Consider the following 57671-nt stretch of genomic DNA (forward strand, 5'->3'; position numbering starts at 1 on the left):
ATGAGTTCGTCGACGGCACCACCTATACCGACACCTTCACCGTCACCAGCGCCGACGGCACCACCACCACGGTGACCGTCAACATCCTCGGCACCAACGATGCGGCGGTGCTCTCGGCGGATGTCCGCGACCTGACCGAAGGCGACACCGCGGCGGCGATCAGCACCTCCGGCACGCTCACCATCTCCGACGTCGACAGTGCCGAGACCTTCATCGCCCAGGCGGGAACCGCCGGGACCTACGGCAGCTTCGACATCGACAGCGCCGGCGCCTGGACCTACACGGCCGACTCCGCCCATAATGAGTTCGTCGACGGCACCACCTATACCGACACCTTCACCGTCACCAGCGCCGACGGCACCACCACCACGGTGACCGTCAACATCCTCGGCACCGCCGACGGTCCGGCGGCCCTTGGCGACAACGTCATCACCAACCTGGTATTGGGAAGCGCCATCAACATCCCCGAATGGGCACTTCTCGCAAACGACCCCGCTTCGGCAATCGATGTCTCAAGCGCGGGCTCCTCAACGGGAGGCACTGTCTCCCACACGGCTGGTATTGGTGCAAACGGCACCGTGACCTTCACCGATGCCGCGCCCGCCGGAGGGACATTCACTTACACAGCCACCGATGGAACATCCGCAGGCACGCCGGCACTGGTGACTGTCACTCAGGACCTTGTTGGCACGCTCGACGGAACCGCGGCCGACAACATCATTATCAGTGCGAACGCTGGAGCGACGCTCATCGGCGGTGCTGGCGACGATGTGCTGCTCGGCGGCAGCGGCAACGACATCTACCGGTTCGGACTGGCAGACGGCAACGACGTCATCTCTGATGCCGGGAGCGGCGGCGACAGCATTGAAATTGTAACAAGCGCGCCGCTGAACAGCACGCCAATCGGAACGCTTAACTTCGAGAGGGTGGCCAACGACCTCGTCATCAATGTTGGAACTACGGAGATCACGGTCACCAATCAATATGTAGGAAGCAGCGCTATCGAGAGCATACAATTCACAAACGGTGGCACAGTCTACGGCTATGCGCTCAGCTCAGCGGCGTACAGACTGGAAACGGGCCTGTCGGGCCCCGGCACCGATGACGTAATCGCCTCCACTTCGGCGGGTCAAGCTCTAACCGGAGGGAACGGTAACGATCTCCTCTTTGGAAATGGCGGCGACGACAGCACAATCAACGGCGGTGCCGGCAACGACCTCGTTGTCGGTGGTACCGGCAACGATACGCTCTTGGGTGGCGGAAACAACGACACACTCGTCGGCGGCGCAGGCACCGACATCCTTACAGGCGGTACCGGCGCCGACACTTTCTACTATGGCTCAGCCGTTTCGGATTCACCGGCAACCGCTGCAAATGACACCATCACCGACTTCGTGCATGGGGTCGACAAGATCGACCTGTCCTCGATCGATGCCAGCGGAGCCGCCGGCGATCAGGCTTTCCTGTTCGGCGGACCGAATGCGGGCACCGTCGCCAACAGCGTCACCTGGTCGGAAAGCGGCGGCAACACGATCGTTCGTGCCGACGTAACCGGCAACACAGGCGCCGATTTCCAGATCACGCTGACCGGTACCGGGCTTGGACTGACGGCGAGCGACTTCGTGCTTTGAAACCAAGAGGTGAGTCGCGTCGCGGCTCACCTCTTTGCTCGCCGATTGGAACTTCGGCCTACGCGTTAAGGTTTACGACAGGAATATCGACGGGCTGCGTGGCCGGCTGAAGGATCGGGAGTAGTATCGGCATACAGGTGGACAGGGGGGCGGTTCTCCGCTGGGTATTTGAGTCTCGACAGAAAATCGCGGATCGTGAAGGACGCCCTTATGGCGTGCCGTCATTATTTCCTGATCGCGGCGGGCTTCAGCCTGGCGATCAACCTGCTCTATCTCGCCTCGCCGCTCTATATGCTGCAGATCTACGACCGGGTGGTGACCAGCGGTAGCCAGACCACGCTGGTGATGCTGACCATCGCGTTGCTGGCTGCGTTCCTTGCGCTGGCCGGCCTTGATCTCATGCGCGCCACAATCCTGACGCGCGCCAGCGTACGTCTCGACCGGTTGCTGTCGGCAAGGATCGTGGCCGCGTCGGTCGAGACCTCGCAGTCGGGCTCCTCGCAGAGCCAGCCGGTGCGTGACTTCGACACGTTCCGGCAAGTCATCACCGGTATGGGCATCAATGCGCTGTTCGACCTGCCATGGTCGCCCATCTACATCGCCATCATCTTCCTGCTGCACCCCTGGCTCGGCCTCTTTGCGCTCGGCTCGTCGCTGCTGCTCGTCGCCATGGCGGTGCTCAACGAATATCTGGTGCGCGCGCCGCTGAAACAGGCCAACGACCTGGCGACGGCCAACTACAATTTCACCGAAATGAGCCTGAGGAACTCGGAAGTCATTCGCGCCATGGGCATGATCGACGGCCTCATCCGCCGCTGGGGACGCGACCGCAGCCTGGCGCTTCGGCGCCAGACGCAAGCCAGCGACCGCGCCGCCTTGATGTCGGGAACGATCAAGTTCCTTCGCTTGACGATGCAGTCGCTGATCCTCGGCCTCGGCGCCTATCTGGTGATCGAACGGCAGACCACAGCCGGCTCGATGTTCGCGGCTAGCATATTGCTGGGCAGAGGACTGCAGCCCGTCGAACAGATCGTCGGCCTCTGGCGCAGCCTGATCCTGGCGCGGGCGGCGCTGGCGAGGGTTCACAAACTGATCGACGGCGGTGCACAGAGCGAAAGATGGTTCAACCTGCCCAAGCCCACCGGCAAGATTTCGGTCGAGCAGGTCAGCTTTGCCATTCCCAGCCAGCAGAAGGTGCTTCTGCGGGACGTATCGTTTAGGCTGGAGGCAGGCGACGCGCTGGGAATTGTCGGCCCTTCCGGCGCCGGCAAGTCAACGCTGGCGCGTCATCTCGCGGGCGTCATGCAACCCAGCCGCGGCACCGTCAGGCTGGACGGCGCTGATCTGTCGCATTGGGGGCGTGACGCGCTCGGCGACCACATCGGATACCTGCCGCAGGATATCGAACTCTTCTCCGATACGGTCGCCGCCAACATCGGCCGCTTCAAGACCAATGTCGACCAGGAGGTGATCGAGGCAGCACGGCTCGCCGGAGTGCACGAGATGATCATCCGCCTGCCGCAGGGTTATGAGACCCAGATCGGCGAAGGTGGCGCAGTCCTGTCAGGAGGATATCGGCAACGGATTGCTCTTGCACGGGCGGTGTTCGGCACACCGAACCTGATCATTCTCGACGAGCCGAGTTCCAATCTCGACGCCGATGGTGACCGCGCGCTGAGCGAGTGCGCGATCGAGCTCAAGCGCCGCGGCAGCACGGTGATCGTCGTCTCGCACCGTCCCTCGACCCTGGCGAACGTCGATAAGATCCTTCTGTTACGCGATGGCGCCGTCGAGGCCTTCGGCATGAGAAACGAGATCGTGGCGCTGCTCAACCAGCGCGCGGCTCCAATGGCGGTGGCAACACAATGAGCTGTAGCCGGAGAGGTCCATGAGCGACGGCGCCCTCACCTACAGGAGCCTGCCCGGCGAGGCCGGCATCCTAGCCCCGGATTCGATCCGGGTGCCAGCCTATATCGGCCTGCTGATCATAGTGGCCTTTTTCGGCATTTTCGGCGGCTGGGCAGCCTTTGCCCCGCTGAACGGCGCCGTGCTCGCCGACGCCATCGTCAAGGTGGAAGGCAATCGAAAGAGCGTACAGCATTTCGACGGCGGTACGGTGAAGGAGATCCGCGTCAAGGATGGCGACGTCGTCAGGAAGGGCGACATCATGCTGAAGCTGGACGACACCAGAATCCGGTCCGAGTTCAATCTCTATGCCCAGCAATACGCGCTTTTGCGTGCAACCGATGCCAGGATTCGGGCCGAACTGGACGGCAGCGAGGCTGTTGCCTTCCCGAAGGACATCCTCAAGGAGCACGAGGCCTACCTTAGGGATGCGATGGCAAACCAGATCGCCGACCTGGAAAGCCAGCGCGCCTCGATGGCCGGCGCCAGGCAGATCCTCGAGCGGCGGATTGCCGAGCTCGAGGAGCAGATCCAGGGCAAGCAGGCTCGGGTCCAATCCTACCAGGCCCAGATGCAATCGACGATTGACGAGAAGGCCAGCCTGTCAAAGCTGCTCAAGGCTGGATTGACGACGCGCCCGCGCATTCTGGAATTGGAAAGATCGGCCTCGAATCTGCAGGGCCTGATCGACGAGAACCTCGGCGCCATAGCCGGCAGCCAACAGAGCAAAGCCGAACTCAAGGGCCAGATCGCGCAATTGACCTATGATCGCCGAGCCAAGCTGTCGGCCATGCTGATCGATACGCAATCGAGCCTTGCCGACCTCGTACCCAAGATGTTTGCCGCCAAGGCTGCCATGGACCGAGCCGAAGTCCGCGCACCCTATGACGGCCAGGTGATGGATCTGAGCGTCTTCTCGATCGGAGCGATCGTCGCGCCGGGCCAGAGGATCCTCGATATCGTGCCGACTGAGAATTCGTTGATCGTCCAGGCGCAGGTTCGCGTCGAGGACATATCAAACGTGCGCCCCGACATGGCAGCCGAAGTTCGTTTCACATCATACGAGCAGCGCTCGATACCCATAATTAATGGACGCATCACCCGCATTTCGGCGGATCGCATCACTGACAGTAAAACTGGGTTTCCCTACTATCTTGCAGACGTCGCGGTCGATCCGGTGGAATTGTCAGCAGCCCCACAGATTGCGCTTTATCCGGGCATGCCAGCGTCAGTCATGATCGTTACCGAGGAACGGACGGCACTCGACTACATTCTGGGTCCGCTGGTTGTGTCGTTCCACTCCGCCTTCCGCCAGAAATAATGGGGTTCGCGCCAAACCAATTTGCGATTCCAATTTCGACGGGTGGTCAGGCTCGCAACGCGCAAAGACGGGTGAGAACTCCCCCGGCATTTTCGGTGATCTCCACCCCCGTCCTGAAGCCACCGCGAGCCAATACATGTACAAATGGCGCGTCCTTGACATTCCTTCTGTGTGCGATTTGGGTAGGCGGACATCGACGAATGACTGCTTTTAGCCGAATGTACCTCTAATCACTTCGTCCGCTATGCGGCGCGTTCCCGCCTGGCAGCTTTGGGGCCGACTGCCGACGGTCCGCTATCGAAAGAAGCCAGCGAATAGCTGCCGTTTGGCCACTCAAGTGCGTCGCCCACGACGCGGAGCTGACTTATTGGTGGCCGAAAGCGTTTTGGTCCCTTGGCCGGCTAACCCGAATGCAACAACCTCTTGGAATAGCCCGTCGAGGCGACCATCACAGTTGTTGTAGCCGTGGCAGCTCTGCGGGACTGCACGTCGTTGAAGATCGAAAAGCAATCCAAGTATGCCACTGAAACCCCTTGAAGGATCACCACGCGAGGTAACCCCATTCCTTGTGAACTGCTCTCAGAGGTCGGCCGCTGAGCAACCTTCCCTCCCCGCGCCTATGCAGGCGCCTTATTATACCGAGCATTTCGCGGCGACCGCTTTTTCCAGTATCCTCGTCACATGCCCCACACGCCTATGACGCCCGAGACCGCTTCGCCGATAGACGGCATCAGGCCTGCCGCCGCAGCACGCCGGCGCGACGACTTCAAGCCCATCGTCAAGATCCAGCTCGCCCAGCGTGTCGGCTACCTGTGTTCCAACCCAAAGTGCCAGCGGCTGACCGCCGGGCCACGCAAAGGCGAAGAAGGTGCGAACAACATAGGCGTGGCCGCCCACATCAAAGCCGCGTCACCCGGAGGGCCCCGCTACGATTCCAGTCAGAACCCGACCGAACGCGCGAGTGCGGATAACGGAATCTGGCTCTGCGCCGACCATGCCCACCTCATTGACCACAACGCCAAGGAGTTCACGGTCGAGAAACTGGAGAAGTGGAAGCAGGAGGCCGAAGAGCGCGCGTTCCAGCAACTTGCCAGTGGCAAGGGTCCAGCGATCATCGCCCAACTCTCGGACGAACTTATCCAGCAGTTGGCGCCATACATTTCACGGCTCGGTCTGCCGCACGATGCCGATCTTGCGACTGTAAAGGCGCAGGTACGCGCGGCGTCGCTGGCGGATATTGAAACCTATGAGCGGCGACGGAGCTGGCCAAGGCATTCCGTGGAACTTGAACTCGGGGTGGAGGACGTCGAGGATGTTCAAGACGTCCGCAACCTAGACCAAGGCCACTTCGCTCAGGTTCTCGCTACGGCGCAGCATATCGTCCTGCTGTCGGCCCCCGGCACCGGCAAGACCACGACCCTCATCCAGATCGCCCGCAAGATGATCGAGGCAGGTCCCGTGCCAGTGTTCGTGCCTCTTGGCGCATGGGCCGAATCCGGTAGAGACCTCTTTGACTGGGCATCCCGACGGAGAGTTTACGAGGCGCTCTCCAGTGCGCACCTCAAGTTCTTGGCAGACCATGGCGAGCTCGCCCTGATCCTGGACGGCTGGAACGAAGTCCCCGACACAGCACGCCGCCGTCTCATCAAGGAGATAGAAGAACTTGAAACACTGTTCCCGCTGCTGAACGTGGTTATGAGCAGTCGCCGGACCGCCGTGGACGTCCCGCTTGCAGGGCGCCGTATCTCTGTCCTCCCCCTGTCGGACGAGCAGCAACGCGAAGTCGCGAAGGGCATGAGGGGGCAGGACGGCGTCAGCGTGCTCGATGCCGCTTGGCGTACCGTCGGTCTGCGCGACCTCGTAACGATACCTCTATATCTGCACGCCTTGATGGAAGCGACCACCTCGGGAAAGCTACCCGAGACGAAGGAAGAAGTACTTCGCCGCATGGTCGAAGCCCACGAGGCCATTCCCGCCAACAAGGAGCTATTTCACCGGGAACTGCATGACGCCCAGCATACCTACCTCACGACCATCGCGGCGACCGCCCAACTGTCGGGTACGCCGACAATTCACGATCGCGATGCGCGTTCGGCAGTATCGAGCGCAAGCGAAAACCTCCTGTCTGACGGGCAGATTTCCACCGCACCAAACCCGCCTCACGTCCTCGACGTCCTTGTGGGCAGTCATTTGCTGATCAGGCATGACAGCCAGCTCTACTCGTTACAGCACCACGCGCTACAGGAGTGGTTTGCATCCCTTGACCTGGAGGCGGGGCTCGTAATGGCAGGGGATGACCTCAGCCTAGAGCATCCGCTTACGACAGTTGCGCTCAACGACCGCAGCTGGACCGAGGTGGTCCTTTTTGCATGCGAGCGAATGTCGCGGAAAGACGAGGCGGGTGCCCAGGTTGTTGCGAAGGTTGTGGATTTGTTGCTGGGTATCGACCCAATCTTCGCCGCGCATGTTGTCGCGCGATCGGGGCCGACTGTTTGGCAGATCATTGGAGACAGGGTCGTAAGGTTCGGGCGTGCCTGGCATACGCAAGGCCGGTTAGACCGCGCGGTCGGTTTCATGATCGAGACTAAAAGGCCCGAGTTTGCGGATATCGTGTGGCCTTTCGTTTCCGGCGACAACGGTCAGAAGCAGATGAGCGCGATGAGGATCGTGCGTCGCTTCAATCCGTTCGTCCTCGGAGATCGTCTCGCGCGGGACTTCGCGGGACTGCCTGATCAGGCACGCGAGACATTAGCCACCGAATTGGCGTTTCATGGCGATCGGGACGCCCTCGATGCGGTCCTCGCATTGGCGCTGAATGAACACAATCTGGAAATCCGGCTTCGCATCTTTGAAGGCCTCTCTTTCCGTGTCGCCACGCGGCAAATGGAGGAGCTTCTGCGAGCCTCTGGTGACGAGTTGGCGCAAGCAGTCGCACGAAAGAACCAATTCGACGGGGTTCGGGATCCAGAACTACTGGCTGACCTCTTGGAAAGGCGAAAAGCCCTAGTTACAGCCGATGCATCGCCAGAGGTCCGTTTGGCGAGGGCCCTCGACTCCCTTTCGGACGAAGAAGCAGCGGTGACGGTTGAGCGCGAACTGAAAGATCTCGCATTCTCGTTCAAGGACCGCGGACATCACATCACGCACGAAGCCTGGAACCGCTTTCCGCGCCACGTCGCCGTGGCGCTCAGGTGGCGAGTGGAGAATGGTCTCGACCTACCCTATCAGCCGCTGCAGTATTTGGAAGGCGCCGAGCCCACCGACGACGACCCTGTAGCCACGCTGACGTTGCAGGACGACAAGAGCGATCGAGCAAGCGTGGCGTGTTTTCTAGCCGGGGAGCGTACCGTTCGGGAATTGACCGTTCGCTACCTTGATACCAGACGCAAGTTGCGAGCGGACGGCGAGCGGACAGAGGCTGCCTACGGACCCTCCCACAAGCTTGCAGACAAGCTGGAAAGCACGCGCGCAAGCGTGCTGATCGACGTCTTGCAGGAGTTCGCAGAAGGGCTAACTTCAGATGAAATCAACGACCTCGCCGATGTTCTCAGCCGGCACGGTCGCGGAGGGGATATCGAACACTTGCAGATGCCCCCTGCCAGCAGACCAGCTGCCGTCAAACTTATAGAAGGATGGGGGCAGCAGCTCCTCGGCAAGTCAGCTTCACGGCATCACATGGCCCAACTCACGTGGGCGATGCGCCGCGTTCCTGATGCTTGTCAGGTACCCATATTGAACAGGATGGTCGAAGCAGACCTCGCGGGTCTTGCCGCGGCAAGGGCGGCGTATGCGGTCAACAGGTCCAACGAGAATGCCTTGAACGAAATGCGATGGTCTCACGTTCACGAGTACCGCATCATGCTGACAACTATCGGCAACGACGAGGCCGAAGCGGTGCTGAAGCGTTATCTTCTCGACGCGGACTTCGGTCCGGAAGCGGCTGTCGGGCTCCAAGTCATCTGGCAGCAGCGAAACGAACCAGCGCCTGACGACAAAGATCGCAAGTTCAGCCAATGGCCCGACTTCGCCCGTGCCGTCGCAAATCGGTCAAGGGACCGCACCCAGAGCTGCGACACAGCGGATCTGCTTTTCAAGGTCGCAGAGACCTGGGGTAAGGCCGGATCCATGAAAGAACTTGGACGTGCGGCGCGATTTGCCGGCTGCGCCGTGCTGCTTCCGCATGGCAACCGCACGGCATTCCTGATCGACTTCCTGCAGGCCGAGTTACCACACCGGCTGCGGCTAGAACTTGCGCAACGCATGACGGTCGGCGGTCTTGTCGTGCCCGCTGGCATCATCATGAAGGGGCTGTCGGATGCGATGGCCGAGCACGGCGATCGTAAATGGATACAGGACAATGACCTATACACATTGTTTGACTGGCTGGAACTGCTACCGGTCTCGGATCAGCCGTTCGCGTTGTTTGACGGACTCGATGCGATGGCCGCAAAATTCCAGTTCGGCGAATGGCGTATCCGGGATCTGTTGAACAGTGTGCGACATCTGGAAGAAGGTCTTCGGATCGAACTTTTGCGTGGGCTCGTATACCGCTACCCGAAGTTGACTGACCAATACGAGCTGTTTCTTGCGCTCAAGAATCCGGGGCAGGCAACGCTGGACTTCCTACTGGAAATGGCGGCCGGGAAATACGGCAATGGACCGATCGAGCGCGGTACACGCTTTGACTACCCCGACGAATTGTTTCTGACGCTCTCGCCAGAGGCGCGGGAGAACTTACCGGCGCGATATGACGCGGTAAATGATGAGCGACAGAAGGCGCTGCTCGCGGGCATCCTTCTCGCTGGAGCAGATCACGCCACCGTCCTGAAGCTTGCACAAGACAAGACCGGACGCCATGTCATCGGTCAATTTGGCTGGAATACGCGCTCCAAGATTCTGTATTTCCACCAGCCGACTGGCAACGGTTCGTCGTCTTACTCTCTCATCCCACGCGATCTGTCCGAACTCCGTAAAGGACTGTACGGTCTGACCCAGTCTTCTGATCCCGAAACGGCCAAATTCGCTGCCGACTATCTGGTGCAGATTGACGCCGAGCGTGATGAGGAAGGTGGGATTGATGCTGGTCCCCGCCATCCGGATATCTCCTCAGGTCGGCCGTGGCCCGTCGTGAAAGAGGTGGGCAACGCAGGGTTGCCAGATGCATCTCCTACTTCCGCCTAGAATGGTCTATCGGCAAGCTGAGCCGGGGCGCAGGCGCTGCAAGGGCGCCTATTTTGAATGCCAGTGGCCGTGCATCCACAGGTATGACGCTAAGGGCAATATTGGAGCAGCTAAGAGCCCGTCTTGCCAAACGATTTGCCGATAAATTTAGCTAAACCGTCTTTCTCTCCCTTCTCAACACGGGCGTGTCGTTGGGCGTTCGGCAGCAGTGTCATTGTTTCCGGAGACATCCTTTGAAAGAGAGAGTCTACCCACTCTATCTTGCTCAACTCCGGAAGCGGTTGGATTGGAACGCCATAGACGTAGTGCGCGCCGTCGGCAATGAACCCAATCACCCTGCCACCGCCGCGCCGATTAAGCGACACGATCTGCGGCACGCCGCCAGAAAGTGGATCGCTTTTCTTCTCCAACGCGTCACAAAACGATGAAAAAATCGACCGGGCGGTGCCGCCCTGTGGGCTCGCGTTCCAAGCGTTGATTTCGCGATCCAGCGCGTGGTCGCCGCTTCCAAGTTTAACCAACACGGCGCTTTTCAATGGAACGCCAACTTCGATCTTCTGGTCCGTCCAGGTCCGCCGCCCAGCTTGATAACTGGTTTTCCAAAGGTAAAACGACCCTCTTAGCCCCTCACCATCTCGTGCACCGTGCAAGATGATGAAGTCGTAATCTGGAGCATTATGCCGCCGTTCAAATGACCGTTTCAGATACTCAACAATCTTGTCGTGCCGCATTTCAGCGGTTGCCTGTTGGTCCCAAAGCAGGCTTTGCCCGGCTAAATCTCCGAGTTGACCGAGCACTAAGGTTGGGTACAGAACGTCGCCGCAATAGCCGAACACTTCCGCCGACCGGGACGCAAATACCTTGCGGCCGCTGTCCCACCGGTGAGATTCTGAGCCCCATGTGATCCGGCTATCTCCCACAATGTAAATGCTGCTCGGCCCTCTCGAATCGACCGAAACCCAGGATAATAGTGTTGTCACTTGACTAAGCGCCCCGTTTATCTCCAAAGGATATACTGAATTCGGGAGGCAACTCCCAGACGTTCCACCACTTTTGAGTCCAGGCGTTCGCGATCCATCGGGGCAGAGCACCTTGGACAGCTAGCTAGACGGTCGGCGGCGGTGTCAAGCGCCACACCCACTCGGTCGAATACCCAGTCGCCCCGGCGCGCAACATATTAGCAAGATCCAGGCATCTCGCGGCATGGTTTCGATGACGGCCAGGCTTGCCTTTGCTGCATGTAAATGCCGACCGAGAAACCCAAGGACGAACACCAACCGGTCGCGGAGGAACTCGGAATGCCGGAAGCACACGATGAGGTAAAAACGCTCCTGCAGACCAATACCGGAGTCCCCAATGAGTTCGTAGCTCGGGTGGCTACGGCGATGGCTGTGCCGTCTGAGCCGCTCGCCGCGTTTGTTGGCCAGCCCCTCCGTTCCTTTTATCAGCAGGCTATCTGCGGCGGTCTGGTGTTCCAGCTTAGCGATGGAAGTCGTCTCGTTCGAACCGTGGTTCCTCAATCAGTGCTTGCCGGGATCATGCTTGCCGCAGAGCTGGTCAAGCATAGTGCGGGTTTTCCGATAGTCCGACAACCAGCACTCGCGTGAATCTACTGCGCCCCCTTGGTTCTCACCTCCATGATCCGAAAGCCAAAGATTCCAGCGGCCGCTGCATCTGCAGCGATGAGGATTTCATTTCCGCCTACAGGCTGAAATACGGCTGTGCCGTTGAACAGCTGAGCAACGGGTCCGCCTAAAAAGATCTGAAGTCTTCGTTACCGCGGACGGCGCGCTGTCAAGCGCTCACCGATGTTTTCGACCACGATCGAGTGCCTGATGAGAGTGCGGGGCGGATACTGTGACACGCTCGGCCCGCTGCTTGTCAATGTGAGGCCCAGAACCCACGACAGAGATCCTTGAGCGACGGCTCGCCGTTTAACGTTTTTTGTACTGTTATCTACGTTCGACCATATTCGTCGTCGAAGCGAACGATATCATCCTCGGCGAGATAATCGCCGCTCTGCACTTCAATGATCACCAGGTCAATTCTGCCTGGGTTCTCGAGCCGATGCTTATGGCCGCAGGGGATGTAAGTAGATTCGTTTGTCCTCAGGAACAACTCCTGCTCGCCATTGACGATCTTGGCGGAGCCGCTGACCACGACCCAGTGCTCCGAGCGATGATAGTGCATCTGCAGGCTCAACTGGCGACCGGGCTTCACCTCGATGCGTTTGATCTTGAAGCGCTCGCCTTCCTCCAGAACCGTATAGGAACCCCAGGGCCGGTGTACCGTGCTATGGACCAGATGAGCTTCATGTCCCGAAGCCTTGAGGCCCTCGAAGAGCTTCTTAACGTCCTGAACGCGGTCGCGGGATGTGACAAGCAAAGCGTCCGGGGAATCCACGATCACCAGATCGCTTACGCCCACCGTGCCGATGACGCGCTTGTCGGAGCTCACATAGGTGCCGGTCGTGTCGACCATGTGCACATCGCCGCGTATCCTGTTCCCGCTTTCGTCGGGGGCGATCAAATCGGCCATTGCGTTCCAAGATCCGATGTCGTTCCAATCCATGTCGCAGGGAATCACGGCAAGTCTGTTAGTCTTCTCCATGACAGCGTGGTCGAGCGAGATTCGCGGCGCGGAACCGAAATGCTCAGGCGTGAGTTCGATTTTGGCAAAGCCTTGGCATTGACTGGCGCGGCCGTTCTCGTAGCTGTCGGCGACGGCCTGGAGCACCTCGGGACAATGCAAAACCATCTCGTCGAGCATCGTTTGCGCACTGAAGCAGAAGATGCCGGCGTTCCAGAAGAAGCGTTGAGACGCGACATAGGCTTTGGCTGTATCCAGATCCGGTTTTTCAACGAAACGGACGACGTTCTCACCATCTGCTTCGATGTAGCCGAATGCTGTGTCCGGTCTGGTTGGGGTGATGCCCAATGTGGCGATCCGCCCGAGCTTCGCATGTTCCATGGCCAGGCCCATGGCGTCTAGAAACGCAGGCAGGTTGCTAATCAGGTGATCGGCCGGGAAGACGCACAGGATCGCGTCAGGGCCTTGCGTTGCCCTCGCATGGATCGCGGCTGCAGCCACGGCGGCGGCCGTATCCCGGCCTTCGGGCTCGAGCAGAAAGGTGCGTGGCAGGACCACGGAATCCAGCTCGTCAAATTCGTCCTTGGTCAGGAAGAGGTGTTCCCCGGATGTCACAGCGACGAGTTCCACGACACCTTCTATCGAAGCGGCGCGCAGCACAGTGTGCTGAATGAGAGAATATCCATCCGCTACTTTGAGGAAAGGTTTGGGGTGCGATTGCCTTGAGGCGGGCCATAGCCGCGATCCGGCTCCGCCGCTGATGATCACGGGAATCACTTTCATAACCAACCTCAATTTCGTCTCTGGAGTGATCGCCCGCGTTCTTTCGAGCAGCGTCACGATCGCCGTCGCTCTGGCTTGTCTGCGGCCCCCGCGTAACAGCGAAGTTCTGGCGCGTTGCAGGCGGCGTCAGATGATGACGCTATCGGTAATGTACGACGCCTCCACTGGCGTCGGTGAGAAATGCGCATTCAATTATGCCTGTTGGTTGCGTCTGCCGAATTGCGCAGGTGGCGGGTCTTAACTGAGATCAGAGACTTGGCTGCCTTCTATCAAAGTCAAACGACTTGGCTCTTTCAGATCGAATTCAATTACCCGTGGTGCGAAAAGGCGTGCATATCGTGTAAAGGCGCTCGTCGGGGGAAACCGAATTACGGTATCGCAGCGCCCGAGAAGATACATCTCAACGAGGGCGGAAATTCCGCCGTCAATCCCGAGTGCTGCAGTGTGTAAGGGGCCACCTTGATTGGATCCGAAGTGCTTCGGGACAGTGAGCAGATCGGGAAACCTGGCCGACAGAAGATCCAGTATCCGCGCGCTGTCCGTGCATAAGAACAGCCGCACAGGCCTGGGGTGCGGTAACGCCTTAGCCTTGCCAATTGCAGCGCACACTTGCCGAACGGCGAGCTCCGGATCGGCCCAGTAGGGCGCATGCTCCATGATGTCTTCACCGTTACCGTGCCGAACATGAATCCCGATGATGCTGTGCCCCTCAAAACATTCCTGATAAATGGCATCTATGCGGGCTTGAATTTCTGGCCGAGGCTTGACACTCTGGAACACCTGCCGCTCTGCATCCTCATCGCACCGCCACATCAGACAAGCGTCACACACTACTGTGTTCGCTTCGACATCGTGTTCGGCCTGAAAGAGCTCGCCCAACTCATCGCGCTCTTGGAAAATCTGCTCATCTGGCCGGTAAAGGCACTCGATCGCCGGCCTGTTCCACCACTCTGGGAAGAATGGACCAGGGAAGGAAAGGTCGTTGATCCGGTCGTCGGAAATAGCCGGCACGCCAGCGATGTCATTGATCGGCTGGAAGAACACCGGAAACGCATTTGTGAAGGGTTGGTCGAGGTAGCAGGCCCCCCGCCAGTCGATGGCTAGAGTTCGTCCCGACCGCTGCGCGTAGCGCCAAGCGGCCGCCAATGACCACAGACAATCACCGAACCCCGTACGCCTCCGAGAGACGACGAACCGGCGCTTTTCCAATCCACTAACATGCATTTTCGGAAATCTCGTTCAGAGAGGAGGTTGCCCGGTTTGGTATCCTTAGTCGACACGTAGACCCTGACGCCGGGCGCTTGGCAGAGGCCGGGCCATAGGGCAGAAGAGCTCACTCAGCACTGCCCACTAATCCCGTGACGCTCGCACAGCTTGAAGCCGATGCCCTCGCTTCCGGTTCAGCCTTCTCTACTGGGCCTCCGCGGCATATGTAAAATCTATTGAGTGGATGCCGGCCATCCATGTGTTGGATGCCATGATGAAGGGCTCGGCTGACGCGGGCCCGGCCAATAGAGCCGAAACAGCCGGGAAACGCTGCGACACTGCCTGCCGAAGCAAACCGTTCCGTCGACGCCGTACGCCAAGGTGCAAGGCAGCATACAGCAACCGGTACCGGGCGAGATGAGGTCGACGGCTCGACGCGCCTAGAGCCAGCTGATCGACAGAATCTGCAGTCGGCTCCCAAAGTTCTGCACGACCTGTGCCGGATGCTGTGGTGAGGGCTCGGGGCCACGAACTTTGTCCTCGCCCCGAACGGAAGCTCGCGCCTCCGACTCCGGGCCGGCGATGCGCTCTCGCTGCTCGGTCAGACCATCCATTCTGTGGATGCACTTTATCCAAACAATCGATTTCACTGATCCAAACAATTCCCATTAGAAGACGCTGAAGCAAGAAAGAAAGGCGTCCTCACTCGCTGATAGATGAGCAAATCAGCTGCAAGGTGCTTGGAGTACAGTCGCTCACGGCGTGAGCTGAGCGGCACTCTGACCGCATGTACGAATCCGTCAGGTTAGCGGCGCAACTCTATTTTGCTGTGACTCCAAGCAAGAGCAGGTGTGCTCGGCTGGCGGACTGTCAATGACGAGCCGCGCGCCGCATCTGTCGAAGTGCTCCATAGAGCACGGGGCGGGCCGCACATTGTGTCGGCGTGGCGAGCCGAAGCCGAAACTTTAAACTTTAATAGAGCAGGAATAGAATGGGTGATAGCAGTAAAGTTGCTCTTATTACGGGCATAACTGGACAGGATGGTGCCTATCTTGCCCGTCTTCTTCTCAAAAAAGGCTACGTCGTTCATGGGATTAAGCGACGTTCCTCTTCCTTCAACACGGGTCGTATCGAAGACCTCTACCAAGACCCGCACGAATCCGATCCGCGCCTAGTCTTGCATTACGGTGATCTCACTGATTCGACTAACCTCATCCGCGTGGTTCAGGAATCTCAGCCAGATGAAATTTACAACTTGGCTGCTCAGAGCCATGTCCAGGTGTCGTTCGAAACACCTGAGTACACAGCGAACGCGGACGGTATCGGTACATTGCGACTTCTTGAGGCGATTCGCCTCCTCGGTCTGACGGACAAGACCCGCTTCTATCAAGCCTCGACTTCAGAGCTATACGGCCTCGTGCAGTCCGTACCGCAGAACGAAACGACGCCCTTTTATCCGCGCAGCCCTTACGCCGCCGCCAAGCTCTACGCCTACTGGATGGTCGTCAATTATCGCGAGGGCTATGGTATGCACGCTTCCAACGGCATTCTTTTTAATCACGAAAGCCCCCTTCGTGGCGAAACTTTTGTGACGCGCAAGATCACACGCGCTGCCGCTGCTATCTACCTGGGCAAGCAGGACAAGCTTTATCTCGGCAATCTCGATGCTCAACGCGATTGGGGCCATGCACGTGAGTACGTGCGAGGTATGTGGATGATGATGCAGCAGGATCAACCGGATGATTACGTGCTGGCTACGGGTAAAACGACCCCTGTCCGCCAATTCGTCGAGTGGGTCTTCGAAGATGTCGGCGTCGAGATCGAATGGCGTGGCCAGGGAGTCGACGAAAAGGGCTATGATGTAGAGACCGGCAGATGCCTAGTCCAAGTAGACCCACGCTACTTCCGCCCCACGGAAGTCGATCTTCTCCTGGGTGACGCTACCAAGGCGAAGGAGAAGCTCGGTTGGGTGCATGAGACATCCGTGCGCGAGCTTGCCGCGGAAATGGTCCGGGAAGACCTAAAGGTCATGCAGACATCGGTAATAATGAAGGAAGCGTAATGTATGATCTGAAGGGAAAAACCGTGTGGGTCGCTGGCCACAAAGGTATGGTGGGCAGCGCTGTTGTACGCCGACTCGCGTCTGAAGACTGCAAAGTTGTGGCCGCCCCTCGGGGAGAGCTAGACCTCAAGCGACAGACCGAAGTTGAAAACTTCGTGGCAGTGATGAAACCGGACGCTATCGTTATGGCGGCGGCAAAGGTAGGTGGTATTCTCGCGAACGCCACCTATCCGGTCGACTTTCTTTACGACAATCTGATGATCGAGGCCAACATCTTCGCGGCAGCCCACGAAAACAACGTCGACCGCGTCCTCTTCCTCGGCTCGTCTTGCATCTATCCGAAGATGGCACCACAGCCCATTCCTGAAAGCGCGCTGTTGACCGGGCCACTAGAGCGCACCAACGAATGCTACGCCGTCGCCAAGATCACCGGCATCAAAATGGCTCAAGCCTATCGCCAGCAATATGGCCGTGACTACATCTCCGCTATGCCGACGAATCTCTACGGGCCAGGCGACAATTATGACTTGCAGTCAAGCCACGTCATCCCAGCGCTGATCCGGAAAGCGCATGAAGCTAAGCTCATAAGTGATAAGCAAATCACCATCTGGGGCACGGGCACACCACGTCGGGAATTCATGCACGTCGACGACTGCGCCGACGCATTAGTCTTCCTTCTGAAGAACTACTCTGACCATGATCACGTGAATCTCGGCTGCGGACAGGACATCACGATCCTAGAGCTGACTAGAATGATCTGCCGTGTAGTCGGATTTACCGGGGAGATCGCGCATGATCACTCTAGACCTGACGGTACACCGCGAAAGCTGATGAGCGTCGACAAGCTGCGCACTTTGGGATGGGCAGCAAAGATCACTCTCATGGAAGGCATCGAGAGTGTCTATCATGCATTTCTGAACGGGAGCTACACCGAACGGCGATAGATAAGAGGATCTGCTGCGTCTCAGGCCTGTACGCGTTTTCGGGACCCAGAGCTAACGTAGACTGAGACAATCACTCGATGGCGATAGCGCTCATGTGAGCAAGCCGCGAGGAGCCCTGCCGGACCCGGACCCCATCCGCTCCAACCTCGTCGCCGTGAAGGTCACGGTGCGCTGCCCACGCCGGCGCCGACTGCGTCAATCCTCACAAGGGTAACCGTCGAGAACCGAACGCGTCTACGGTAACCAAATGTACTTCTTGTTCTCGTCCGAGGGATCTGTCGATGGGCATTCCGGACGAGCCAAAGTTTGAGCATGTTACCTTCAAAACCCGGTTAGCAACGTCGGATTTGGTATGAAATTCGGAACAAGTGGATTACGGGGCCTGGCGACAGAATTGGCAGGAGCCGCCTCTGCCCTATATGCAACGGCATTCGCGACATTCCTGCTGGAATCCGGCCTGGCCAGAATTGGCGACGAGATACTCATAGGGCGCGACTTTCGCGCCTCGAGTCCGGCCATCGCCGCCGTCTGTGCGGCGGCACTGGCCGCGCTCGGCTTCATCGTAGTCGATTGCGGCGCAGTCCCCACCCCTGCCCTGGCACTGTATGCTCAGGCGCGTAAGAGTGGTTGTTTGATGATCACAGGCTCGCACATTCCGGCCGACCGTAATGGAATAAAATTCTATCGACCCGACGGTGAGATCGACAAGGGTGATGAGCGGGAGATAACGCGCATCGCCTTGCAGTTGGAGAAGCGCGGATACGTCCTTGAAGGTGCTGTTGCACGTCGGCAGCACCGGGAGGCCGAATGCAAGGCCTTTTTCATGGCGCGCAATCGAAAGCTTATGGAGATTAATGCTCTAAAGGGCTTAACGGTGGGCGTATATCAGCACAGCACAGTCGCGCGCGATCTCTTGGTTGACATTCTCTCATATCACTGTGCGACGGTCGTAACCCTGGGACGTTCGGAAGGTTTCATTCCTGTCGACACTGAAGCGGTCTCTAACGAGACTGCTCAACAGTTCAAGCTCTGGGCCAAAGAGCATCGGCTTGATGCGGTCGTCTCGGCAGATGGCGATGGTGACCGCCCACTGGTAGCTGACGACCACGGAGACCCCCTTCGCGGTGATTTGTTAGGCCTGATTACGGCGAACTTCCTGCAAGCGAAGGCAGTCGTCACGCCGGTCACATCAAACTCTGGTATCGAGACCGCAGGTTCTTTTAAAGTCGTGCGTACCAAGGTTGGATCGCCATTTGTTATCGCTGCCATGCTCGATTTGGTTGCGTCGGGTCACGAGCGCGTGGTTGGTTTCGAAGCAAACGGTGGTTTGTTGACCGGCACGGACTTTGACCCGAACGGAACTAAACTGCCAGCACTACCTACACGCGACAGTTTTCTCCCCATCCTTGCGGCACTTTCCCTTGTTAGTACAAGTGGGCAGCCACTGTCGGAGATTGGCAGTTCCTTTCAATTGCCGGCAGCGGCGGCGGATCGCTTGGAAAATTTTTCCGTCGAAAGCAGCACTCGCCTCATGACATACCTTCGTACAGCGGAAACTAACATCGCCGCCTTCGTCGGGTCGATTGGGGTGGTAAGCAAGGTTAGCGATGTTGACGGACTTCGTATCACTCTCGCGGATAAGCGTGTCTTGCATTTGCGTCCATCCGGAAATGCCCCGGAAATGCGGTGCTACGTCGAAGCCGAAAATCGGGAGGACGCGGAGCTTTTGCTCCGGACTGGATTGGATCGAATTCGTAATTGGACGCAAGGCTAAATAAAAGCCGCCTCCCTGCGTATTCCCAGGTGACCCTGGGGGTCGCACAAGCTACTCAAGCGCGATCAGAACGTCCACAGTGTCCCGGCCCTGTCCGCTTTGAAGCGAACCGGAACGCCCGTGGAAACAGCCGATCCGTACCAGCCACGGAGCATCCGGTCGCTCATGGTCAAGGCAGCGCCTTCCGGTAGCGAACAGCCGGTCCCGCACTGACCGCCTGCGCCGCATGTACGATGGCGTTGGTGTCCAGGCCGTGGTGACGGTATAGGTCCGCAATAGTCCCCGTCTGGCCGAACTGCTCGACCCCGAGCGCCTTCACGCGATGCCCGTTAACCCCACCGAGCCACGCGAGCGTCGCCGGGTGGCCGTCGATCACGGTGACGATGCCGCAGTCACGCGATAGCGGCGCGAGCAGCCGCTCGATATGACTCAGGGCGCCGATCGCGCCACGCTGCCGGGCACGTTCCGCCGCCTGCCAGCCCGCATTAAGCCGGTCCGCGGAGGTGATCGCGAGCAGCCCGACATCGCGCCGGTCCTCCGCCAGAAGACCCGTCGCGGCAATCGCCTCCGGCGCGACGACGCCTTGATAAGCAATGACGACACTCGCGTTGGGCCCAGGCGGACGCAGCCAATAGGCGCCATTGACGATGTCCCGCGCGAGCGCCGGGTTCATGTCGCGCAGCGGCTGCTCGAGCGGCCGGGTTGACAGGCGAAGATAGACCGATCCTCCGGTCTGATCACGCAGCCACGTCGTCTCATCCGGATCCCCCTCGCCATTGCGTTGCATGTAATCGAAGGCAAAGCGCATGATCACGGACAGTTCGTCGACGAAGGCCGGTTCGAAGGCGCAAAGCCCATCCTGCGCCATGCCGATCAATGGGGTGCCGATCGACTGGTGTGCCCCGCCCTCGGGCGCCAGCGTCACGCCCGAGGGCGTTGCGACCAGCATGAAGCGCGCATCCTGATAGCAGGCGTAGTTTAGCTGGTCGGCCGATCGGTAGATGAAGGGATCATAGACTGTCCCGATCGGCAGCAGGCGCACGCCATTGATCGAGTGCGAGAGACCGAGCGCCCCGAGCATGATCATCAGGTTCGACTCGGCGATCCCGAGCTCGAGGTGCTGCCCCTTCGGCCCAAATTCCCAGGTAAAGGTCGACGGAATGCGTTCGGCCTTGAAGGTGTCCGCCATGGTCTCCCGGGCGAAAAGGCCGCGCCGGTTGACCCAGCCACCGAGATTGGTCGAGACCGTCACATCGGGCGAGGTGGTGACAATGCGGTCGGCAAGCAGACTGCGCTCGCGTGCGATGTCGTTCAGGATCTGGCCGAAGCCCATCTGGGTCGAGAGCGGCTTGCCGGGCTGCCCCGGTGACGGAAGGGATTCGGGCACCGGCACCGACGGCGCAGACAGCCTCCTACGCCCCTCACTGAAGAACGGCGCCTTTGCGAAGAAGGCGTCAAGTTCCGCTTCCGGCAAGGTGGCGGCCGCCCATTTGTCCCACTCCTCACCCCGCTTTACGCCCATCTGCAGGCGGTAGTCTTCCATCTGCGTGGGCGTCATCTGCCCCGCGTGGTTGTCCTTGTGTCCGGCAAGCGGCAGACCGTAGCCCTTGATGGTGTAACAGATGAAGCAGACGGGACGGTCATGCCTGGACGCCGCCTCGAAGGCTTCGAGGAGGCTCGGCATGTCATGCCCGCCAAGGTTCGTCATCAACGCCTGCAACTCGTCGTCGGAGCGGCGTTCGATCAGAGTGGTGACCGGCCCTTGGTCTCCGATCTCGTCGAGCAGCCGCTTGCGCCAGGCAGCACCCCCTTGGAAGGTCAGCGCCGAATAGAGCTGGTTCGGACAGCGCTCTATCCACTCGAGCAGCTTCTCGCCCCCCGGCTCGGCAAAGGCAGCCTCTTGCAGAGCGCCGTGGCGCAGGACCATCACGTCCCAGCCGAAGTTGCGAAAAATCTGCTCGAACCGCTGCCAGAGGCCCTCCCGGATCACGGCGTCGAGCGACTGGCGATTGTAGTCGACCACCCACCAGCAGTTCCTGAGCCCGTGCTTCCAGCCTTCGATCAGGGCCTCGTAGATGTTGCCCTCATCCATCTCGGCGTCGCCGATCAGGCTGACCATTCGGCCCTCGGCACGCTCCTTCATCCAGCCGTGACCCGAGACGTAGTCCTGCACCAGCGACGAGAACAGCGTCTGAGCAACGCCGAGACCCACCGACCCGGTCGAGAAGTCGACATCGTCGACATCCTTCGTCCGCGAAGGGTAGCTCTGCGCGCCCTTGTAGCCGCGGAAGTTCATGAGCTTTTCGTGGGTCTGGTTGCCCGCCAGATACTGAAGTGCATGGAAGATCGGCGCCGCATGGGGTTTGACCGCCACCCGATCCTGCGGGCGCAGGACCGAACCGTAGAGCGCGGTCATGATGGTACTCAGCGACGCGGACGAGGCCTGATGCCCCCCGACCTTGATCTCATCGCCCTCGCGGACGTGGTTGGCGTGGTGGATCGTCCAGGCTGCGAGCCAGGAGACGCAGCGCTCGATCTCGTTCAGATATTCCAGTTTCCTCGTCATTCAGTTTCCCGCAAATCAGCTGCCGGTCTCACAGGACCCCCGCCCAAATGGTCAAAGATCGAGTTTCAACACACCTGTCGCGCGCGACACACAGGGGATGAAGCGGTGGCCGCGTGCCTCCTTGGACAGGACGGCATCCCGATGGATCGGCTGTCCCGCCAGCATTGCGCATTCGCAGGTCCCGCACACCCCGTTCTCACACGAGGCCATCAACGGCACACCGGCTGCACGCAAGGCGGCCAGTGCCGTGGTCTCAGCCGAAACCTCAACCACCCTGCCCTCAGCCAGTTCTATGACGAATGGTTCCGGTGGCGCGCCATCAAACTCGGGAGGCTGGAAAGTTTCGAAATGAACAGTACCCTCGGGCCAGTGTTGAGCCGCGCGCCCCACAACCGCCATGAAGCCAGGCGGTCCGCAGTAGTATGTCTGCGCGTCGCCCGAACGGTTCGCCAGCAGCGCGGCGATGTTCTGCCGGGTCTGAGGCTCGTCGTCGAAATGGATCCGCACATTGCCGCCAGGAAGATCGCTCCCGATCGCCGCCAAGAGTGGCGTGAGCGCCCGGCTGCGGGTGAAATAGTGCAACTCGAAGGGCTTGGCCTGCCGGGTGAGCGCGCGCGCCATGGCCAGAATCGGGGTGATCCCGATTCCCCCTGCCAGCAGCAAAGTCGGCCCCTCGCCTGGCTTGAGCGCAAAATGGTTGCGTGGCGCGGAGACAGGCAGTGTGGAGCCGACGGCAATGGTTTCGTGGATCCACGCCGAGCCGCCACGGCCGTCATTCTCGCGCTTCACCGCGATGGTGTAGCGGCCAAGCTCGGTCGGGTCGCCGCAAAGTGAATACTGACGCACCTTCCCTTCAGGCAGATGGACGTCGACGTGAGAACCCGCTTCGAACGCCGGCAGCACAGGTTTGCGTGGGTGTTTCAGGTCGATGACCAGCACGTCGCCCGGCTCCTTGCGGGCGGCGGTCACGGTCAGCTTCATGATGATGCGCGGCGAGGCCATGGCGTTTCACTCGTCGATGGGCAAGATCAGATCACCGGGCCGGATCACGCCCCCGACCTCGATTGTGCAGTTCAGGCCGGAGCGGTTCAGAAGCCCCTCGTAGAGACCCGGAAGCCCGAGCAACTCCTCGATATACTTGCACGGCACATTCATCCGGGCGGCCCTGAGGATCGTTTCCCCGACCCGGAAGCGTTTGCCGACAAGATGGCTAAGCGGAACGCCTCGTGTCGTCAGATTGCGCCGGTGATCTTCGGGTGCGAGCTTGGCCTTGAAGCCCGGAATTCTGGGTTCGCCCTGCGCGATGGCGTCCAAGACTTCAGCTTCGATCAGCGTCACTTCGCGAACATCAGGACGCGCGGAATAGGTCCCCGTCCCCAGGTAGTAGCGGTCTCCGACAATGCCTTGGCCGGCAATAAGCTGCGCCTGCGCCAGCTCCTCCATTTCATAGGAGGCGGCAGGCGCGATATGGACGTGAAGCAGCTTTCCTCGCCAGGTCATCATCGCTCTCGGAAATTCGTCTCGTGGAAACCTGCTGCAAAACTGGCCTGATCAACAGCGCCAGTTGCATGGCATTTTTCCGGTCCAGTTGGCTGTTTGGAAAGAAATACGGGGGGCCCTCGGACCGTTTTCAGCGCCAGCTTTCGGCGTCGCCCCGTCTCAGTTGTTCCGCGCCGGCATCGCGTCTTGCACCTGCTTGACAACCTCTCGCAGGACCTCAACGCCCTTCCCGATCTGCCGAATGCTCAAGGCGGCATAGCCCATGACAAGTCCGACGCGATCGGTGCGGCCTTCGTCCGATGGCCGTTCGTAGAGCGGCGAGATCAGGTGTAGCCCCAGGCCAGCGTCGCGGGCGGATTCGACCAAGGCCGTTTCCCGCGATCGTGGCAGGTCATTGAACCAAACCGCGACGTGCAGTCCCGCATCTGCTCCCTGGACAGTGATGCGATCCCCGAAGCTGTGCTGCAAGGCACCCAACAACGTTTCCCGACGCTCGCCGTTCAGCCTGCGCACACGGCGCACATGGCTTTCGTAGCCGCCGCTCTCGATCAACGATGCCAGCGCTTCCTGTTCAGCGACCGGCGAATGCCGGTCTGCGAATTGTTTGGCGGTTGCGAAGACCTCCTGCAATTCGGGCGGGACGACGAGGTAGCCGATGCGCAGCATCGGCGAGAGCGTCTTGGATATCGTGCCGAGGTAGATGACAGCCCCGTGGTCCTCGAGACTGTGCAGCGGAGGGACCGGATTGATGTCGTAGCGATATTCGCTGTCGTAGTCGTCCTCGATCACATAGGCGTTGTTGTGCCGCGCCCATTTCAGAAGCTGATGGCGGCGCGCGATCGGCATGACGCCGCCCAGCGGAAACTGATGCGATGGCGTCACATAAGCCAGTCGTGCTCCGATCCCCGCCAGCAACTCGGTCCTCATCCCGTCTCCGTCGACGATGACCGGGATGGGTGAGGCACCCGTACTGGCAAAGACCTGACGCGCCATCCTGTAGCACGGATCCTCGATGACGAAACGGTCGGCGGGATCGAGAAGCAGGCGCGCGCACAGATCAAGACCCTGCTGCGAACCGTTCACAACTATGATCTGGTCGAGGTCGCAGCTCAGGGTCCGGGCGCGCCAGAGATAGCCCTGAAGCGCCTGGCGAAGCCGGCGCGAGCCGCGAGGATCGTCATAGGCAAGACGCAGCGGGCGCTGCCCCATCGCCTCGTTCATCGCGCGTTTCCAGACCAATGAAGGGAAATCCGACGGCGCGAGGTCGCCATAGCGGAACTCGACCTTCAGCCCAGTCGGCAGATAATCTGGCCAGGGTGACGTCGCGCGCAGCCGCTCGCCATATGCGGACAGGTGGATCGGGCCGACCCGTTGCGCGTGAGTGCGCCCCGTCCCATGGCCCATCAACGAAGACGCAACGCGAGGTCGTGCGCCTTGACGGACTTCGATGAAACCCTCCGCAGCCAGTTGTTCATAGGCGACCGTCACCGTGGTTCGCGAAACGCCGAGGTCATTTGCCAGGGCCCGGGAGGATGGCAACTGACTGCCGGTTTCGTAGACGCCGCCGAGGATTTGCTCGCGAAGGGCTTCGTATATCTGGCGTGCACCCATCGCGTGCGAGCGCGCTGCAGACCCGGCACTTGAAGACTGGACCATCTCTTTCATCGCCAACTGGATATTTCACATTGGCCAGGTTGCCGTCAATCTTTCGGAACCCCAAGAGAGATCGCAGAGGCCGAATGACCAGCTCCCATCAATCCGAAACCGATGCTCCCACGGGGTCGCTCAACCGCACCAGCCCCGGATTTGCCACCCGGGCGATCCATCATGGCTACGATCCGGCCGGCTTTTCCAATGCCGTCCAGCCGCCAGTGTTCCTGACGTCAACCTATGGGTTCGAAAGCGTGGCAGCAAACGATGCCGCCGCCGCCCTTGGTGGAAGGCTCTATGCGCGCGAATACAATCCCACGACCGAGATCCTCGAGCAGCGGCTCGCGAATCTGGAAGGAGCCGAGGCGGGGCTGGTTGTTGCCTCGGGGATGGCGGCCTTCGGCACTCTGATCCTGTCGCTCCTGTCCCAGGGCGATGAACTCATCGTCCACAAGACGCTTTATGCGAACACGCTTGCCATGGTCGAACAGGCGGTCCCCCGCTTCGGCATCAAGGTCGTCGCGGTCGATCTGTCAAATCCCCACAATCTCGATGCTGCGATCACCGAGCGGACGCGGCTGGTTTTCTTCGAGACGCCGGTGAATCCGCTGAGCCGCATCCTCGACATAGCGGCAATTGCCGAGCGCGCTCACGCGCGCGGTGTAAGGGTTGCAGTCGACAGCACCTTCGCCTCGCCCGCGCTCCAGCGACCGCTTGAGCACGGGGCGGACATCGTGCTCCATTCGATGACCAAGTACATCAATGGTCATGGCGATGCCCTTGGCGGGGCGCTTCTCGGCGACGCCCAAACGCTCCGTACGCTGCATGAAACGGGCCTGCGCTACATCACCGGCGCAGCGCTCTCGCCCATGTCAGCTTTCCTAATCCTGCGCGGTCTCAAGACGCTGACGCTGCGTATGGAACGGCACAGCGCCACGGCCCTTGCGGTGGCTCGGGCGCTGGAAGCGCACCCGGCGGTGGCATTTGTGAGTTATCCGTTCCTCGACTCGCACCCTGATCAGGTGACGGCGCGAAAACAGATGTCCAACGGATCGGGCATGTTGGCCTTTGGCCTCCACGCTGGATACGAAGGAGCGCGCCGGATGATGGACCGGCTCAACCTGATCATTCGCGCCGTCAGCCTCGGCGATGCCGACAGCCTCATCTATCATCCAGCAAGCCTCACCCGTGCTCGGCAGCCGATCCGCAAGGATGCCCATTTGGCCGATGGAGTCGGCGAGGATCTCATGCGTCTCTCGGTGGGGCTTGAAGACGCTGATGACCTGATCGCCGATCTGCGGCGGGCTTTGGACGTCTTGTAATGACCTGGCGTGCGGCCACCTCTGCGCTCACACATAGATCTGGAGCCTTGCCATGGCATTCCTGAGCGGTCTTTCCGCGTTCCCCATCACCCCGACCAATCGTGACGGCCGCGTCGATAGCGTTGCCTTGCGCAGGCTGATTGCTCGGCTTCGCATTGCTCAGGTCGATTCCATCGGTCTTCTCGGCAGCACCGGCACATACATCTATCTGTCGCGCGAGCAACGGCGGCGGGCGCTCTCCGAGACCTTGGACCAAACGGCGGGGCAAATGCCGGTCGTGGTGGGTGTGGGCGCGCTGCGCACCGATGAAGCCGTGGGGCTCGCGCAAGACGCCAAGGCCCTTGGAGCAGCTGCGGGTTTGCTTGCCGCCGCCTCCTACACCCCGCTTACTGATGACGAGGTGTTCGAACATTTCTCCACTGTGGCGCGCGAAAGTGGCCTGCCTATCGTCGTCTACGACAATCCAGGAACGACGCATTTCCATTTCAGTCCACCCCTTGTCAGCCGCCTGGCAAAGGTGGCTGGGATTGTCGCCATCAAGAATCCGACAGACAAAAGCGATGCGATCAAGAACCACCTGACCGCCCAGAGGCGCACACTGCCGGAAGGGTTCTCGATTGGCTACAGCGGCGACTGGAACGCCGCCGAGGCCATGATCGCCGGCGCCGACACATGGTACAGCGTCCTCGCGGGCATCCTGCCCGAGGTCTGCATGACGATCGTCACAGCGGCGCAACAGGGCGATGCGGCCGAAGCGCGACGGATCAATGCCGCGCTGGTCCCGATCTGGAGCCTCTTCAAGGAGTTCTCGAGCCTTCGCGTCGTCTATGCACTCGCTGAATTGCTCGACGTTTGCAGTGCCGAACCCCCGCGTCCCATCCTGCCTCTGCCCCCAGCAGCGAAGCGCCAGATCGCCGCCGCGTTGAAAGGTTTGCCATCGGATGCCAGCCGGTGAACAGCAAACCCCGTTCGGCAAGTGAAAGGAAGTGCATGTATTTACCCGCTCATTTCGAGAATTGATCGAAAACAACGCACTCGGCGTGCTGATAGCCATGGCTGGAGCAGTCTCGACGCCAATCACACCCCCTTCGAACTCGACAATCGACTGCGGAGGTACAGACTGCGCAGGGCACTCCGCCCATGCCGCACCGTTCGCCTTCAAACTAGGAATCGGTGGTTTATCCATTTGAATGGCATCGAGCCGGCGCTTTACTTCCGGCCCGGTGCGCGCATTGAAGCCGGTGCCAATGCCGCCGGCGAACACCAGATTTCCGTCCTCGACATTCGCCAGAGCACGCTTCCCGACCGCCGTAACTGTTGCCGGGTTCGCAGCCGATGACGATGAACTCATCACTCAGCACGCATTTTGTCTCACCCATTCTTTGGCGCCGGCCGGATCGATATGGACTGACACGCAGCTTGGAGACGATGCCCTCGAGGCCGAACTGGAGACTTGCGCGAGATGTCGCTGCCGCCGCTGATCTCGTCGCTCAGAACGATGCCGTTTGGCGGCGTCTCAGCAGGTTAACTAGCGCTTTGCGCCGATCGACGAGTGGCCGATCGCGAAGACCCTCGCCGTCGATCTTGAGCAGGTCGAAGCCGGCAAGCATGGTCCTGACGTCTCCCGCCGCGGCCAAGAGCCCGCTGAAGACTGGGAATGCGCGACAAGCCTTCTGGTCAACGACGAACGCCTCACCGTCTATTATCGCGTCCGAGGCGCCGAGCTCGGCCACCGCCCGGGACGATAGCCGGAAACCTGAGGGTCCAGTCGTGGAGGTTGCGGGTCGAGGTAGGCCCCCATCGATAGTCGTCCCATTTCATTTCGTGTAGCCAATCAGGGCCCTGCCGGACGCGGCCGACCAGCGGTCGATGTTCGCGACGACCCGAATGTCCAGTCTCGTGTAACCCAGCCTAAAGCGGCCTGTCCGCCCCAAAAAATGACATTCAGTTGCCTCCAGCCTTTCGACACGACCCACTTCACGATCTCGTAACTCGCCAACCTAGCGGCTTGTTGCTTGAGCTGCGCGTTCCTAGGGTGTGGTCGCTAGGCCTCAGCAACAAGAGCTCGGTTGCCAGGCGGGCGGAGGCTCAACGAGATAGCCAGCTCAGGACAAGGAGAGCAAGCAATGGTCGCTTTTACCCTCAATGGCGAGGCGCGAACACTCGACGTCGATCCAGAGATGCCGCTGCTCTGGGCGGTCCGTGACGTCATCGGACTCACGGGAACGAAATTCGGTTGCGGGCTTGCCCAGTGCGGCGCTTGCACGGTTCACGTTAACGGCATGCCGACGCGCTCGTGCCAGACCGCAGTCGGCGACATCGAAGGAGCCTCGATCACCACCATTGAGGGTGTGTCGGGCAAGATAGGCGAAACGGTCCAGGCCGTGTGGGCCGAGTTCGACGTACCTCAATGCGGCTATTGCCAGTCTGGCCAGATCATGTCGGCCGTGGCCCTCCTTACAGAGACGCCTAAGCCGTCGGACGATGATATTGATTCGGCGATGAGCGGCAACCTCTGCCGCTGCGCCACCTATCATCGCATCCGCGCGGCCATCCACGAGACCGCCAACCGGCTGGAGACTTGAGGCATGTCGCAGTTTCTCTCGAAGCATAACTCCGTGCGGCCCACGCGCCGCCGGTTCCTCGTCGGCGCGGGCGCCACCACCGCTGGCCTCGCCGTGGGCTACCGGCCAGTGCTGGCCGCGCCCGACATCGCACAAACGACTACTGCAAAGGTTCAGGCGAACCCCTTCCAGACCTATGTCGAGATCACAAAGGAGAACCGAATCATCATCCACTCCTCGCAGTTCGAGATGGGACAAGGCTCCTATTTCGGCATCGCCACCCTGGTTATGGAAGAACTCGACGGCGACTGGGCGCAGGTGGACGTGGTCGGCGGATATGGCAATACCGCGCTCTACGGCAATCTCGCCTGGGGCGGGGCCGCACAGGCAACTGGTGGCTCCACGTCGATGAGTTCGTCGTGGGAACGCTACCGCAAGGCGGGTGCTGCCGCACGGGCCTTGCTGGTGGCGGCCGCGGCGCAGCGGTGGGATGTGCCAGCCGGCGAGGTCAAAGTCGCTTCCGGGGTCGTGTCGCACGCCTCAGGGATGCAGGCGCGCTACGGTGACCTGGCTGAAGCCGCAGCGGGAATGCCGGTTCCCGACGACGTGCCGCTAAAGCCGCGCGACAAGTGGGCCCAGATCGGATCGGACAGCCTCAAGCGCTACGATTCCGCCGGCAAGACCAACGGCGCGCAGACCTACACGATCGACCTCATGATGGAGGGACTCCAGACGGCCGTTATGATCCATCCGCCGAAGTTCGGCGCCGAGATCGAGAGCTTCGACGCAACCAAGGCCAAGGCACTCGACGGCATTGTCGATGTCGTCCAGACGCCGCGAGGCATTGCCGTGGTTGGCAGGGACACCTGGACGGCGCTCAAGGGCCGCGACCTCGTGGAGGTGACCTGGAACGAGGAGAAGGCCGAAGGGCGCGGCACGGCCGAGATCATGGCCGAATACAACAAGGCAGCAGACGATCTGGGCGCGGCCACCGCGCGCGACGACGGTAACACTCCCGCAGCGTTCGCCAGTGCTGAGAAAATCATCGAGGGGCACTACGAATTCCCCTATCTTGTCCATGCTTCGATCGAGCCACTCAACGCGGCCGCCCGAATCAACGAAGACGGCACCATCGACGTCTGGGGCGGACACCAGATGCCCGACCTTTATCAGGCGGCTGCCGCTCAGGTAGGCGGCACCACGCCGGACAAGGTGAGACTGCACGTGATGAAGACCGGCGGCAGTTTCGGCCGCCGCGCGGTCTTGGATGCAGATGTCATTATCGAAGCTGTTTCCACAGCGCGTGCACTGGGACGCGGCAAGCCAGTGAAGGTGCAGTGGACCCGCGAGAATGACATGCGGGGTGGGCGGTACCGGCCGGCCTATGTGCACGCAGTCAAGGCGGGGCTCGACAAGAAAGGCAATGTCGTCGCTCTCCATGACCACATTGTGGGCCAATCGGTCTTGGGCGGTTCGACCTCGGCGGCGATGATCAAGAACGGCATCGATCCAACCTCCGTAGAGGGCGCCACCAACCTGCCCTATGCGATCCCAAACCTGAAGGTCGAGCTGACCACCACGGACGTGAACATCCCGGTGCTGTGGTGGCGTTCGGTAGGCTCCACCCACACCGCTTACGCGGTGGAAACCCTGATCGATGAGCTCGCCGCCGCTGCGAACCGTGATCCGGTCGACTTCCGCTTGTCAATGCTCGGTCACCATCCACGGCATGCCGCCGTGCTTAAAGTGGCTGCTGAGAAGGCAGGCTGGGACAAGCCTCTGCCGGAAGGCCGTTTCCGCGGCGTGGCCCTGCATGAAAGCCTCTCGACCTATGTCGCCGATGTGGTGGAGATCACCCTCAACGATGAAAATGGTTTCAAGGTCGACCGCGTCGTCTGCGCGGTAGATTGCGGCACCGCGATAAATCCTGACCAGATTCGCGCTCAGATGGAGGGCGGTATCGGATTCGGGCTAGGCGCGATCCTCCAGGAGGAGCTGACCCTGAAGGGCGGTGTCGTAGACCAAGAGAACTACGATACCTATACACCGCTCAGGATCGAGCAGATGCCGCGAGTCGAGGTGCACATTGTGCCGTCCGAGGAGCCGCCCACGGGAGTTGGTGAGCCAGGTGTGCCGCCGATCGGCCCGGCCGTCGCCAACGCGCTACGGGCGGCGACGGGCAAGACTATCCGCAAGCTGCCGATTATAAAGAACATGTCAGGAATGACACCATGAAACAGCCGCGATGAAGATCGCGCCGTTTTCGAACGCCTCCTGACAGGCGCTCATTTCCATGGGTCAAATTCCGGCGGCTGCCCGCTGCAATATCCGGTTTGGAGACGGCACCCCGTGGTCTGAACGACCACAGACGGGCCTTGGCGCCGGTTCCACTGAAGAACCGCTTTCGAGACGCAAATGCGTCCACTCCATGAAGAGCACAACCGTATAGCACCAGGAAGGCTAGCTACCTCCATCGCTTCGGAGACCCAGGAACCCTCAGAAAACCGAACCTCCCGAGCTCAGAGGCGCTCGTGATCACAATCGCGCTGGTGCGTGGATCATTGTTCAAGGGTTTGCCGATAGGCAGGCGAGATGGCCGATCGACATGATCTTCGCCCGATGCCCTACAAATACAATGCCAGCCGCTGTCACGGAGTCGCGAAGACGAAGGCAATGAGGGTCGACGCCGATACTCATCGTTTGGTTGACAGAGCGCTTGGAATGCCATGCGCTTCACATCGGAGTAGCCATCCGGGAAGCCTGAAGCGCTTTGAAAACGCATGTGCTGCGGCTGTTATTCATAGCGTGGATGACTTTGATCAAAACAATCGATTTCATCACTCTTCCGGAATCGTGCATGGACAAAAAAGAGCCTCACGCACCAATCACACGCTGCTCTATCGCGTGACGAAAGCTGCCTTAGGAATAATCCAAAGGAGAAACTCTTCGATGCGCCCTGACGTGCAGTGGAGGTCGTGCCGAGAAAGTGAGTTGCAACTGGCCGACAATGTCGGGCGGTGCGACCATGGTCGCTTCGGACAATGAAATCGGGCCAGCTCACGGGGGCGGTACTGTTATTCGTCGACGGCCGCCCTTCCCAAGAACAGGCGGCATCGCAAGTTGGTTCTGCCGATGAAAACGACATCGCCGGATACATGTCAGCAGCCGCTCAGGATTGGATGATCCAGCCAAGCTCTCGGCGTGATGGCACTGTAGGCGTCACAGTCGAAGCATCTCATTGATCGTTTATGAGGCTTTCTTCGATGCCGCTGATGCCTGACGGGCGGTCGCAGCTGCAGGCGACAACACGGCCTATTTAGTTGGAAACAGTCGAGGTAAGCCAATTTGGCTTCCCGTTACTATCTGGAGAAAGAAATGCTGTGCCTAGGAATCAGCGGCGGACTTGACCAAGTCCATGAAAACCGATTCGAGCGTCCGAACGCCTTTATGCACGATGGCGCCGCGGTGCTCGTCCGAGACGGAAAGGTGATAGCCGCCGTAGAAGAGGAACGCCTCAATCGAATCAAGCACTCGAACAAGCTGCCAAGTGGTTCGATTCAATACTGTCTCTCGACGGCCGGGGTTCAGCTCAGCGACATTGATCGTGTCGCGGTCTACGCCAGCGAGCCCTATGCCAACGCCATGCTTGAAGGTATGTCCGCTTCCCAACCGGACATTCTCTCCACTCCGTTGGATGCTAAAATGTTGGTGCAGAACCTGTTAGCGCGTGAGTTCGGCACTAAGTTGGACAGTTCGCGCATTTCATTCGTAGGTCATCATCAGGCGCACGCCGTGAGCGCCTTTGGAATGTCGGGCTTCGAACAAAGTCTCATTCTAGCGATTGATGGCTGTGGTGATTTCCTGTCGGGCCTTGTGGCGGTAGGGTCTGGCACAGAAATTACGCAAATCGAGGCTTTCCCGGAGGACAATTCTCTTGGGCTGTTTTATCTCGAGACGATCCGCTGTCTCGGCTACGGCATGTTCGACGAGTATAAGGTAATGGGACTCGCGCCCTATGGCGACCCCGCTCCCTATCGCGAGCTCTTCGAGCAGTTCTACGAGCTCTCCGCCAACGGTGGCTACCGTGTTCACCTCGACCGCATCGGTCCGGCGTTGCTCCGCAACATCGAGATCAGGCGAAAGGGAATGCCTTTCACCCAACAGCATCGAGATGTGAGTGCGTCACTGCAGGAAGCGCTTGAGCGGATCGTGTTCCACATTCTCCGGCACCACCGTGAGGCCACCGGCATGAAGCGGTTGTGTCTGGCGGGAGGGGTAGCCCACAACTGCACGATGAACGGCAAGCTGCTGTATTCAGGGCTTTTCGAAGACATCTTCGTGCAACCCGCGTCTCACGACGCTGGCTGCGCATTGGGAGCTGCGCTGATAGTCTCTAACGAGATGGGCCGCCCCGCGCCGCGTGAGCGACTGCAGGAGGTCTATTGGGGTCCTGATCTCGGGAGCGACCGCGCCGTGGAACAGGAACTGAATGCATGGTCCGGACATCTCGAGGTTGAACGCTCTTATGACGTAGCGAGCAGTGCAGCCCACTGGATCACCAACGGCGCCGTGATCGGCTGGGTGCAGGGTCGTTCGGAGTTTGGGCCACGTGCGCTGGGCAACCGCAGCATTCTTGCCGACCCTCGGCCCGCTGCAAACAAGGACCGGATCAATGCCATGGTCAAGAAGCGCGAAGGCTATAGGCCTTTCGCACCATCTGTGCTGGAAGAGGATGCGAGCGAATTTTTCGACCTCCCGGACGGTAAGCACGAATTTCCATTCATGAATTTCGTCGTTCGCGTGCGTGACTCAAAGCGCGCCTTGTTGGGTGCCATTACGCACGTCGACGGTACGGCTCGGCTGCAAACAGTATCGCGCGATGCCAACCCCGCTTACTGGGAGGTCATCAATGCGTTCAAGAAGCGGACAGGCACTCCAATTCTGCTCAATACGTCCTTTAACAATAATGCTGAACCGATCGTGGATACGGTTGCAGACGCGATTGCCACATTTTTGACGACAGAGCTGGATGGACTTGTGGTCGGGCCCTTCCTGGTAAAAAAACGGGCTGCAACGCTGAAGGATTGGACTGCGCTTGCGATTTCATTGCCTCCCTCAGTCTCCCTCCATCAAACCCGTGCTTACACAGCGCGAGATCATCAGGAGACTGTCTGCGAGATTATTCCGAACCACTCCAGCATTGACAGTGTGCGAATTTCAAACGACCTGTTTAATCTGCTGATGCGGATTGAGGGCGAAGCCGTGTTAAGCGATCACCTCAATATAATTGCGCCGGATCAGGCTGAGCATGAAGCTCTGCTGGAGGACCTGCGAAGACTGTGGGAGCAGCGCCTGGTTCGGCTGCATCCCTCACAAGCTGCTCGGATGGATCATGGGTCCGATAAAACCTGACCAGCCTAATAGGCTATCAATGTGATAGAGATGCCGCTCAATAGTGTTCATCGACCCCGCCTGCGAGCTCACCGCTGTGATTAGGGGGGTCGAGGTCGCCCTGGTCAGTATGCTTGGGAATGCTATTGAATGGGTCGTGTGCCTGGGTTGGAAAGGCGGGTCTGGCCTCACCGGACTTCTGTGTCGAGAGGTCCAGCCCGCAAAACTTTAGAAACTGGCGATGATGACCTAAGCGGCGAAGATCGCCGGCTTCGGCAATGACGGTCAATGCCTCGATCGGTCCGATGCCCGGGATTTGTCGCAGGAGCTGATAATCCTGGCTGTGCCGCAGCAGATCGTCGGCCTGTGCTTCGATCTCATTATGTTGCCGGATCAGGCTGCGTGCTTCGTCAATGACCATCTGGAACATGCGAATGGCAGGCGCATCAAGTCATCCAGTGGCAGCGGCAATCCGATCGATGGGCGCGCCGTCTCGAAAATATCCATCAGAATCTGTGTCTTGCTGACCTTGCGGCCGACGACATCCCAAGCTGCTGCCACAAACTCCTCCTTCGTCAGCGCCGTAATGCTTGCTGGGGTCGGAAAGGCATGGAGGAAGGCAAAGAACCAATCGCTGCGGCTGTTCCCCCGGAAGCGATCGATCTCGGGAAAATACAGCGGCTGGTAGTGTGTCAGCATGCGGTGCTGGATCTCGGTCTTGGCCCTGGCGATCGCTTCATGTGTCTTCGACAGTTCCTGCACTTCGTTGATGCCGGCTCGCAGCGGATCATGGTAGACTTGCGTCGCCTGTATCCTGAGCATGTGCTCACCTGGGCATCGATCTTCTTGCCGAATATGACGCCGAAGGCCTTAAGAAGCCCAGGCATCTGTTCGCTGACGAGAAGGTCACGTGCCGACAGCAGCACCCGCACGACGCAGGTGCCGTGGCTCTGATGCGAACCTGCTTAAACCATCCGGTCCGTCCGATCTGAGCAAGGCCCGCCGCTCGTGGCGGCCCGATTTGTCCGGCATCATCGAGAGGGCGGCGCTTGACACGATCGGAAGTCCGCGCTTCCTTAACTCGTTCCAGAGCCAGATCGCAAGCGGTCACGGCTCCATGCCGATCCGCTCCGTCTCCGCAGCTCCACAGTCCCGCCCGCATCTCCCAGTCGCGCCCGGGTAGCCATTGCGCTGCAAGGCGGGTCTGATCGCTACGGCGGCGCCGCCACCATCTCCATCAGTCGGTTCGGCGACAAAGCCAATCATCTCCCGTAAGAGAAGTGCTTTCGGGCAAGTTCCGCGGGTTCAAGGAGATCGTTGACGGCGCCGCACTTGGAGCTGCGTCGAGCGCATGGTCGAGCTTGCCGCCCAAGGTACGTGGCTTCGAAACGCGTGCGATTGCGCCTCATAACCGCTGCGCGGCTGGTCGCGGACATACGAGGGGGCGCAGGCGCCTGAAACGAACCCGTCGGTCACGACGGAGCAATCCTGCCGCCTGACCAGGCGCGTGGGAAAGTATCACAACGGTGACCACAGCGTCGCTTCAGGCCGTCAAAAGCTATTGCCGTGCGTCAAGGCGGGCTAGGTGACCCGTCGGAGGCCGGCACCAGCGGCTTTGTCCGGACAAGACAAATGCTATTGGGATTTGGCCGCCGCAGCCGCGAGCATCGCTTCTCCCATCGCAATGGCCCCTTGGGCACGCAGCATTTCACCAGGGTTCTCAATGTCGCGCACCTCTTTGTTCTGGCTGAGTTTTGATTTTCCAACCAGGCCGGTGATCTCGATCTCCAGGGCGACGATTGCCTTGACCATCGTGTCGATGAAGTCCCTCGGCGCGTCGCCCATCTTCCATGGGACCGGCTGCGAGGTTTCTTGCATATGAGTGAGCTTCGCCACGTTGCGGCGCACATACCGCTCATCATCCCGGACAGTGATGCGTCCGTGGGCATGGACGACGAGATAGTTCCACGTCGGCACCTGCTTGTGGAATTCATGCTTGCTTGGATACCAGTTCGGCGAGATGTAAGCGTCGGCCGCACGGAAGATTACGAGAACCTCATCGCCATTGGCGACTTCCTCCCAGACTGGGTTCTTGCGAGCGACATGGCAATTGAGAACGCCCTTGTCTCCCTTCGAGCGGTCAAGCTCGAAGGGGAGGTGGTTCGCGTCCAGTGTGCCTTTGCTTTGGGTGACGAGGATACCAAGCGGGTGTTTCTCGATAAGCTCGAACAGGGCGTTCTGATCAGGGACGGCAAAATGAGGCGGAACGTACAACGGTTTATCTCCTGTCGCGAATGTGCGGTTGCTAGTAATCGGCGGAGCCTTACGGAACGGGCTCCTGAATCTTCGCTGCCGTCGACGAGTGCCCCGGATCTCGGTGTCCACCACGCTCAAGAACCGCCATCGAGAAATGGGCGGGCACATCAGATGCCGCCGCGTATGCGTGCGGTTGATCAGTGACAAGCCGCGCACTCTCGCCTTCGCTTAAAATTACCACATGGGTACCTACCACAACGCTCAGGGCACCCTGACTGACCGAGATCAGCTCGCGCGTATCCGGACTATGAGCATCTGCGGAAAACACGTCGCCCGGCATCATGACCCAGCTCCACAGTTCGAACATCGTGCGCCCCGAGGTCGATGAATGAAGTTGTGCAAAGCTTCCCTTGGCGCTTGTCCAAAGCATCCTCGTCTCCGTCCGCTCAATAGGGAGGCGAACTATGGAAGGATCGTCATTCAGCAAATCGGCCACGGAGAGCGAAAACGCCGCCGCCAGTCGGCAAAGTATGCCGATACTAGGGTTCGCCTTGCCTTGCTCCAGCGCGACCACGGTTCCCTTGGACAGGCCGCTCAGTTTTGCCAAGCGATCCAGGGTCAGATTTTGGTCGCGCCTCAAGTCTCGGATTCGAACAGCTATCGCTTGCCCAAGGACCTGCTCGGCATCAAAGGCTGTCGTAACATCGGTCATTATATTGACTTAGGACCTCGGCTCACCTATTGCGGTCAGTATAATGACCGGGGCGAAATTGCAACTGCCCGTTAGGAAGGAAATAACCGATGCGTTTTGAGACGAAGGCGATCCACTGCGGCCGAGGGGTCGACGCGTCCACGGGGGCCGTATCCATGCCGCTGCACACCAGCACGACGTTCGAACGCGGTGTCAACGGGTCATTTCCGTCCGGCTTCGAATACACAAGGGATGGAAATCCTACACGCAATGCGTTCGAGGCGGCCATGGCGACGCTTGAGGGAGGGGAAGACGGCATCGCCTTCGCTTCGGGCATGGCCGCGATCGCTGCAGTTTTCGAGAGCCATCCGTCGGCGGGTCGGATCGTTCTGCCGGATGACATGTATTTCGGCATTCGTTCGCTGATCGAAGAGACCGACATTGGGTCTCGTTTCGACTTTGCCCCAGTCGACATGCGCGATTTGGACGCTTTGCGCGCCGCGGTGACATCGAAGCGGACTGGCCTCGTCTGGATCGAGACGCCGTCAAACCCGATGATCCGCGTTGTCGACATTGCGGCCATCTGCGCAATCGCGCACGAGGCAAACGCCTTGGCGGTGGTGGACAATACGTGGGCCACCCCAGTGCTTCAACTGCCACTCGAAATCGGGGCAGACGCGGTGATGCACTCGGCGACAAAGTACATTGGCGGCCACTCGGATTTGATGGCCGGTGTCGTCATTGTCCCAAATGCGTCACCCCTCGGTCGCCCATTGCGGATGGTCCAGAAACACAAGGGCAGCGTCGCAGCGCCCTTCGACTGTTGGCTGGCGTTGCGGGGCCTGCAGACATTGCCGGTCCGCATGCGCGCCCATTGCGAAGGCGCCCAGAAAGTGGCCGAGGCCCTGGCGTCTCATCCGCGCGTCGAAAAAGTGCTCTTTCCTGGTCTGCAAACTGATCCGGGACACGATCTTGCTACGCGGCAAATGAGCCATTACGGAGCGATGCTATCCTTCATCGTCGAGGGCGGAGCCGATGCTGCAATGGCCGTGGCCGGCCGCCTGAAGATTGTTGTCCGGGCGACAAGCCTTGGCGGGACGCATTCTCTGATAGAGCATCGCGCATCCGTTGAAGGTGCGAAGTCCAAAGCGCCAGGCGGATTGCTGCGAATTTCTGTAGGGCTTGAACATCCTCAGGACATTATCGATGACCTGATGCAGGCCCTAGGCTAAACCTGCAAAGCGGGAGTCCAATGACGGGTGCAAGAACTCTGGCGCCGCTTTATGTGGCGGCTGGCGCAGCCGACGATCGGCAGAACAATGTTCCTGCTGAGTAGAACGCACGTCCTCTGGTGAACCGCTATCGCCGTGTCGCATCGTCTCGGGCGCGTGGTCGCATGGGTGATGAACGTCTTCGGGTTTCTGGACGATGGCCACGCGCTCGACCGGAAGCGGAAATACCCAGATTTGCCGTTGACCTACTGCTGCTCGACCTCGTCGGAGATCGCGGTCAACAGATGGGATGGATGTGCTGGCACCACGGCAGTTTGACAAGCCGGCCATCGGGGCGCTAGCACCGTCCAAAGCCAAGAGTCGCAGGGCAGAACTGACCGCACCAAGCGGGCTGCGGGACCCATCAGCTAACGGCCAGGTTGGTACCTCAACGCGCATCAGCACCGTGGATGCGACATTGTCCTTGTTGCGAGCGCGATCTCGGAACTTCGTTGTGACGCAGTCTGTGCAGAGAGCGCACCGCTGTAAGCAAAATGAGCGGAAGAACGACACCCAGTGGAGGTGAAGAAGTGATGCGGCGTCAAGATCCTCCGCGCTTTGCGGCAAACACACTGATCCCTCTTCACAACCCGGTCTTTCGTTCTATCTGGACAGCCACGCAGATATCCAGCCTTGGCTGGCTGGTGCAGAGCGTGGCTATAAGCTGGCTCATGGCCACGATTTCAGCCTCCGATCTGATGGTTGCGCTCGTACAGGCTGCATCGACACTGCCCGCGTTCTTCTTGTCGATCCTTGCTGGAGCCATTGCAGACAGCTTCAGCCGCCGTGGCGTGATGCTTGCCGGACACTGCCTGATCGCACTGGCATCCACGGCGCTGGCACTCTCTGTGGGACTGGGCTTTGCTAGTCCATGGCTAATCCTGGGACTGAGTTTCTTGGCCGGATGCGGCTTTGCCTTGAACGATCCAGCCTGGCACGCCTCGGTCGGCGATATCCTGGAAAAGCGCGACATACCCGCTGCAGTGACGCTGATGTCGGTGGGGTACAACGTGGTTCGGAGCATAGGACCGGCGCTGGGCGGTGTAATCTTAGCTTTGCTGGGCCCCCTTACGGCTTTCGCCCTCGCTGCGCTAAGTGACCTGGTCCCGTTGAGCGCTGTTCTGCGCTCACAGTGGCAAGTTCGCTCTTCGCCTCTTCCGCGCGAGCGGATGACTACGGCTATTCATGATGGCATGCGATTCACGGCAATATCCTCAGAGATCAGAGTGGCGATCGTGCGTGCAACCCTGTTCGGGCTGTCAAGCATCTCGATCCTTGCTTTGCTCCCCCTCCTGGTTCGCGACCAGCTGGCGGGAGGGCCAATAGTGTACGGCGTGCTATTGGCCGGCTTCGGCACAGGCGCCTTCATCGCCGGCATTGGCAGCAGCTACTTGAGACGCATCACGTCCCAGAACCGATTGATCACGCTCGCATCCGTTGCTTGCGCAACGTGCTGCCTTTTGATGGCCCTCACATCGTCGGTGGCTGTGGCGGCGATCGCGCTTGCAATCGGTGGCGCTGGCTGGGTTGTCACCTGGACCGGAACCGACGTGTGTGTGCAGTTGGCAAGCCCAAGGTGGGTCGTTGGTCGCACCCTGTCCATCTATTACGCCCTGACCTACGGCGGCATGGCAGCGGGTAGCTGGATCTGGGGTGCTGTCGCGCAGTACTATTCGCTGACGTGGGCTTTGGAAGGTGCTGCAGCGGCACTGTTGCTGGTCGCGGCTGTGGGAAAGCTATTGCCGGTGCGGCTATGGGAGGAATCGGATCAAGCGGCCGTCGACTTCAGGCCACCAGAACTGGCCCTCCCTTTGAAGCCCAGGAGCGGTCCGATCGTGATCAAGGTGGAGTACTCGATACTGGAGGAGAGTATCGATGAATTTCTGAGCTGCATGCGCGAAAGGCGGCGCGTTCAGAGCCGCGCCGGTGCGCGGGACTGGACCCTCCAGCGCGACCTTCAGAAGTCGACGCTTTGGACCGAGACCTTCCGCACGCCGACATGGACGGACTATCTTCGTCTAAACCATCGACTAACGGTGAATGACAGGGACATAGGCGAGCGCCTTGCCGCTCTGCACATGGGTGATTCTCCGCCTCGCATCTCACTTTCAATCGAGCGGTCGACAAGCCCCGCCCCCGGCAGCCAAGTCCAGCCTGTGCCTTTTGTATCGCGCCCGTGAGAAAACCAAGACTTGTCTGGGCTTGGACACGGAACGAGCTACTCCTTAATTTGTTGAGCCTGCCCGGATTGCAAATCGTTCCGGCCGGTTAGGCGAGCATGAGGATTCGCGTGGCAATTATGTCCATCACGGGTCCCATGTTCAGCCCGAGACCCCCCTCTCTGCCGCCAGATCGGCTTGAGCACGGATTCAGGTCGCCTGTCCTTTGCATAGCGGCGGGCAACGAATAGCAAGGGGCGGAGGGTATCCCCGTCTGCGAAGCGGGCAGAGGAGGAATCCGCAAAGCGGGTTGCTGGGGAGACGGGCCGCGCGCCTCTTTCCGCCTAGTTTTCTCCGTTACAAAGTCCTCCCGGGACGGACTGCAAGTTTACGCCAGGGCCAACAGCATGATTGCTCGCACGGGCGACCGCCGCGTCTGCCGGTCCTGCGAGTAGAATAAGATCGGGAAGTGCGGCTTCATCCTCGATGCCAGAACTCGCGTCGCCGTACCGCGGCCGCCAGAGCCCCTTGCGCTGTCACGAGTCAGCCCACCTTTCTAGCTGGCAGCCCATCGGGAGCCGATCCGCAGCACCTGTCGGCGCGCCTTCCGTGTCAACGCAGAACATGATGCATATTCCCAGCGCTTTTTGACAGAGCGAACTACAAAATGCAGAACACTGACTCTCCGCCAAATGAATGCTGCGAGCAAGCAGCAGGCGGAGGAACTCCGTGTGGGCTGAGTACCTGTTTCAACGCGGACAAATAAATTGTAGCCAGTTCACGAAACGCCGGGCCCGCTCCTCTGGCGTCCGATCGTCCAGGAAATCCCCTCGGCGCGCACCACGCCAGACACCTCCTTGCCGATATGATGCTCAAGCACCGGCCGCCAAGGCACCAGCGTGAACTCGCGCGATTTCGCGATGACACCGTATTTTCCGCCGGCGAGCTCGACGCAGCAGCGCAGCGTACCGTCTATTCGATTGCCATGCTGCGCTTCAGAATACGAGAGCCCGAGTTCGTCCGAGAGCTGACTGGCAACACGGTTCAGCTCTCGTTGGCGCAGCATTGAAAGCATGTTGGCGCGATAGATGACCCGATCCTGCGCATCATGGGCAAGACCTTGCGCGATCAGCCACTGCTGTCGGCAGGCCTGGACCTGACGTACTTCGCGACCGAAGCCAGAGTCGCGCAAGGACTCAGGGTGGGCTGATACCAGCTCCTGGTCGATCCAGGTGGCGCCGTCGAAGCCTACTTGGCTCTCCAGCGGCATTGATGAGAGCTTGTCGACGACAACAGGCTGGGCCCTCGCTCGCTGACGCTCGTAATCCGCGACGCGGTTGAGATGGTCGGGCGCGACTGTCCATGTGCCGTCCGGCTCGCGCTCGACGCCACCGGTCGCACGGCGGATCGCCTCCAGTCGCCGCACGTGCGTTTCGGCAAAACGTTCGGTGGCCGAGGGGTCATGCTTGAGATGTATATCGATGCTGTAGCGCCCGTCGTTGACCGATGCGATGGCGGCAATTGTGCGGTCGACTTTTCTTGGCCCGGTGTCCCTCGGCCTGACCCGCACTATGCAGCCCTCTGGTGTCGGTTGGGTGGCCTCGCCTTTGCCGATATCAAAATAGTGGCTTTTGCCGTCCACGCCGTCGACGACGAGGTAATGGCGGTCAGTGATTTCGTCGGCCAGCCCGCGCCCGACGACACGTCCGACCACGGTTTGAGCCGACCCGTCGCATCGATCGTGGATAAGATGGTCGGCGGCACTGCGGACGAGCCCCTTGCCGGTCAGCTCGCGATGGATGGTCTTGACGATGTCGCCGCGCGCGCCGATGCGGCGTAGCGTGGCTTCGAGCTCATCCTCCAAGCGCCAGCGCCCGGCAGGCATCTCCTCGGCGAGGCCCATCCGCTCGAGCTTGCGCAGGCGGCCCTGGTGCAGCGTCTGGCGAAAGGTGTCTCGGCTGGCCGGTGAGACACACCCCTCATCGTCGCGCATGCGCATCAGCTGCCGGTCGATGCTGGTGAAGCGTTCCTGATCCATCTCCTGGCGCAAGCGCTGCTCGATCTCGCGGTCGGTGCGCGGGCCAAGGTCGAGGCTAACCAGTTCGGCTGCGCGCTCGCGCAAGCCAGAGGAGATGTAGTCCCGCGCTATGACGAGGTTCTCGCCGTGATCATCCCTGCCGCGCACGATGATGTGGGTGTGAGGATGGCCGGTGTTGAAATGGTCGACGGCCACCCAGTCTAGCCTGGTGCCGAGGTCTTCTTCCATTTGCGCCATGAGGCGCCGGGTGAGCGGCTTCAGGTTATCATAATCGATTCCGTCTTCAGGGGCGACGATGAAGCGGAACTGATGACGGTCACCGTTCGAGCGATCGAGAAAGGCCCTGCCGTCCGCGTCGTCATTGTCGGCAGCGTAGAGCTCGCCACGCTCGCCTTCCCGGGTGACGCCGTCGCGCTGGAGGTAGCGGAGGTGCGCACGAGCGCCGTCGACTCCCTTGCCGGCCAGCTTGACGATGCGTGCCTTGACGACTGCGCGCCGCTGCCGAAACGCCGCGTGGCGGTCGCGCGGTATAAGAACTGCGGCAGCAGCCCCGCCGCGCCCCACCCGGCTTCCGATGAAGCGGCTGCCGCGTCCGCTCCTGCCGCCTGCTCGGTTGACCGCGGCCTGCACCTGGCCAGCGTAGCGTTTGCCCGCCTTCGAGCCGCGCGACCCAATTTTGCCGAGCTTCGGCGTGAATTCGTCATCCTGCATGCGGCCTCCGATGAACGAGCAGCAATTTCAGAGGCTTGCGCGCCAGACCCTCCTGGACCCGGAGGCAACCTCCTGGGAAAACGATGTGCAGACAAACACTTGGCCGCCTCCAGGAGGCGCTGCCTTTATCTTGCCTTCCGCGCACCTGCCCCCCTGGCCCCCGCCCGGACCACGGTAGCCGCTGCCCTCACCTGCGATCCGGCCGGCCTGATCTTGCTCGCTCCGATCCGAGCGGCACCAGGAGTTGGCCATTCGGGCCGGTCACGGAAACACCGTTTCGGAGAAAAAACAGCGACTGCCCGGACGGGATTCCCGGCGCGCTTTTGGAACGGGATTTGCCGGTGAGCGCGTCCATATCGGCGGCCGAAATGCCCGCCGCCTTGATCTCTTCCAGATACGAAACCGTCTCGCTGGGCAGCGGTTGCCCGCGCTGCAAATGCTGCTCGTAGCGCTCCGGCCCGGCGTTATAGGCTGCAAACAGGCCTGGAAATCCGAAGCGGTCATACATGGCGCGCAGATAGGCAGTGCCTGCCAGAATGTTGTCGCGAGGGTCGTGCGGGACGGCTCCCAGGCCAAGCTCTGCGCGCAACTCCTCGTAGGTGGCTGGCATCACCTGCATGAGGCCAATGGCGCCGGCGCTCGACGTGACCGGCCGCCCATTGAGCGTCGTCTGCCCCCGGCTTTCGGCATCCATGACGGCATAAATCCAGGTCTGTGGAATGCTGAAACGCCGGCTTGCTTCGGCTACGAAGGGCTGCCATCTTGCAAGCTGCGGACTATAGGAGATGACGACCGGCTTCGTGTTGGTCGCGGCGGAACAGGAGCATGGTGCGAGACACGCCATGCTCAGCATAAGGAGGGTCACTCGGTCCATAGCGGCACGAGCCTCCCGATGATGTTTTCGGCCGGCACCGGCCCGAAATAGCGGCTGTCGAACGAGCGATCTTTATCGCTGCCGAGCAGGAAAACCTCGTCGGCGGCGAGTTTTCGGCATGCATTCCACCAAGGCAGCGGACGGTGCTGCGTGTCGGTTGCAAGCCGGCGCGCGGCTATCTCGCCGCCGATGATGATGGCGTCGCCGAAGGTGCAGACATGCTCGCCGGGCAGCGCCGCAAGGCGCTTGACCAGCGGCACGTTGCTGGGCAGATAGAAGCGTTCGGCGGCGAGATCGGCGACCGGTCTTGGTGGGCGGACGAGTACGAGATCACCACGAGCGGGCGATCCGGATGCGGCGCGATAGAGGCCGACCGGCGCACTCGCCGAGGCGTTCCAGACCAGCCAGGGCGATGGTTTGCCGAAGGCGGCGAAGCCGATCAGGCCAAGGCCGATTGTGGCAACGACGATCGTCTTGCGGGCTCGAATGCGCCGCAGATGGCTGCCGATCAGACGGATGGTGGGACGCCGGCTCATGAGCGGCCTCCCTCACCGGCCGAGCCGGATCCGTGCGCGCCATCCTCGGGCGCGGTCTCCTGCGCGTGCCCCTTCGACCAGTCGTCGAGTTCGTCGATGTGATAGCGGACATAGCGGCCGTGCTTGCGGAATTGTGGGCCACCGCCTTTGAGGCGCATCTTCTCCAGCGTGCGCTGGGACAGCCCGATATAGAAGGCCGCCTGCGCGGTGTTGAGAAACGGACTGCCCTTCTTGGCGCGGGCTGCGCGTTCGTTTTCGTCGTCCATGATGATCCTCGGTTCGTTACGGGCAAGCGAGGCGAGGATCGGCGAGCGAGATCGTTTTGGGGACGGGCGAAGAGTGGGGGGCGAGTTTTCGCCGCCCCTTCGGCGGCCTCACGGGTCCTGAGAGAGGCCCTGCGCCGGTGGGCGGCGCAGGGCTTTGCGGGTCGGCCGGTCAGTCGACCGGGTTCCAGATGATGGCGTAAGTGTCGTCGTCATCCTGGCCGGCGGCGCGGCCCAGATTGGCGTAGAGCTTGCGCGGGCCAAACTCGGGGGCCGCAATCGACAGGCTCACATAGTCCTTGCCGGAGGTCTCGCCGGTGCGGATCCAGGCCGCACCCACTTCGACCCCTTGCGTCAGCACCCGGTAGTCCGGATGGGTGTCGGCGCTCTTTGCCTGATTGGGCACGATGTCGATGTCGGCGCGGACGCTGAGCGTCTTGAGCTGGCCCTTGTAGCCGCCGTTTTCCTGTTTGGTCACGTATCCGATTGCGGTCATTTTCAGTCTCCTCTTGGTGCTCGCAGGGGACCATTCCCCTGCGATGGCGGACCGTGATGGGCGCGTCCGGACCGCCGGAACCGGCACGGCCGCAGCGATAGCGGAGGACCCGAGCGGGGAGCTTTTTTGAAGCGAAGCGGCGCGAGGAAGCCGCCGCAGGCGGCGGGGAAAAAAGCTGCCGGCGAGGGTTTCGGGCCGGCCGGATCCGCCCATAGGTCGTCAAGCCAGGCGCAGGGGAATGGTCCCTGAGACACAATGGAGACAGGTTGCGCGATCGGGGGCACAATAAGCAGGCGGCACTATGCAGGGGGCCGGCGGCGCAGGCTCTCTCGGCAACCGGATGTACAATTGGCCCCATGCGCCTGGCGCCTCAGCAAGCAATCCGGGGCGGTGCGGGGCTGCCGAAATGGGGGCGAATTGGCGTTGGAATTTATCGCACGCGGCACTGGCTCGGCAAGACGATCAATCGGAGCCGGCGCGGCCCGGAGCGGCGCGCGCGTCCTCAGCGGCAGTACTCGAGAAAACGCCGCTCGGGCCGTGATCGACTATTCGCGCACGAACAGCGACTGCTTCCTTGCGCACAGATCGGCGAATAGGAAGCCTCGCGGCTGGTGTAGCTTTCGGCCGGGAATTTCACCCAGCGCGGCAGCCAGGTCTCAACCTGAAGCGGCCATTCTCGACGCCAGGGTAGTCTCGGTTTGGGACTCGACCTTCCAGGCGAAATTGCTGTCGGCGACATGCTTGAAGCCGATCTCGGTGAGCATCGAATCGGCGATTTCCTCGTCGCGCAAGCGATCGAAAAGCCATCGTCCGGTTGCCGCCATATGCCCACGACGCGCACGAGATTGTCGTCGCAGAGCGCCCACCTTGCGCGCGAACATGCCGGCGGCAGCAAGGGGTCGCGATTGCCGCCGGCCACCACGCTATTCTCGGTCCGGTGATCCGAGCAGGGCCAACAGCTTGTGCCGCATTTGCCGAATGCGGCGTCAGCCTTGCAGCCGGCAAGGCTGGCAGTCACTGTCTCGTTGGCTGCGCGCTGCGGCTCGGGGCGCACCTTGGCGATGCAGATCGGCATAGTTCAGCATCGGGCCGGTGAGTTCCGGCGCCGTCAGAAATGGGCATCTGCTCGCTTTGCGGCGTCGGCCAGTTGAGCATGGTGCATCGTCATGCCGCAATCCCTTCTTGCGCCTCGCCTTCGGCATCGGCCTGAAGGCCAAGCAGGAAATCGGCGGCCTTCGAAGCGAGGCTGGCGGCACGGAATATAGCGCGGTTGTCCTCGCGCAGCACCTTCAGCCATGAGCCGATGTAATCGGCGTGACGCACGGTCGGCTCGATGCCGAGATTGCTGCAGACGAAGGCGGCAGTGATTTCGGCGACCAATTCTTCACGCGCGTAAGCCTTGGAGCCGAACGAGCCGGAGAGGTCGCGACCAAGCCGCGTCGGGTGGCCGGTCCAGTGGCCAAGCTCGTGAAAGCAGGTCCGGTAATAGTCGATCTGCTGGTGGAACGCTGGTTGCGGCGGCACCTGAATGTGGTCGCTGCCCGGCATGTAGAAAGCGCGATCGCCGCCGACCCTGAAATCCGCACCACTGGCGCGAATCAGCGTTTCGGCCTGCGGCACGATCTCGCACTGAGGCAGCGGCTCGGCGGGGGCATGGAGGTGTTCCGGAAGATTGTCGCACTGCGCGACATTGAAGACGGTAAAGCGCTTCAGAAAAGGCACGGCCTGTGGTGCATCGCCCTCGTGGCGTGCGCGCTCCTTCTCGTCCTTGGGGACAAAGCGGTCGGCATGCACGATGGTCGTGCCGCGCTCGCCTTTCCTGACATTGCCGCCCAGGGCAAGCGCCTGCCGGAAGGTCAGCCAATTCTGGCTGGGATAGCTGCGCTCGATGACGGCGCCCCACAGGATGAGGATATTGATGCCGGAATAGCTGCGCCCCGTGGACGCATTCCTCGGCAGGCCGAGGCCTGCTTTTGCGCTGCCCCATGGCTTGACCCATGGCACGGTACCGCGCTCCAGCTCGGCAATGATGCGGTCGGTGATCTCCTGATAGAGGCTGGCGCCCGGGCGCCTGCCCTTGCCTGCGCCAGCCTCTCCGCTGGTGGTACGCTTGCTGTTTGCACGCATGTGTTATCCTCCGCTCACCAATCGCCGCGCCTTTCCCCGGAAGCGGGGTGGGCGGCGAGTCGCGACCGGAAGGGCCCGCCCAGTAGGCGGAACGCATCCGAAGGACCGTAACGAAGAGGAGGACCCTGAGCGGCACGCGAAGGGTTGCGGGCTGCCGCAGCGGGTCTAGAAGGGAGTGCCGCCCGCCCCGCGCCACCGGGAAAGGCCAACAGACAAACCGCGCCGCCCGCAAGGGCGGCGGCCGTCACAGCCCGAAGGGCTGCCCACGCCAAGGGGCGAAGCCGAATGGCCGAGACCGCCTGAGCTTGCCGAAGAAAAGCGGGCTCGGTTCACGAGCACCTGGTGCGCGTCGTCAGGCGCGCGGGCGCGCGCCAAGTTTTTTCGCACATGGTCAGGCGGCGCAGTTACGTCGAGAAACCCGACGGCATCGGCGCCGTGCGCGCGGCTTCCTCCGAAAACCAGCGCTCGCCTTTCAACAAATTGAGGCATTGTCCTAGACAATATTCCTGTCCGGATCATGATAGATGCGGCGCGCCCGCTAGGACCGGAGGCTGGACAGAATCTCGCACGGATCAGCGTCAATGGCCGCAGTTATGTCGAGAAACTCGATGACGTCGAGACGCCGCTCTGCGCCCTCGTACTTGGCCACGAAGGATTGGGGACGACCAAGCTTGTCAGCCAGCTGCTCCTGGGTCAGGCCTTTGGCCTTGCGCAGCGAAACCAGCTGGGCCAGAAACCGCTGGTGGCGGGGCGATCGAAGGGATTTGGGCATGGAGGCGAACCGGTCGGGTAAAGACCGGATCAGCGACTAATCCCGGTTTCGGATTATCCCATTTTGGGATATACTGCGTGCGCTCACAGGCGAGGTTCGCAGGCATGAATGGACCAATGGGAACAGATGAGACTCGAAGCTCAACTTTGAGCGATGAAGTCCCCTGGTCGGAGAACCTCACGAGCTACGACAGGGAGCATTTCACGATCTACCTGCGGATCCTGGATGCCTGCGCCGACAATGCCAGCGAAAAGGAGATGGCCGAGCGCATTCTCGGCATCGACCCGTCCATTGACCCGGTCCGCGCCCGCAAAGCTCTTCGCAGCCATATCGACCGTGCGAACTGGATGGTGACGACCGGCTACAAGGAACTGTTCGCCGGCTGATGCACAACGCCCACTGCCACGTGTTTCGAGCAGGCAAGTCTCTGTAGCCAAATTCGGCAGCGCACGGCCGCGACAGCCGGCGCGGCGGGAGCGGTCACAACTGGTTCGCGTGCTGTTTGACTGCCATTTCCAGTGCTTGCATCGAAGGCACAGCCTTGGAGAAGAGGAAGCCCTGAGCGGTTCGGCAGCCAAGCTTGTGCAGGGTTTGCCGATCCGCCTCTGTTTCGACGCCCTCGGCCATGACCTCGATCCCGAGCATGTCACCGAGTTCGATGACCGATTTGACAAGCAGTCGGTCCTCTCGGGACTTGGCCAGGCCGCGAATGAAGCCCTGGTCTATTTTCACCTTGCGTATCCGACGGTCCTTGAGAGATGCCAAGGTAGAAAAGCCGGTGCCGAAGTCATCGAGCGCGATGGAAATACCGGCATGTGAAAGCCGTCCGAGCTTTTCATCCACTCTGTCCGGGTCCACCGGCGATTCTTCGGTAATCTCGATTTCGAACATCGTCGCAGGCAGGCCTCTTGCCGCCAGACCATCCAGAACCATGTCGTCGATATCGCCGGCTTCCAGTTCGCGAGGGGAAACATTCATCGCCACACGAATGTCACGACAGTCAGCTTTCACCAAGCCGTCGATAAAAGCACAACAGTCGGCGAATACGGTTTGCGTCAGCAGCTGAAGCATTCCGGTTTCGCGTGCGGCCGTGATGATTTCGGGTGGAGAGATGGCACCATGCGTCGGATGGGACCATCTCAGCAAGGCTTCAAAACCGACCACGGTCTCGGTTTCGAGTTTCACGATCGGCTGGAACCAAGGTTGCAATCTTCCCGTCTTTATCGCCGAATGAAGATCCCGTTCGATCGACTGGCGACGTTGCAGTTCCCTGTCGAGTTCGGCATCGAACAGGCAAAATTCGTTCCTGCCATGGCGCTTGGCCGTATACAGGGCGATATCCGCCCGCAACAACATTTCAGTCAGGCTCGGCGTCTGCGCCAAGTATATCCCTATCGATGCCCCGACCCGAACGGACGCGACCTCGATATAGGGGCGAGCAATTTTGGCTATGATATTGGAGGCGAGATCACTGGCAGAAAGCGAAGCTCTCGTTGAGGGAAAAACCAGCACGAATTCATCGCCGCCGATACGAGCGAGCGTTGAGCCTTCGGGTGCTTCCTGCTCTATGCGGCGGGCGATCATGACAAGCAGTTCATCACCGGTCCTGTGACCGTAGGTGTCATTGACAGATTTGAACCCGTCCAGATCAATCAGCATTGCCACGAAGGGGCCATCCGCGGTCTTGAACCGACCGATGGCGTGTTCAAGGCCCCGCCTGTTGAGAAGGGCGGTCAGATGGTCCTCCCTGGAGTTGCGCTCCATTTCCGACGCAAATCGCTCTGCCTCATGTCTCAGGCGGCTTGCTTCGCGGAAGCGCGCCTGCCCAACAAACGAAGCTCGGACCAAGCCGCCCATGAAGAGCAGAACGGTGAAAGCCAGAATGTAGCGTTCAAAATTGCCTTTCGCCAAAAGGCACGCCACCGTGATGAGGAGTGGAGGTGTGATGAAGCTGGTCGCCGCCGCGGCATACGAACTGCCATATGTAACCGCACCAGCTGAAATGCCCGCCAGTATGACCAGATGCATCGGTGCTTGTGGTGTTGTGTATCCAACAGTCAGCACGGCCGGGAAGGACCATGCAAACCCTGCCAGAAGGGCAAGGACGCCAAACATGCGAAGGCGCGGCAAAACGCCAAGCAAATCCTGATGGCGCCCCGTTTCCTTTAGCTGAAAACGGGCGAGTGCAAGCCGGGCGGCATTTAGCGCATTGACGACCAGGAACCAGCTGGCAGCGGCAAAGCCGCCGCCAGAAAGGGCCTGCACCGCGCAAATCAGGCCTGACAGGATCGCGCTTATCGGCATCGACACGAAGAGCCCGGCCCTCAGGTCAGCAAGCTGATCCTGACGGATTTTGGCCTCCAGCGATTCTTCTTCCTTTAGGGGTGCCATGAATGGACCAGCTTGCTTGCGTCGTTGTTCGCGAGGACCAAACCTATGCAAGCCCACTGAAGGACGGGTTAACTACCCAGCGAGGGTAACCAGTGCGCTCACCATGCTTCGGGTCACACCTTTGGCTTAGCATTGCCGAATCATCAAGGCTTCGCCCGCGCGCGTGCCTTGATCCGAATCATGCCATGATCGGCAACGTCACCAGGAGACAGCCTTGCCCCTCGACGACGCGCGCCAGCAAGACAAGGAAGCCTCGCCGAGACAGCGTTCCAGAGCGGCAGCGCTCTGTGCGATTCACCGCCTGAGCATGGCCGAAATGCCATGGCGGACAAAGGGAAGATGTTGGGCAAAGCGGAGCCCAGCATGTCTTGCAAGCCGTGCCGCCGAGTGCTCGCTTGAGTAGAGACCGACAAGCATGTTGGTGGCATGATAGAGCGGCCCCGCCGACAGCCGCAGCCGGCTTTCGTATCTGCCGAGCATGTCGGGATCGGCAATGTCGCGGCGGGCGCGACATGCTGTCAGTATTTTATGAGCGAGTTGCTTCTGGCCGCTGAGGCCGATGTTGAAGCCATGCGCGGTCACCGGGTGCATGCCAATGGCAGCGTCTCCGATCAGTGCCGCACTCGGAGCCGAGAACTTGTGCGCCCAGGTCGTGACCAGCGGATAGGCATGGCGGGTGCTTGCCAGGGTCATCTGCCCGAGGCGTCCTCGACACCGGTTCATCAATTCCATGCGGAACAATTCGTCGTCGAGAGCAAACAGTCTGTCGGCCTCGCTTGAGCGCAAAGTCAGAAGCAGCGACGACACGCCTTCCATGAGCGGCAACATCGCTATGGTCTGATGGTGGTCGAACCATTCGACCGCGATCTGGTGATGGACGCGCTCGTGCCTCACTCGGCAAATCAGCATGGAGTGGCCAAGCGGATGGATGTTGGCGCCAATGCCGAGCAGGTCGCGCATCGGGGACAAACGCGAATCCGCTGCTACGAGCAGCCGAGCGGCCAATTGCCTGCCATCAGAAAGCGTTATGACCGCCTCGTCTTCGCTATTTGTTGCATTGACGACCGAGTTGCCGCACAGCAGCCGGGCATGATCCTGGAAGTGGACAATTTTGAACAGGGCATCGCGGATCCGACAATTTGGGACCAGAAATCCGAGTGGTTCCCCAGATCCGCTGGGAGCATCGAAGCTCAGGGCGAAAGGGCTGGATCCGTTGAGCACGCGCGCGCCATGAAGCGGTGATTTGTCCGATGCGGGGATGGCATCCCAGGCGCCGAGCTCGCGAAGGATTCTCACTGATGCGTGGGTCAGCGCGATCTCGCGACCGTCGAAAGCCGGATTCGCCAGGCTGTCGAGCGACTGCCGTTCAACCACTGCCACCTTGAGTCGGCTCCAGGCGAGCGATGCTGCGAAGGCAAGTCCGACCGGACCAGCTCCGACGACAATGATGTCGAATTTGTCGACATAGCCGGCCATCAGCGTGCCGCCATAGCGGCTATCTTCGACACGAAGCGCTCTTGAAGCATCGCAATCACCCACGGTTTGCCGCTCATCTCCCCAACTCGATAGACATGCGTTCTCCGTTGGAAGCCTGGTCAATGAAACCATGCCGATGAAGAGATAACGCTGATCTGGATCAACCAGGCTCGACAAACCCGTCAGCGGCGGGTTCACGGTCGAGTGGTCGATTGCCGTGAAAACGTCTCCATGTCTGGGCATTCTGAATGGTCGGCTTCCCAATCGCGTGCCCCTCCTGGCCAAAGGCTCGGCAACGCATTGTGGCAGATCCGTTCTTCGCACCGCGCCGATATCGTCATGACGCGGGCAATCGCCAGCAAAGATTCGGTCGACTGACGACCAGCATCCGCACAGTCGTTGGCGCCGCCAACCGGTTCAGCCTCGCGGCTCTTCCCGATCGATAAGGACCCGCTCGGCGGAGCCGTCGAGATCTTCGTATTGGCCGCTCTTCAAGATCCACAGGAAGCCCCGGTCCAAGCCCCACCAAAACAGGCAGCGGCCACCGCATTTCCGTCTGGACGGGCGTCTTGCTGCCGACAGCGTGCTCTCCTAACGCGCTAGACGCCGAAGGAACTCGCCGACGGCCTCATGTCCAAGTGATGTGGGAAGGGAGCAGAACCAAAGGGACTCTGCTTGGCGTCCCCGCTTTTTTCGCAGCTATGAAACCATCACTGAGAACGGATCCGTACTGAGGAGGAGGCGGTCCTTGACTTGCCCGACGCCGGCAACCTTCTCAGCCGCAACGATCGCTGCCTTCCGCTGACGCTCGTCGACAATCGCCCCATTCAGTTCGACAAGGCCGTCGCTGACCCTCACATCGATCAAGTCACCACCGCTCCAGGTTTGTGGCTGCAGTTCGGCAAGGATAGCCTTGCGGATCAGTTCGTCATCGGGTGGCGTGGTTCCCTGTTTCGGCATGGCGGATCAGGACAAGCAGCAAATCAGTTCGCGTGATGATGCCGACGACCCTTTCCCGAATCGACAATCGGGACATTGTTGTGCGATGTTGCATCATCAGGTCGACAGGAGGCGCCGAGATGACGTGTGTGGTCATCACCTGATGGATGATCCGTCCATTCGAGCGCACACATAGTCATTGGCGGTTGTGCCCGGGCCAAGATCAAGCTCCAGCCAGCGCGGACGCACACGCTGGGTTCCGAGTTCCTCTCGGCGCAAGAAGTCGCTTTTGCTTACAATGCCAACAAAGGTGCCGTCGCTGGTCGTTACTGGCAGGCAGCTGACTTTGCTTGAAAGCATGACCGCTTCGGCGATCGTCGCGTTCGCATGCGTCGTGATGACTGGCTTTGTCATTAAGGATTCGGCTTGCATCCTCACCCTCCTGATCTTTCGTCGGACGACGATAGGACATCCCGACCCGCGGCGCGTTGATCTGAGTCACTTGGAACGAGTGGCATTCTCCGCGCCGTCGTCGCTGTCGATGAGAATGCGCTCCGCCGCGCCATCGAGATCCTCGTACTGGCCGCTTCTCAACGCCCAAAGGAAGCCGGACAGGCCGAGTGCGCCAAGGAATAGCGCTACGGGGATGAGGTAGACGAGCGTCGTCATGACGATTGAGCCAAGGCGCCGGCCCGCGCGGGCCTGTCTTGCCGCGCAATCGCGGACGACGCACCCGTTGCGAAGCCTTGCAGACGCATGGCATTTCCAACCACGAGCAATGACGAGGCTGACATCGCGACCGCGGCGATAAGAGGCGTAACATGGCCCAGAATGGCGATCGGCACGGCAACAGCATTATAAACGATCGCAATTGTTATGTTCTGTCGGATCAGGCTTCCCGCCTTGCGCGATACTTCAACAGCCAGCGGGACCGCCAAGAGGCTTTCGCGCAGGAATACGAAATCGGCCGCGTTGCGGCCAATGTCGGCGGCGGTGGCAGGAGCGATCGAGACATGCGCAGCGCTCAGCGCCGGCGTGTCGTTGAGACCGTCGCCAACCATCAGAACCCTGTGTCCGTCTTTCGCCGCCGTCTCAATGCGTTCGACCTTGCCGGACGGCAGCAGGCACGGAATAAAATTGTCGATACCCAGCATTTTTGCAACTTCGCCGCAGGCGCCCGCGGTATCGCCCGACAGCATTTCCACCGACACCCCAGCATGGGTCAATTGCCCGATCGCCGCCCTGGCGTCGGCGCGCAGCGCGTCCTCAAAATCGAAGGTCGCGACAATGAACCCGTCTTTTGTCAGCACCGTTCCGCCATAGCCATGTCTGCCTTCGCCGCCGGTGCGGGCCTTCCATGCAGCCCATCCGCGCCGGCCCAGCCGCCAGGTACTACCGGCGGCTGTGGCTTCGATCCCGAAACCCGGGTGCTCGGTGACGGCATCGAATTTGTGCTGCCCGCCAAGGCGGGCAAAACCGGCTATGGCCTTTGAAAACGGGTGACGCGAGTGCGCAGCCATGTCTCCCGCGATTGCCAGCATGGCCGGATCAATCGAGTCCGCATTGACCAGCCGGGGCTGGCCGAGGGTGAGCGTTCCGGTCTTGTCGAACACCGCTCTATCAATCGTCGCCAGGCGCTCCATGGCCGAACCGTCCTTGACCATGATGCCGCTCTCGAACAGGCGCCGCGCCGCGACCACCTGAACGATCGGCACGGCGAGGCCGAGCGCGCACGGGCATGTGATGATCAGAACGGCAATGGCGATGGTTATCGCCCGGTGCCAGTCGCCGGTCGCCGCCATCCAGCCAAGGAAGGTCGCGAAGGCGGTCAGATGAACCACCGGAGCATAGAGCGCCGAAACGCGGTCGGCGATCCGGCGATAATGCGCGCGGCCGCCCTCTGCGGACTCCATCAGCCGAACCATTTCCGCCAGGAACGAATCCTTCGCGGCGGCGGTCGCCTCGATCGTCAGCGGGCCGGTTAGGTTGAGGACACCGGCCTGCACGGCTTCACCTGCCGCTACGTTTCGAGGCGTGCTCTCGCCGGAAACCAACGAGCAGTCCAGATCCGAGGCCCCTTGAATGATCTTGCCGTCGACGGGGATTCTCTCGCTGGCAGCGATCAACAGCAGCATGCCGGGTTCGATCTCGCCAACCGGCAGATAGTCGCGTGCACCATCGCCGCGCAGCACCATGGCGCCACGTGCGGCCAACTGGGACAGGCCTTTCACGGCGGTCCGGGCACGTTCGCGCATGACATGATCCAACGTGCGGCCGATCAACAGGAAGAACAGCAGCGACACCGATGCATCGAAATAGGCGTGGTCGCCATGGGTGATCGTCTCATAGAGGCTCATGGCGTAGGCGAGGGACACCCCGACCGCGATCGGCACATCCATGTTCATGCGGCCGTGACGCAGCGCATTCCAGGCCGAGCGGAAGAAGATGCCGCCGGCGAAGGCGAGTGCAGGGATGGCGATAAGCGCCGAGACCCAGTGGAACAGGTCGCGGGTAGCGCCTTCAGCACCGGACCAGACTGAGACCGAAAGCAGCATGATGTTGCCCGCCGCAAAGCCAGCGACAGCAACGGCGCGGATCAGCTCGGAGAGTGTCTTGTCCTTGTTGTCGACCTCGGGGTCGAACAGATGCGCCTCGTAGCCCAGCCGTCCCAGCGCGGCGACGAATGGTGGTACCTGGTTTCCACGCCAGCGGACCGCGACCCGCTTCGTCGACAGGTTGACACGAGCGCTCTCCACTTGATCGAGCTTTCCCAGTGCTGTCTCGATCGCCTGGATGCAGGCCGCGCAATGAACCGTGGGGACCGAAAGATCGGTCTGGCGGAGATCATCGCCAAGCGATCGGCTCGCCAGCCTGATCTCCTGGCTGGACGGCAGGACCGATCCGGCGTTGACCAGATCAAGCGCCATTTCGGCGCCCGGTGCACAACAACTCATTGCAGCGCTCCATTGGAAATCATGATCCTGCGGACGTCGCGATACGGTTTGTCCAGACCGGCGTCGGCGTCGACTTCGACAATCCAGACGCCGTCCTTCGGCATGTGCTGGGCGGCGAATTCCTGGCCCGAGGCGGGTGCGAGGGTGACGGACTTGTCCTCCTTCTCGTATGCGGGATGGCGAAACAGCACCTTCACGCCATGCAAGGGAACCGGCTTGCCGGCGGCGTCGGTGAGGCCGTAGCGGACTTCGCCCGATGCAATGGTCAGCTTGCCGGTCCAGCCAAGGGCTGCCTGCGCGCGCCCCTCCTCGGCCTTCCTGTTGAACTGCTGGCTCGCCACATAGGTGTTTTCGACGACCAGGCCGGTCCAGCTCGTGTTGGCAAGCGTCGCCATGGTCAGATTGACCGCGATGACCACACCGAAAAAGGCCAGGATGATGGCCAACATGTGCCTGCCGGTGAATTCGCGGGTTTTTTGTGTTCTGGCGCTCATCTGGCAGTCTCCGGCGCGTTGAAGGTGGCGGTGTACTCGTTCGACTCGAAGCTGGCTCTGTCCTCGACGCGGAACTTGAAGGTCTGTGCCGGAGCGCGGATCTGGTCCGCCGGCTGGCGAACGAAGACCCTCAGCATTTTCAGGCGGTCGGGTTCGACCGGAATGGCGACAGAACGGCCTGCGGGGATGTCGTCGCCGACGACGACCATGTCAGCGCCTTCAAGGCCCTGCATGGTTACGACGATCGTCCTCGGCTCGGGGATCATGTTGAGCAGCTTGACGGTGTAGCCGTTGCGGATCGAGCCGTCGGAGAGCGTCACGAATTGTGGATTGCGGTCGTGCAGGACATTGATTTCGAGCCGGTCGCGCGTCAGCAGCGAGTAGAGGAGGCCCAGGCCGATCAGCGACCACATAGCCATGTAGACATAGGTGCGTGGCCGAAAGATCTTGCGGATGTGGAAATGCGCCACTCTGTCCGAAAACAGGCCGTCATCCGTCCTGACCAGCGCCGGATTGACTGAGCTGGACCCGCCTGCAGTCGCCAGCATCATGTTGGCGTTGTAGTCGGAGAGCGTCGCATAGGCGATCAGCCCACGCTCCTTGCCGAGCTTGTCCATGACGCCGTCACAGGCGTCGATGCAGAGCGCGCAAGTGATGCATTCGAGCTGCTGGCCATCGCGAATGTCGATCCCCATCGGGCAGACCGCGACACAGGCATTGCAGTCGACGCAGTCGCCCACGAGCTGGCCTGCGGCCAGCACCTTCTTGGCGTGGCGCGAACGCGGTTCGCCGCGCCAGTCATTGTAGGTGACAGTGAGGGAATTTTCATCGAGC

The 57671-nt window shown here is 60.6% G+C and carries 43 protein-coding genes and 1 pseudogene (1 of these 44 running past the window's edge); 16 read left to right on the top strand and 28 right to left on the bottom strand.

Annotated features, from left to right (window positions below):
* The 4 genes from NKJ11_RS27680 to NKJ11_RS27695 all read left to right on the top strand — a co-directional run.
* Positions 1–1631: VCBS domain-containing protein (locus NKJ11_RS27680; protein WP_352794748.1), on the top strand; the 1631-nt coding region annotated here is incomplete at its 5' end.
* A gap of 210 nt (positions 1632–1841) precedes the next feature.
* Positions 1842–3500 carry a type I secretion system permease/ATPase gene (locus NKJ11_RS27685; protein ID WP_352794785.1) on the top strand — a complete coding sequence of 553 codons (1659 nt, stop codon included), beginning with the start codon at positions 1842–1844 and terminating at the stop codon, positions 3498–3500.
* A gap of 19 nt (positions 3501–3519) precedes the next feature.
* Positions 3520–4857 carry an HlyD family type I secretion periplasmic adaptor subunit gene (locus NKJ11_RS27690; RefSeq protein ID WP_352794749.1) on the top strand — a complete coding sequence of 446 codons (1338 nt, stop codon included), beginning with the start codon at positions 3520–3522 and terminating at the stop codon, positions 4855–4857.
* 696 nt (positions 4858–5553) lie between these two features.
* The gene (locus NKJ11_RS27695) at positions 5554–10038 is read left to right on the top strand and encodes an NACHT domain-containing protein (RefSeq protein WP_352794750.1); all 4485 of its coding nucleotides are present in this window, start codon (positions 5554–5556) and stop codon (positions 10036–10038) included.
* A gap of 110 nt (positions 10039–10148) precedes the next feature.
* Here the strand turns inward: NKJ11_RS27695 and NKJ11_RS27700 are convergent, their stop codons facing one another.
* On the bottom strand, positions 10149–10874 hold the full coding sequence (locus NKJ11_RS27700; protein WP_352794751.1) for a hypothetical protein: 726 nt from the start codon (positions 10872–10874) through the stop codon (positions 10149–10151).
* Between the two features lie 462 nt (positions 10875–11336).
* Between NKJ11_RS27700 and NKJ11_RS27705 the strand changes: the two genes are divergently transcribed.
* A complete protein-coding gene (locus NKJ11_RS27705) occupies positions 11337–11645 on the top strand; it encodes a hypothetical protein (RefSeq protein WP_352794752.1) in 309 nt (102 codons plus the stop codon).
* A 349-nt stretch (positions 11646–11994) separates the two neighbouring features.
* Here NKJ11_RS27705 and NKJ11_RS27710 read toward each other — a convergent pair whose 3' ends face one another.
* Positions 11995–13410, bottom strand: coding sequence for a mannose-1-phosphate guanylyltransferase/mannose-6-phosphate isomerase (locus NKJ11_RS27710; protein WP_352794786.1), 1416 nt, complete (start codon positions 13408–13410; stop codon positions 11995–11997).
* Positions 13411–13647: 237 nt separating this feature from the next.
* The gene (locus NKJ11_RS27715; RefSeq protein WP_352794753.1) at positions 13648–14634 is read right to left on the bottom strand and encodes a nodulation protein NodZ; all 987 of its coding nucleotides are present in this window, start codon (positions 14632–14634) and stop codon (positions 13648–13650) included.
* A gap of 973 nt (positions 14635–15607) precedes the next feature.
* On the opposite strand from NKJ11_RS27715, the gene gmd reads away from it, so the two are divergent.
* The 3 genes from gmd to NKJ11_RS27730 all read left to right on the top strand — a co-directional run bounded on the left by gmd (position 15608) and on the right by NKJ11_RS27730 (position 19396).
* Entirely contained in the window at positions 15608–16678 is a 1071-nt protein-coding gene (gene gmd / locus NKJ11_RS27720; RefSeq protein WP_352794754.1) for a GDP-mannose 4,6-dehydratase, read from the top strand.
* Entirely contained in the window at positions 16678–17622 is a 945-nt protein-coding gene (gene fcl, locus NKJ11_RS27725; protein ID WP_352565673.1) for a GDP-L-fucose synthase, read from the top strand. Before gmd ends, fcl begins: the two co-directional genes overlap by 1 nt.
* A 352-nt stretch (positions 17623–17974) precedes the next feature.
* Positions 17975–19396: a phosphomannomutase gene (locus NKJ11_RS27730; RefSeq protein WP_352794755.1), complete on the top strand. Its 1422-nt coding sequence runs from the start codon at positions 17975–17977 to the stop codon at positions 19394–19396.
* A 169-nt stretch (positions 19397–19565) separates the two neighbouring features.
* Here NKJ11_RS27730 and NKJ11_RS27735 read toward each other — a convergent pair whose 3' ends face one another.
* From NKJ11_RS27735 to pdxR, 4 genes are all read right to left on the bottom strand, one after another.
* On the bottom strand, positions 19566–21962 hold the full coding sequence (locus NKJ11_RS27735) for a transketolase (protein ID WP_352794756.1): 2397 nt from the start codon (positions 21960–21962) through the stop codon (positions 19566–19568).
* Positions 21963–22013: 51 nt separating this feature from the next.
* On the bottom strand, positions 22014–22964 hold the full coding sequence (locus tag NKJ11_RS27740; protein WP_352794757.1) for a PDR/VanB family oxidoreductase: 951 nt from the start codon (positions 22962–22964) through the stop codon (positions 22014–22016).
* A gap of 6 nt (positions 22965–22970) precedes the next feature.
* Positions 22971–23462 carry an MOSC domain-containing protein gene (locus NKJ11_RS27745; RefSeq protein ID WP_023758446.1) on the bottom strand — a complete coding sequence of 164 codons (492 nt, stop codon included), beginning with the start codon at positions 23460–23462 and terminating at the stop codon, positions 22971–22973.
* A 159-nt stretch (positions 23463–23621) separates the two neighbouring features.
* On the bottom strand, positions 23622–25127 hold the full coding sequence (gene pdxR / locus NKJ11_RS27750) for a MocR-like pyridoxine biosynthesis transcription factor PdxR (RefSeq protein ID WP_352794787.1): 1506 nt from the start codon (positions 25125–25127) through the stop codon (positions 23622–23624).
* A gap of 74 nt (positions 25128–25201) precedes the next feature.
* Between pdxR and NKJ11_RS27755 the strand changes: the two genes are divergently transcribed.
* Together NKJ11_RS27755 and NKJ11_RS27760 are read left to right on the top strand one after the other, a co-directional pair.
* Positions 25202–26434: a trans-sulfuration enzyme family protein gene (locus NKJ11_RS27755; RefSeq protein ID WP_023697828.1), complete on the top strand. Its 1233-nt coding sequence runs from the start codon at positions 25202–25204 to the stop codon at positions 26432–26434.
* A gap of 52 nt (positions 26435–26486) precedes the next feature.
* Complete coding sequence (locus tag NKJ11_RS27760; RefSeq protein ID WP_352794758.1) at positions 26487–27389, top strand: dihydrodipicolinate synthase family protein; 903 nt, start codon at positions 26487–26489, stop codon at positions 27387–27389.
* A gap of 535 nt (positions 27390–27924) precedes the next feature.
* Here the strand turns inward: NKJ11_RS27760 and NKJ11_RS27765 are convergent.
* On the bottom strand, positions 27925–28167 hold the full coding sequence (locus NKJ11_RS27765) for an ATP-dependent DNA ligase (RefSeq protein WP_023766628.1): 243 nt from the start codon (positions 28165–28167) through the stop codon (positions 27925–27927).
* A 393-nt stretch (positions 28168–28560) separates the two neighbouring features.
* On the opposite strand from NKJ11_RS27765, the gene NKJ11_RS27770 reads away from it, so the two are divergent.
* The 3 genes from NKJ11_RS27770 to NKJ11_RS27780 all read left to right on the top strand — a co-directional run bounded on the left by NKJ11_RS27770 (position 28561) and on the right by NKJ11_RS27780 (position 34410).
* Positions 28561–29019 carry a (2Fe-2S)-binding protein gene (locus NKJ11_RS27770; RefSeq protein ID WP_023708041.1) on the top strand — a complete coding sequence of 153 codons (459 nt, stop codon included), beginning with the start codon at positions 28561–28563 and terminating at the stop codon, positions 29017–29019.
* A gap of 3 nt (positions 29020–29022) precedes the next feature.
* Positions 29023–31233, top strand: a complete 2211-nt coding sequence (locus tag NKJ11_RS27775; protein ID WP_352794759.1) for a xanthine dehydrogenase family protein molybdopterin-binding subunit — start codon at positions 29023–29025, stop codon at positions 31231–31233.
* A gap of 1140 nt (positions 31234–32373) precedes the next feature.
* Complete coding sequence (locus NKJ11_RS27780; RefSeq protein ID WP_352794788.1) at positions 32374–34410, top strand: carbamoyltransferase family protein; 2037 nt, start codon at positions 32374–32376, stop codon at positions 34408–34410.
* Between the two features lie 160 nt (positions 34411–34570).
* Here NKJ11_RS27780 and NKJ11_RS27785 read toward each other — a convergent pair.
* From NKJ11_RS27785 to NKJ11_RS27795, 3 genes and pseudogenes are all read right to left on the bottom strand, one after another.
* Positions 34571–35214: pseudogene (locus NKJ11_RS27785) on the bottom strand (transposase); the annotation flags it as partial.
* An 810-nt stretch (positions 35215–36024) separates the two neighbouring features.
* Entirely contained in the window at positions 36025–36663 is a 639-nt protein-coding gene (locus tag NKJ11_RS27790; RefSeq protein ID WP_352794760.1) for an FMN-binding negative transcriptional regulator, read from the bottom strand.
* A 49-nt stretch (positions 36664–36712) separates the two neighbouring features.
* Entirely contained in the window at positions 36713–37357 is a 645-nt protein-coding gene (locus NKJ11_RS27795; RefSeq protein WP_352794761.1) for a helix-turn-helix domain-containing protein, read from the bottom strand.
* Between the two features lie 89 nt (positions 37358–37446).
* Here NKJ11_RS27795 and NKJ11_RS27800 point away from each other — a divergent pair, with 89 nt between their 5' ends.
* Positions 37447–38568, top strand: coding sequence for a trans-sulfuration enzyme family protein (locus tag NKJ11_RS27800; RefSeq protein WP_352752665.1), 1122 nt, complete (start codon positions 37447–37449; stop codon positions 38566–38568).
* 572 nt (positions 38569–39140) lie between these two features.
* On the top strand, positions 39141–40787 hold the full coding sequence (locus NKJ11_RS27805; protein ID WP_031203413.1) for an MFS transporter: 1647 nt from the start codon (positions 39141–39143) through the stop codon (positions 40785–40787).
* Between the two features lie 757 nt (positions 40788–41544).
* Here NKJ11_RS27805 and rlxS read toward each other — a convergent pair.
* The 8 genes from rlxS to NKJ11_RS27845 all read right to left on the bottom strand — a co-directional run bounded on the left by rlxS (position 41545) and on the right by NKJ11_RS27845 (position 48583).
* Positions 41545–43515, bottom strand: a complete 1971-nt coding sequence (gene rlxS / locus NKJ11_RS27810) for a relaxase/mobilization nuclease RlxS (protein WP_352794762.1) — start codon at positions 43513–43515, stop codon at positions 41545–41547.
* Positions 43516–43702: 187 nt separating this feature from the next.
* On the bottom strand, positions 43703–44389 hold the full coding sequence (locus NKJ11_RS27815) for a lytic transglycosylase domain-containing protein (protein WP_352794763.1): 687 nt from the start codon (positions 44387–44389) through the stop codon (positions 43703–43705).
* Positions 44377–44925: a signal peptidase I gene (gene lepB / locus NKJ11_RS27820; protein WP_352794764.1), complete on the bottom strand. Its 549-nt coding sequence runs from the start codon at positions 44923–44925 to the stop codon at positions 44377–44379. Before lepB ends, NKJ11_RS27815 begins: the two co-directional genes overlap by 13 nt.
* The gene (locus NKJ11_RS27825) at positions 44922–45191 is read right to left on the bottom strand and encodes a helix-turn-helix transcriptional regulator (protein WP_352794765.1); all 270 of its coding nucleotides are present in this window, start codon (positions 45189–45191) and stop codon (positions 44922–44924) included. The genes lepB and NKJ11_RS27825 overlap by 4 nt, the downstream gene beginning before the upstream one ends.
* Before the next feature lie 169 nt (positions 45192–45360).
* The gene (locus NKJ11_RS27830; RefSeq protein WP_023735798.1) at positions 45361–45684 is read right to left on the bottom strand and encodes a DUF736 domain-containing protein; all 324 of its coding nucleotides are present in this window, start codon (positions 45682–45684) and stop codon (positions 45361–45363) included.
* Between the two features lie 656 nt (positions 45685–46340).
* Positions 46341–46565 carry a hypothetical protein gene (locus NKJ11_RS27835; protein WP_352794766.1) on the bottom strand — a complete coding sequence of 75 codons (225 nt, stop codon included), beginning with the start codon at positions 46563–46565 and terminating at the stop codon, positions 46341–46343.
* 283 nt (positions 46566–46848) lie between these two features.
* Positions 46849–47811, bottom strand: a complete 963-nt coding sequence (locus NKJ11_RS27840) for an ArdC family protein (protein WP_352794767.1) — start codon at positions 47809–47811, stop codon at positions 46849–46851.
* A 538-nt stretch (positions 47812–48349) separates the two neighbouring features.
* Positions 48350–48583 (bottom strand): helix-turn-helix domain-containing protein, encoded by a 234-nt coding sequence (locus NKJ11_RS27845; RefSeq protein WP_023735803.1) that lies wholly within the window; start codon positions 48581–48583, stop codon positions 48350–48352.
* A gap of 104 nt (positions 48584–48687) precedes the next feature.
* Here NKJ11_RS27845 and NKJ11_RS27850 point away from each other — a divergent pair, with 104 nt between their 5' ends.
* Positions 48688–48969, top strand: a complete 282-nt coding sequence (locus NKJ11_RS27850) for a DNA -binding domain-containing protein (RefSeq protein ID WP_081731037.1) — start codon at positions 48688–48690, stop codon at positions 48967–48969.
* Positions 48970–49063: 94 nt separating this feature from the next.
* Here NKJ11_RS27850 and NKJ11_RS27855 read toward each other — a convergent pair whose 3' ends face one another.
* The 9 genes from NKJ11_RS27855 to ccoG all read right to left on the bottom strand — a co-directional run.
* Positions 49064–50974 carry a putative bifunctional diguanylate cyclase/phosphodiesterase gene (locus NKJ11_RS27855; protein ID WP_352794768.1) on the bottom strand — a complete coding sequence of 637 codons (1911 nt, stop codon included), beginning with the start codon at positions 50972–50974 and terminating at the stop codon, positions 49064–49066.
* Positions 50975–51268: 294 nt separating this feature from the next.
* Positions 51269–52450: a 5-demethoxyubiquinol-8 5-hydroxylase UbiM gene (gene ubiM / locus NKJ11_RS27860; RefSeq protein WP_352794789.1), complete on the bottom strand. Its 1182-nt coding sequence runs from the start codon at positions 52448–52450 to the stop codon at positions 51269–51271.
* A gap of 417 nt (positions 52451–52867) precedes the next feature.
* Positions 52868–52984 carry a cbb3-type cytochrome oxidase assembly protein CcoS gene (gene ccoS, locus NKJ11_RS27865; RefSeq protein ID WP_084025756.1) on the bottom strand — a complete coding sequence of 39 codons (117 nt, stop codon included), beginning with the start codon at positions 52982–52984 and terminating at the stop codon, positions 52868–52870.
* Positions 52985–53149: 165 nt separating this feature from the next.
* On the bottom strand, positions 53150–53410 hold the full coding sequence (locus NKJ11_RS27870; protein ID WP_352794769.1) for a BON domain-containing protein: 261 nt from the start codon (positions 53408–53410) through the stop codon (positions 53150–53152).
* A gap of 135 nt (positions 53411–53545) precedes the next feature.
* A complete protein-coding gene (locus NKJ11_RS27875; protein WP_352794770.1) occupies positions 53546–53821 on the bottom strand; it encodes a CBS domain-containing protein in 276 nt (91 codons plus the stop codon).
* A gap of 66 nt (positions 53822–53887) precedes the next feature.
* Positions 53888–54058, bottom strand: a complete 171-nt coding sequence (gene ccoS / locus NKJ11_RS27880; RefSeq protein ID WP_023762793.1) for a cbb3-type cytochrome oxidase assembly protein CcoS — start codon at positions 54056–54058, stop codon at positions 53888–53890.
* Positions 54055–56343, bottom strand: a complete 2289-nt coding sequence (locus NKJ11_RS27885; protein ID WP_352794771.1) for a heavy metal translocating P-type ATPase — start codon at positions 56341–56343, stop codon at positions 54055–54057. Before NKJ11_RS27885 ends, ccoS (NKJ11_RS27880) begins: the two co-directional genes overlap by 4 nt.
* Complete coding sequence (locus NKJ11_RS27890) at positions 56340–56837, bottom strand: FixH family protein (protein WP_352794772.1); 498 nt, start codon at positions 56835–56837, stop codon at positions 56340–56342. The genes NKJ11_RS27885 and NKJ11_RS27890 overlap by 4 nt, the downstream gene beginning before the upstream one ends.
* A protein-coding gene (ccoG, locus tag NKJ11_RS27895) for a cytochrome c oxidase accessory protein CcoG (protein ID WP_352794773.1) crosses the window boundary here: on the bottom strand, positions 56834–57671 show its 3' portion. It continues 722 nt past the right edge of the window; 838 of the gene's 1560 nt are visible here — the last part of the coding sequence; its start codon lies beyond the right edge, outside the window; it ends in the stop codon at positions 56834–56836. The genes NKJ11_RS27890 and ccoG overlap by 4 nt, the downstream gene beginning before the upstream one ends.

The organism is Mesorhizobium sp. M0243 (assembly GCF_040321775.1).
Classification (GTDB): Bacteria; Pseudomonadota; Alphaproteobacteria; order Rhizobiales; family Rhizobiaceae; genus Mesorhizobium.

Excerpts from the sequence above, each read along its gene's own strand:
- NKJ11_RS27685 (WP_352794785.1), top strand. The coding sequence starts at position 1,842 with ATGGCGTGCCGTCATTATTTCCTGATCGCGGCGGGCTTCAGCCTGGCG.
- NKJ11_RS27690 (WP_352794749.1), top strand. The coding sequence starts at position 3,520 with ATGAGCGACGGCGCCCTCACCTACAGGAGCCTGCCCGGCGAGGCCGGC.
- NKJ11_RS27695 (WP_352794750.1), top strand. The coding sequence starts at position 5,554 with ATGACGCCCGAGACCGCTTCGCCGATAGACGGCATCAGGCCTGCCGCC.
- NKJ11_RS27705 (WP_352794752.1), top strand. The coding sequence starts at position 11,337 with ATGCCGGAAGCACACGATGAGGTAAAAACGCTCCTGCAGACCAATACC.
- NKJ11_RS27710 (WP_352794786.1), bottom strand. The coding sequence starts at position 13,410 with ATGAAAGTGATTCCCGTGATCATCAGCGGCGGAGCCGGATCGCGGCTA.
- NKJ11_RS27715 (WP_352794753.1), bottom strand. The coding sequence starts at position 14,634 with ATGCATGTTAGTGGATTGGAAAAGCGCCGGTTCGTCGTCTCTCGGAGG.
- gmd (WP_352794754.1), top strand. The coding sequence starts at position 15,608 with ATGGGTGATAGCAGTAAAGTTGCTCTTATTACGGGCATAACTGGACAG.
- fcl (WP_352565673.1), top strand. The coding sequence starts at position 16,678 with ATGTATGATCTGAAGGGAAAAACCGTGTGGGTCGCTGGCCACAAAGGT.
- NKJ11_RS27730 (WP_352794755.1), top strand. The coding sequence starts at position 17,975 with ATGAAATTCGGAACAAGTGGATTACGGGGCCTGGCGACAGAATTGGCA.
- NKJ11_RS27735 (WP_352794756.1), bottom strand. The coding sequence starts at position 21,962 with ATGACGAGGAAACTGGAATATCTGAACGAGATCGAGCGCTGCGTCTCC.
- NKJ11_RS27740 (WP_352794757.1), bottom strand. The coding sequence starts at position 22,964 with ATGGCCTCGCCGCGCATCATCATGAAGCTGACCGTGACCGCCGCCCGC.
- NKJ11_RS27745 (WP_023758446.1), bottom strand. The coding sequence starts at position 23,462 with ATGACCTGGCGAGGAAAGCTGCTTCACGTCCATATCGCGCCTGCCGCC.
- pdxR (WP_352794787.1), bottom strand. The coding sequence starts at position 25,127 with ATGAAAGAGATGGTCCAGTCTTCAAGTGCCGGGTCTGCAGCGCGCTCG.
- NKJ11_RS27755 (WP_023697828.1), top strand. The coding sequence starts at position 25,202 with ATGACCAGCTCCCATCAATCCGAAACCGATGCTCCCACGGGGTCGCTC.
- NKJ11_RS27760 (WP_352794758.1), top strand. The coding sequence starts at position 26,487 with ATGGCATTCCTGAGCGGTCTTTCCGCGTTCCCCATCACCCCGACCAAT.
- NKJ11_RS27770 (WP_023708041.1), top strand. The coding sequence starts at position 28,561 with ATGGTCGCTTTTACCCTCAATGGCGAGGCGCGAACACTCGACGTCGAT.
- NKJ11_RS27775 (WP_352794759.1), top strand. The coding sequence starts at position 29,023 with ATGTCGCAGTTTCTCTCGAAGCATAACTCCGTGCGGCCCACGCGCCGC.
- NKJ11_RS27780 (WP_352794788.1), top strand. The coding sequence starts at position 32,374 with ATGCTGTGCCTAGGAATCAGCGGCGGACTTGACCAAGTCCATGAAAAC.
- NKJ11_RS27795 (WP_352794761.1), bottom strand. The coding sequence starts at position 37,357 with ATGACCGATGTTACGACAGCCTTTGATGCCGAGCAGGTCCTTGGGCAA.
- NKJ11_RS27800 (WP_352752665.1), top strand. The coding sequence starts at position 37,447 with ATGCGTTTTGAGACGAAGGCGATCCACTGCGGCCGAGGGGTCGACGCG.
- NKJ11_RS27805 (WP_031203413.1), top strand. The coding sequence starts at position 39,141 with ATGCGGCGTCAAGATCCTCCGCGCTTTGCGGCAAACACACTGATCCCT.
- rlxS (WP_352794762.1), bottom strand. The coding sequence starts at position 43,515 with ATGCAGGATGACGAATTCACGCCGAAGCTCGGCAAAATTGGGTCGCGC.
- NKJ11_RS27815 (WP_352794763.1), bottom strand. The coding sequence starts at position 44,389 with ATGGACCGAGTGACCCTCCTTATGCTGAGCATGGCGTGTCTCGCACCA.
- lepB (WP_352794764.1), bottom strand. The coding sequence starts at position 44,925 with ATGAGCCGGCGTCCCACCATCCGTCTGATCGGCAGCCATCTGCGGCGC.
- NKJ11_RS27825 (WP_352794765.1), bottom strand. The coding sequence starts at position 45,191 with ATGGACGACGAAAACGAACGCGCAGCCCGCGCCAAGAAGGGCAGTCCG.
- NKJ11_RS27830 (WP_023735798.1), bottom strand. The coding sequence starts at position 45,684 with ATGACCGCAATCGGATACGTGACCAAACAGGAAAACGGCGGCTACAAG.
- NKJ11_RS27835 (WP_352794766.1), bottom strand. The coding sequence starts at position 46,565 with ATGTTCGCGCGCAAGGTGGGCGCTCTGCGACGACAATCTCGTGCGCGT.
- NKJ11_RS27840 (WP_352794767.1), bottom strand. The coding sequence starts at position 47,811 with ATGCGTGCAAACAGCAAGCGTACCACCAGCGGAGAGGCTGGCGCAGGC.
- NKJ11_RS27845 (WP_023735803.1), bottom strand. The coding sequence starts at position 48,583 with ATGCCCAAATCCCTTCGATCGCCCCGCCACCAGCGGTTTCTGGCCCAG.
- NKJ11_RS27850 (WP_081731037.1), top strand. The coding sequence starts at position 48,688 with ATGAATGGACCAATGGGAACAGATGAGACTCGAAGCTCAACTTTGAGC.
- NKJ11_RS27855 (WP_352794768.1), bottom strand. The coding sequence starts at position 50,974 with ATGGCACCCCTAAAGGAAGAAGAATCGCTGGAGGCCAAAATCCGTCAG.
- ubiM (WP_352794789.1), bottom strand. The coding sequence starts at position 52,450 with ATGGCCGGCTATGTCGACAAATTCGACATCATTGTCGTCGGAGCTGGT.
- NKJ11_RS27870 (WP_352794769.1), bottom strand. The coding sequence starts at position 53,410 with ATGCCGAAACAGGGAACCACGCCACCCGATGACGAACTGATCCGCAAG.
- NKJ11_RS27875 (WP_352794770.1), bottom strand. The coding sequence starts at position 53,821 with ATGCAAGCCGAATCCTTAATGACAAAGCCAGTCATCACGACGCATGCG.
- ccoS (WP_023762793.1), bottom strand. The coding sequence starts at position 54,058 with ATGACGACGCTCGTCTACCTCATCCCCGTAGCGCTATTCCTTGGCGCA.
- NKJ11_RS27885 (WP_352794771.1), bottom strand. The coding sequence starts at position 56,343 with ATGAGTTGTTGTGCACCGGGCGCCGAAATGGCGCTTGATCTGGTCAAC.
- NKJ11_RS27890 (WP_352794772.1), bottom strand. The coding sequence starts at position 56,837 with ATGAGCGCCAGAACACAAAAAACCCGCGAATTCACCGGCAGGCACATG.